The organism is Nesterenkonia sp. CL21 (assembly GCF_031705515.1).
Classification (GTDB): domain Bacteria; phylum Actinomycetota; class Actinomycetes; order Actinomycetales; family Micrococcaceae; genus Nesterenkonia; species Nesterenkonia aethiopica.
Genome location: NZ_JAUTWR010000005.1, coordinates 1 through 57,331, shown reverse-complemented (window position 1 = coordinate 57,331; position 57,331 = coordinate 1). Strand labels below are relative to the sequence as shown.

At 70.2% G+C, this 57,331-nt stretch carries 47 protein-coding genes, 1 pseudogene and 3 riboswitches (1 of these 51 cut by a window edge); of the genes and pseudogenes, 20 read left to right on the top strand and 28 right to left on the bottom strand.

The genetic code is table 11. The features are described 5' to 3' along the window. From Q7C18_RS09410 to Q7C18_RS09385, 6 genes are all read right to left on the bottom strand, one after another. Positions 1-951 carry the 5' portion of a sodium:solute symporter family protein gene (locus Q7C18_RS09410; RefSeq protein WP_311025166.1) on the bottom strand. It extends 651 nt beyond the left edge of the window, so only the first 951 of its 1,602 coding nucleotides appear in the window; the start codon lies at positions 949-951; the stop codon falls past the left edge of the window. Next, positions 948-1,226, bottom strand: a complete 279-nt coding sequence (locus tag Q7C18_RS09405; protein ID WP_311025165.1) for a hypothetical protein — start codon at positions 1,224-1,226, stop codon at positions 948-950. The genes Q7C18_RS09410 and Q7C18_RS09405 overlap by 4 nt, the downstream gene beginning before the upstream one ends. Positions 1,227-1,332: 106 nt before the next feature. After that, entirely contained in the window at positions 1,333-1,842 is a 510-nt protein-coding gene (locus tag Q7C18_RS09400; RefSeq protein ID WP_311025164.1) for a hypothetical protein, read from the bottom strand. A gap of 73 nt (positions 1,843-1,915) precedes the next feature. Continuing rightward, the gene (locus Q7C18_RS09395; RefSeq protein ID WP_311025162.1) at positions 1,916-3,469 is read right to left on the bottom strand and encodes a sodium/proline symporter; all 1,554 of its coding nucleotides are present in this window, start codon (positions 3,467-3,469) and stop codon (positions 1,916-1,918) included. Continuing rightward, positions 3,466-3,663 (bottom strand): hypothetical protein, encoded by a 198-nt coding sequence (locus Q7C18_RS09390; protein WP_070160665.1) that lies wholly within the window; start codon positions 3,661-3,663, stop codon positions 3,466-3,468. Before Q7C18_RS09390 ends, Q7C18_RS09395 begins: the two co-directional genes overlap by 4 nt. Before the next feature lie 3 nt (positions 3,664-3,666). Beyond that, positions 3,667-5,139, bottom strand: coding sequence for an aspartate aminotransferase family protein (locus Q7C18_RS09385; RefSeq protein ID WP_311025161.1), 1,473 nt, complete (start codon positions 5,137-5,139; stop codon positions 3,667-3,669). A 173-nt stretch (positions 5,140-5,312) separates the two neighbouring features. Between Q7C18_RS09385 and Q7C18_RS09380 the strand changes: the two genes are divergently transcribed. Then, complete coding sequence (locus tag Q7C18_RS09380; protein WP_311025160.1) at positions 5,313-6,641, top strand: PucR family transcriptional regulator; 1,329 nt, start codon at positions 5,313-5,315, stop codon at positions 6,639-6,641. Here the strand turns inward: Q7C18_RS09380 and Q7C18_RS09375 are convergent. Further along, entirely contained in the window at positions 6,624-7,553 is a 930-nt protein-coding gene (locus Q7C18_RS09375; RefSeq protein WP_237090179.1) for a LysR family transcriptional regulator, read from the bottom strand. The genes Q7C18_RS09380 and Q7C18_RS09375 overlap by 18 nt on opposite strands. Before the next feature lie 172 nt (positions 7,554-7,725). Between Q7C18_RS09375 and mmsB the strand changes: the two genes are divergently transcribed. The 4 genes from mmsB (at position 7,726) to Q7C18_RS09355 (ending at position 12,546) form a co-directional block, all read left to right on the top strand. Continuing rightward, a complete protein-coding gene (gene mmsB / locus Q7C18_RS09370; protein WP_311025159.1) occupies positions 7,726-8,718 on the top strand; it encodes a 3-hydroxyisobutyrate dehydrogenase in 993 nt (330 codons plus the stop codon). A 5-nt stretch (positions 8,719-8,723) separates the two neighbouring features. Further along, entirely contained in the window at positions 8,724-10,265 is a 1,542-nt protein-coding gene (locus Q7C18_RS09365; RefSeq protein ID WP_311025158.1) for a CoA-acylating methylmalonate-semialdehyde dehydrogenase, read from the top strand. An 84-nt stretch (positions 10,266-10,349) separates the two neighbouring features. Beyond that, positions 10,350-11,939: a GntP family permease gene (locus tag Q7C18_RS09360; RefSeq protein ID WP_311025157.1), complete on the top strand. Its 1,590-nt coding sequence runs from the start codon at positions 10,350-10,352 to the stop codon at positions 11,937-11,939. A 202-nt stretch (positions 11,940-12,141) separates the two neighbouring features. After that, positions 12,142-12,546: a YtxH domain-containing protein gene (locus tag Q7C18_RS09355; protein WP_311025156.1), complete on the top strand. Its 405-nt coding sequence runs from the start codon at positions 12,142-12,144 to the stop codon at positions 12,544-12,546. A gap of 100 nt (positions 12,547-12,646) precedes the next feature. On the opposite strand, the gene Q7C18_RS09350 is transcribed toward Q7C18_RS09355, so the two are convergent. After that, a complete protein-coding gene (locus Q7C18_RS09350; protein WP_311025155.1) occupies positions 12,647-14,077 on the bottom strand; it encodes an LLM class flavin-dependent oxidoreductase in 1,431 nt (476 codons plus the stop codon). Between the two features lie 338 nt (positions 14,078-14,415). On the opposite strand from Q7C18_RS09350, the gene Q7C18_RS09345 reads away from it, so the two are divergent. The 3 genes from Q7C18_RS09345 (at position 14,416) to Q7C18_RS09335 (ending at position 17,477) form a co-directional block, all read left to right on the top strand. Further along, a complete protein-coding gene (locus Q7C18_RS09345) occupies positions 14,416-15,663 on the top strand; it encodes a hypothetical protein (protein WP_311025154.1) in 1,248 nt (415 codons plus the stop codon). 16 nt (positions 15,664-15,679) lie between these two features. Then, positions 15,680-16,873 (top strand): hypothetical protein, encoded by a 1,194-nt coding sequence (locus tag Q7C18_RS09340; protein WP_311025153.1) that lies wholly within the window; start codon positions 15,680-15,682, stop codon positions 16,871-16,873. A gap of 112 nt (positions 16,874-16,985) precedes the next feature. Beyond that, a complete protein-coding gene (locus Q7C18_RS09335) occupies positions 16,986-17,477 on the top strand; it encodes a GNAT family N-acetyltransferase (RefSeq protein WP_070161846.1) in 492 nt (163 codons plus the stop codon). 107 nt (positions 17,478-17,584) lie between these two features. Here the strand turns inward: Q7C18_RS09335 and Q7C18_RS09330 are convergent, their stop codons facing one another. The 7 genes from Q7C18_RS09330 to Q7C18_RS09300 form a co-directional block, all read right to left on the bottom strand. Further along, a complete protein-coding gene (locus Q7C18_RS09330; protein WP_311025152.1) occupies positions 17,585-18,988 on the bottom strand; it encodes an LLM class flavin-dependent oxidoreductase in 1,404 nt (467 codons plus the stop codon). Continuing rightward, entirely contained in the window at positions 18,985-20,289 is a 1,305-nt protein-coding gene (locus Q7C18_RS09325) for an acyl-CoA dehydrogenase family protein (protein ID WP_311025151.1), read from the bottom strand. The genes Q7C18_RS09330 and Q7C18_RS09325 overlap by 4 nt, the downstream gene beginning before the upstream one ends. Beyond that, positions 20,286-21,212 carry a MetQ/NlpA family ABC transporter substrate-binding protein gene (locus Q7C18_RS09320; protein ID WP_085437843.1) on the bottom strand — a complete coding sequence of 309 codons (927 nt, stop codon included), beginning with the start codon at positions 21,210-21,212 and terminating at the stop codon, positions 20,286-20,288. The genes Q7C18_RS09325 and Q7C18_RS09320 overlap by 4 nt, the downstream gene beginning before the upstream one ends. Further along, positions 21,209-22,120, bottom strand: coding sequence for a MetQ/NlpA family ABC transporter substrate-binding protein (locus Q7C18_RS09315; protein WP_070161850.1), 912 nt, complete (start codon positions 22,118-22,120; stop codon positions 21,209-21,211). The genes Q7C18_RS09320 and Q7C18_RS09315 overlap by 4 nt, the downstream gene beginning before the upstream one ends. Next, on the bottom strand, positions 22,117-23,073 hold the full coding sequence (locus tag Q7C18_RS09310) for a MetQ/NlpA family ABC transporter substrate-binding protein (protein ID WP_311025150.1): 957 nt from the start codon (positions 23,071-23,073) through the stop codon (positions 22,117-22,119). Before Q7C18_RS09310 ends, Q7C18_RS09315 begins: the two co-directional genes overlap by 4 nt. Positions 23,074-23,164: 91 nt before the next feature. After that, positions 23,165-23,827: a methionine ABC transporter permease gene (locus Q7C18_RS09305; protein ID WP_070161855.1), complete on the bottom strand. Its 663-nt coding sequence runs from the start codon at positions 23,825-23,827 to the stop codon at positions 23,165-23,167. Beyond that, complete coding sequence (locus tag Q7C18_RS09300) at positions 23,827-24,780, bottom strand: ATP-binding cassette domain-containing protein (RefSeq protein ID WP_311025149.1); 954 nt, start codon at positions 24,778-24,780, stop codon at positions 23,827-23,829. Before Q7C18_RS09300 ends, Q7C18_RS09305 begins: the two co-directional genes overlap by 1 nt. A 7-nt stretch (positions 24,781-24,787) precedes the next feature. Then, positions 24,788-24,899, bottom strand: a riboswitch (SAM riboswitch). 213 nt (positions 24,900-25,112) lie between these two features. After that, positions 25,113-25,229, top strand: a riboswitch (SAM riboswitch). A gap of 10 nt (positions 25,230-25,239) precedes the next feature. Here Q7C18_RS09300 and Q7C18_RS09295 point away from each other — a divergent pair. The 7 genes from Q7C18_RS09295 to Q7C18_RS09265 all read left to right on the top strand — a co-directional run bounded on the left by Q7C18_RS09295 (position 25,240) and on the right by Q7C18_RS09265 (position 33,230). After that, positions 25,240-25,857 (top strand): flavin reductase family protein, encoded by a 618-nt coding sequence (locus tag Q7C18_RS09295; RefSeq protein WP_085437844.1) that lies wholly within the window; start codon positions 25,240-25,242, stop codon positions 25,855-25,857. Between the two features lie 114 nt (positions 25,858-25,971). Then, a riboswitch (SAM riboswitch) is annotated at positions 25,972-26,092 on the top strand. A 127-nt stretch (positions 26,093-26,219) separates the two neighbouring features. Next, a complete protein-coding gene (locus tag Q7C18_RS09290) occupies positions 26,220-26,975 on the top strand; it encodes an ABC transporter ATP-binding protein (RefSeq protein WP_311025302.1) in 756 nt (251 codons plus the stop codon). A 190-nt stretch (positions 26,976-27,165) separates the two neighbouring features. Further along, positions 27,166-28,275 carry an aliphatic sulfonate ABC transporter substrate-binding protein gene (locus Q7C18_RS09285; RefSeq protein WP_311025148.1) on the top strand — a complete coding sequence of 370 codons (1,110 nt, stop codon included), beginning with the start codon at positions 27,166-27,168 and terminating at the stop codon, positions 28,273-28,275. After that, positions 28,275-29,186, top strand: coding sequence for an ABC transporter permease (locus tag Q7C18_RS09280; protein WP_311025146.1), 912 nt, complete (start codon positions 28,275-28,277; stop codon positions 29,184-29,186). The genes Q7C18_RS09285 and Q7C18_RS09280 overlap by 1 nt, the downstream gene beginning before the upstream one ends. After that, positions 29,177-31,252 carry an acetate--CoA ligase gene (gene acs, locus Q7C18_RS09275; protein ID WP_311025145.1) on the top strand — a complete coding sequence of 692 codons (2,076 nt, stop codon included), beginning with the start codon at positions 29,177-29,179 and terminating at the stop codon, positions 31,250-31,252. Before Q7C18_RS09280 ends, acs begins: the two co-directional genes overlap by 10 nt. 95 nt (positions 31,253-31,347) lie before the next feature. After that, positions 31,348-32,688, top strand: coding sequence for an O-acetylhomoserine aminocarboxypropyltransferase/cysteine synthase family protein (locus Q7C18_RS09270; RefSeq protein ID WP_085437739.1), 1,341 nt, complete (start codon positions 31,348-31,350; stop codon positions 32,686-32,688). Beyond that, on the top strand, positions 32,688-33,230 hold the full coding sequence (locus tag Q7C18_RS09265; protein WP_083277462.1) for a CoA-binding protein: 543 nt from the start codon (positions 32,688-32,690) through the stop codon (positions 33,228-33,230). The genes Q7C18_RS09270 and Q7C18_RS09265 overlap by 1 nt, the downstream gene beginning before the upstream one ends. A 46-nt stretch (positions 33,231-33,276) precedes the next feature. On the opposite strand, the gene Q7C18_RS09260 is transcribed toward Q7C18_RS09265, so the two are convergent. From Q7C18_RS09260 to Q7C18_RS09215, 10 genes are all read right to left on the bottom strand, one after another. Next, positions 33,277-34,548: a hypothetical protein gene (locus Q7C18_RS09260; RefSeq protein ID WP_311025144.1), complete on the bottom strand. Its 1,272-nt coding sequence runs from the start codon at positions 34,546-34,548 to the stop codon at positions 33,277-33,279. Continuing rightward, a complete protein-coding gene (locus tag Q7C18_RS09255) occupies positions 34,545-35,978 on the bottom strand; it encodes a Wzz/FepE/Etk N-terminal domain-containing protein (RefSeq protein WP_311025142.1) in 1,434 nt (477 codons plus the stop codon). Before Q7C18_RS09255 ends, Q7C18_RS09260 begins: the two co-directional genes overlap by 4 nt. A gap of 281 nt (positions 35,979-36,259) precedes the next feature. Continuing rightward, positions 36,260-37,345: a hypothetical protein gene (locus Q7C18_RS09250; protein ID WP_311025140.1), complete on the bottom strand. Its 1,086-nt coding sequence runs from the start codon at positions 37,343-37,345 to the stop codon at positions 36,260-36,262. Positions 37,346-37,488: 143 nt separating this feature from the next. After that, positions 37,489-39,186, bottom strand: a complete 1,698-nt coding sequence (locus Q7C18_RS09245) for a sugar transferase (RefSeq protein ID WP_311025139.1) — start codon at positions 39,184-39,186, stop codon at positions 37,489-37,491. Beyond that, positions 39,183-40,043, bottom strand: coding sequence for an ATP-grasp fold amidoligase family protein (locus Q7C18_RS09240; protein WP_311025138.1), 861 nt, complete (start codon positions 40,041-40,043; stop codon positions 39,183-39,185). Before Q7C18_RS09240 ends, Q7C18_RS09245 begins: the two co-directional genes overlap by 4 nt. Next, positions 40,040-41,497 (bottom strand): hypothetical protein, encoded by a 1,458-nt coding sequence (locus Q7C18_RS09235; protein ID WP_311025137.1) that lies wholly within the window; start codon positions 41,495-41,497, stop codon positions 40,040-40,042. The genes Q7C18_RS09240 and Q7C18_RS09235 overlap by 4 nt, the downstream gene beginning before the upstream one ends. Next, positions 41,490-42,491, bottom strand: a complete 1,002-nt coding sequence (locus Q7C18_RS09230; RefSeq protein ID WP_311025136.1) for a glycosyltransferase — start codon at positions 42,489-42,491, stop codon at positions 41,490-41,492. Before Q7C18_RS09230 ends, Q7C18_RS09235 begins: the two co-directional genes overlap by 8 nt. Then, positions 42,488-43,207, bottom strand: a complete 720-nt coding sequence (locus Q7C18_RS09225) for a WecB/TagA/CpsF family glycosyltransferase (RefSeq protein WP_311025135.1) — start codon at positions 43,205-43,207, stop codon at positions 42,488-42,490. Before Q7C18_RS09225 ends, Q7C18_RS09230 begins: the two co-directional genes overlap by 4 nt. 371 nt (positions 43,208-43,578) lie before the next feature. Further along, positions 43,579-46,140 (bottom strand): LuxR C-terminal-related transcriptional regulator, encoded by a 2,562-nt coding sequence (locus Q7C18_RS09220; RefSeq protein ID WP_311025133.1) that lies wholly within the window; start codon positions 46,138-46,140, stop codon positions 43,579-43,581. After that, on the bottom strand, positions 46,137-48,722 hold the full coding sequence (locus Q7C18_RS09215) for a LuxR C-terminal-related transcriptional regulator (RefSeq protein ID WP_311025132.1): 2,586 nt from the start codon (positions 48,720-48,722) through the stop codon (positions 46,137-46,139). The genes Q7C18_RS09220 and Q7C18_RS09215 overlap by 4 nt, the downstream gene beginning before the upstream one ends. Before the next feature lie 548 nt (positions 48,723-49,270). Here Q7C18_RS09215 and Q7C18_RS09210 point away from each other — a divergent pair. From Q7C18_RS09210 to Q7C18_RS09190, 5 genes are all read left to right on the top strand, one after another. Then, a complete protein-coding gene (locus Q7C18_RS09210; RefSeq protein WP_311025131.1) occupies positions 49,271-50,569 on the top strand; it encodes a HEPN domain-containing protein in 1,299 nt (432 codons plus the stop codon). 169 nt (positions 50,570-50,738) lie between these two features. Then, positions 50,739-51,371: a SipW-dependent-type signal peptide-containing protein gene (locus tag Q7C18_RS09205; RefSeq protein WP_311025130.1), complete on the top strand. Its 633-nt coding sequence runs from the start codon at positions 50,739-50,741 to the stop codon at positions 51,369-51,371. Continuing rightward, entirely contained in the window at positions 51,368-52,003 is a 636-nt protein-coding gene (locus tag Q7C18_RS09200) for a SipW-dependent-type signal peptide-containing protein (protein WP_311025129.1), read from the top strand. Before Q7C18_RS09205 ends, Q7C18_RS09200 begins: the two co-directional genes overlap by 4 nt. A gap of 29 nt (positions 52,004-52,032) precedes the next feature. Continuing rightward, complete coding sequence (locus Q7C18_RS09195; RefSeq protein WP_311025128.1) at positions 52,033-53,355, top strand: hypothetical protein; 1,323 nt, start codon at positions 52,033-52,035, stop codon at positions 53,353-53,355. Beyond that, the gene (locus Q7C18_RS09190) at positions 53,352-53,828 is read left to right on the top strand and encodes a hypothetical protein (protein ID WP_311025127.1); all 477 of its coding nucleotides are present in this window, start codon (positions 53,352-53,354) and stop codon (positions 53,826-53,828) included. The genes Q7C18_RS09195 and Q7C18_RS09190 overlap by 4 nt, the downstream gene beginning before the upstream one ends. A 347-nt stretch (positions 53,829-54,175) precedes the next feature. Here Q7C18_RS09190 and Q7C18_RS09185 read toward each other — a convergent pair whose 3' ends face one another. From Q7C18_RS09185 to Q7C18_RS09175, 3 genes and pseudogenes are all read right to left on the bottom strand, one after another. After that, positions 54,176-55,384: an HTTM domain-containing protein gene (locus tag Q7C18_RS09185; protein WP_311025126.1), complete on the bottom strand. Its 1,209-nt coding sequence runs from the start codon at positions 55,382-55,384 to the stop codon at positions 54,176-54,178. Beyond that, a complete protein-coding gene (locus Q7C18_RS09180) occupies positions 55,381-56,196 on the bottom strand; it encodes a DUF5819 family protein (protein ID WP_311025125.1) in 816 nt (271 codons plus the stop codon). The genes Q7C18_RS09185 and Q7C18_RS09180 overlap by 4 nt, the downstream gene beginning before the upstream one ends. 180 nt (positions 56,197-56,376) lie before the next feature. Then, positions 56,377-57,331 (bottom strand): annotated as a pseudogene (locus Q7C18_RS09175) (hypothetical protein); the annotation flags it as partial.

Below are 57,331 nucleotides of genomic sequence, written 5' to 3'. Positions count from 1 at the left end.
CAGCACGATCGGCGCATAGTCCAGCAGCATGCGTGGCAGCACCTGATCGGCCGCCTCCACGTCCGGGTCCAGGACCACCGCGGCATTGCCGATCAGCATGGAGCCGACATAGCTGATCGCCGCGACGGCGAGCAGGAACGGCATCAGGTCGAACAGCCGGGGCGACCGTGTCGCATACATGCGAGTCCACATCTGCGGCCCCATGAAGGCGCCGATGGGTGTGATGACGAACATCGCGATCCACGCCATCCATGCACCGTCGGCAAGGATCAGGTTCTCCGGCTGGATCTGCTCGATCTCGTCGAACATAGTGCCCATGCCGCCCACCTCGCCGACCAGGAAGATCCCGGCGGTGATCATGCCGGTGAAGAGCAGGACGCCGTAGAAGATGTCGGTCCAGGCGACCGCGCGCAGGCCGCCGGACCAGACGTAGATGATGATGACCAGGTAGAACAGCAGCCCGGCCAGCCAGAACGGCAGAACCCCGTTCGAGGCGACCTCCATCAGATACGCCCCGCCGGTGAGCTGGATCTGGAGATGCGGCAGCGTGAAGACCAGCAGGATGACCGCGATGAAGGTGCCCAGCTTCCGGGAGCCGTAGAGGTCCACGAAGAAGTCCCGCGGGGTGACGTAGCGGCCCCGCTTGCCGTGGAACCAGATGCGCTTGCCCACGAGGTAGTACATGACCCCGAAGAAGATGTTCCAGGCGATGGCGGTCCAGTAGAGGGGCCCGTCCAGGTAGAAGCTCGCGTTGGAGCCGAGGAAGGCGAAGGCGCTCCACCATGTGGCCGCCACGGTGAAGAAGACCGCGATGGAGCCCATGCCTCGGCCTTGGATGAAGAAGTCCTCCGCGGTGGCCGCAGCCTTCCGTGAGGCCAGCCCGCCCATGATCAGGGGGATCAGCAGGAAGCTGCCGATCACCAGAAGTCCGACGATCTCGGTGGTGGTCATGCGTGCTCTCCTCCGTCCGCGCCGGACTCAGGGGCGGCATCGTCGACGTCTGCCCTCCTCCGGCCCCAATGGGTGCGGTAGCCGATGAACAGGACCACACACATCAGGGCCCAGACGATGATCGTGAATCCATAGATGAACGGCATCCCGAAGATCCTCGGCTCGGCGACGTCATGGAAGAAGAGCACACCGGGGAACTCCATGACGGCGAATCCGAGGATGACGCAGGTCCAGAGGATCACCGCAGTTCGTGTAGGTCTTCTCTGCCAGGTCATGCACACCTCTCCTCGTCCTCGACCTCACTGTTTCGTCAGGTTCATTCTCTGCTTCAGACATGTCAGTCACGTCACCGGGACATTGCGACGCCGTGTCCCGGCACGCTCACGCGCGGAACGCGTAGTGCCGCCCGGAGACGGCGTCCACCAGCACCTCGACGGCCCTGCCTCCAGCAGCGCCGGTGATCCACCAGTTCGGCTTCGCCACGCAGACCGGGTCACGCCCGAGGGTCAGCCCACCGCCGATCCCCCAGCGACGTCGACGCAGGAGCACGTTGCCCAGGACCCGGCGTGCGGCGCGCACGGCCTCCTCCCGTCCGATCTGTGCCGCAGGCGCGGGGTTCGCGGCGGAGAGCTGATCGAGAGCCAGGAACTCGACCTCGGTCCAGGGCTCGGCGACATAGGCCCGCCCGCCGATCAGATCGACCAGCGCGTGGCCGGTCAGCGGCGGCCTGCGCGCCCCGGGCCGGGTGGAGCCCACGAACTCCACTGCGAGCAGCGGATGCAGATGCAGCTCGGCCTGCAGGTCCGCGGCCCCGGGCGGTGGAAGGCGACCGGCCACGGTCTGCACCGCCTGCTCCCTGCCGATCTGCACCGGCCAGGCACAGTCCGGCACCAGCGGTGGCTCCGCCGTCGGGAGTGACCTCGGGGGTGACGCCTGAGGCACGCCCGATATGGACCGGACGGTCTCAACCACGCTCCCGACCCTTCTGCTGCGGCCGCTGCGTGGCCAGCGAGGCGTCCTCCCCGAGGACGAACCGGGCCGGGACGGCGTCCACCTTGGCCGTCTCCTCCACCGCACGCAGCACTCTCTCCGGCACCGGGTCCACCGACGCCGTCGCCAGGGAGACCACCACGATCGTCACGGTCGAGGACAGGATCCCCACCACCATGGCGTCGACCCCGAGACCGTCGGCCGAGCCGAGCATCTCGGCGGCCACCGCCCCGACGGTGCCGGCGATCATGGAGGAGATCGCCCCGGCGGAGTTGGCCCGCTTCCACCACACGGCACACACATAGGCCGGCACGAAGGCCGCACCCAGCACGGAGGTGGCGAAGACGACGACGTCGAAGACCCCCGGCGGCCGGGTCATGGCAAGCACGAGCCCGATCACCGCGAGGATGAGGATGGTCAGCCGGGAGACCGCGACCGCCGAACGCTCGGACATGTTCTTCTGCACGAACCGGCCCCACAGGTCCTGGGAGGCGATGGTGCCCGCCTGCAGCAGCAGCGCATCCGCCGTCGACATGATGGCCGCCATGATCGCGGCCATGACCAACCCGACGGCGAAGGACGGCAGGACGGTCTCGGCCACGCTGAAGATCGCCATCTCCGGGTCGTCCAGGTTCGGCACGATCAGCAGCGCCATCATGCCCACCAGGTACGCGCCGGGGATGAACAGCAGGTTGAAGCCGGTGGCATAGAGCCCGGCACGGCGGGCCACCGATGGGCGCCGCATGGACATGTGGCTGACGTTGACGTGCGGCCAGCCCATATAGCCGATGCTGAACACCAGCAGCGCTCCGAGGATGATGCCCCACTGCCCGAAGTACTGGCCCTCGGCGCCCCACATGGTGAGCAGGTTCTGGTTGATCGCCCCGATGCCCTCGTGGCCGGCAGTGAGCCCGCCGACATGCTGCAGCGTGGCGATCAGGATCCACAGCATGCCGATGACGAGGATGATCGCCTGGGCAAAGTCCGTGTAGGCCACCGCCAGGTAGCCGCCCATCAGGGTGTAGCCCACGATGACGCCCACCGCGATGATCAGCGAGACGTTGAGGTCCAGGCCGGTGACCATGGAGAGCCCCTGGCCGCCGGCGAGCAGCTGGGCGAGCACGTAGAAGAACATGCAGAACAGCGCGATCGGTGCGGCGACGGCCCGGGTCCACGCCGAAGGATAGCGATGCTCGAGGTACCCGATGGAGGTGATCGAGCCCAGCAGGTGGGAGAGCTTGCGCATGCGCCGTCCCAGCACCGAGAGGTTCAGCACGCCGCCGCCGAGGTCGCCGAGGGCGTACCACATCGAGAAGTACCCCTGGGAGTAGCCCAGCCCGCCGGCGCCCAGGAACATGTAGCCGGACATGGAGGTGCTCTGCAGGCGCAGCGCGGTCACCGCGGGCCCGAGGCTGCGGCCGCCCAGCAGATAGCCCTCTCGGTCCCGGGTGCTGATCCTCGAGACCCAGGCCCCGATGGCCAACAGCATCAGGAAGTAGACCACCAGGAAGACGATCTCCACGCTCATGCGTCCTCGCCCCCGTCCGCGTCCCGGTGCCGCGATGTGGAGGGGGCCTCACCGCGGACGGGCGGTCGCCCCTCGTAGTCGGCGTCCTCCACGGCCCAGCCGCGCGTGCTGACATAGAACACGAGCGTGTAGACCACCCAGAAGCCCATGACCGCGGCCATGATCACGGTGGTGCTCGTCGGCAGCCCGAACATGGCTCAGCCCGCCGCACCGTCGTCGGCCGTACGGGCCACGTGGTCGTCGGCCACCGCGAGCGCGGCGTCGAGGGCGTCCAGTCCGGTCAGCGCGTCCTCCGCAGAGATGTTGATCGGCGGGGCGATGTGGATGCGGTTCATATTCGTGAACGGCAGCACCCCGCGGTGCTTCGCCTCCGCCACGATCCTCCCCATGACCTCCGGGGTCTGCCCGTAGGGAGCCAGCGGGGCCCGGGTCTGCCGGTCGGCCACCAGCTCCACCGCCCAGAAGGCGCCGAGCCCGCGCACGTCGCCCACGCTCGGGTGGTCCTCCAGGAAGCGGGCCGCCCGTGGGCCGATGACCTCCTCCCCCAGCCAGCGCGCGTGCTCCACCATGCGCTCCTCGCGCATCGCCGTGATGGTGGCGACGGCGGCGGCCGCGGCCAACGGGTGGCCCGAATAGGTCAGTCCACCCGGGTAGGGGGTCTGCGCGAAGCTGGAATAGATCGCATCGTCCATGGCCACGCCGCCCATCGGCACGTAGCCGGAGGTCACGCCCTTGGCGAAGGTGACGATGTCCGGTTCGATGCCGGCGTGCTGGTGGGCGAACCAGGCGCCGGTGCGCCCGAACCCGACCATCACCTCGTCGATGATCAGCACGATGCCGTGCTCATCGCAGAGCCGCCGCACGCCCTTGAGGTATCCCGGCGGAGGCACGTAGATCCCCGCGGTGCCGGGAACGGGTTCGAGGATGATCGCCGCGATCTGGTCGCCGCCCTCGTAGGCGACGACGTCTTGCAGATGCTGCAGCGCACGTTCGGCCTCCTGGTGGTCGTCCTGCGCGCCGAAATGGGACCGGTAGGTGTAGGCGGGCATGAAGTGCACGACGCCGTCGGCGGCGTGGTCGGAGGGGAGCCGGCGGGGGTCCCCGGTGAGGTTGATCGCCAGCTGGGTGCCCCCGTGATAGGAGCGGTAGGCGGAGAGCACCTTGTGTCGCCCCGTGTGCAGCCGCGCCATGCGGACCGCGTGCTCGTTGGCGTCGGCACCCCCGTTGGTGAAGAACACGTGCTGGATGTCCTCGGGCAGCAGCTCGGTGATGAGCCGCGCGGCCTCGGAGCGGGCGATGTTGACGTGCTGCGGCGCCACGGTGCACAGCTCGGCGGCCTGCTCCTGGATGGCCCGCACGATGGCGGGATGCCGGTGGCCCGCGTTGGTGAAGATCAGCTGGGAGGTGAAGTCCAGCAGCCGGTTGCCGTCCCCGTCCCAGATCCAGGACCCCTCGGCGTCCAGGATCGTCATGGGGGTGATCTTCTCCTGGGCGCTCCAGGAGTGGAAGACATGCTGTCGGTCCAGGTCATAGGCTCTCCGGCCGGCGGCCAGGCGCTCGGCGCTGATCGGGTCACCTGCCGGAGCACCTGACGCCGGAACACCTGATGCCGGAACACCTGATGCCGGTGAGCCGGACGCCTGGGAGTCGGAGGTCTGCGTGTGGTTCATCGTCGCCTGTCACCTTCCGTGAGGGGGGGGGTCTTCTCCCGCCGTGCGACGTCGGCCCCGGCATCACCGGAGCCGCGACGTCCCGTGCGGTCCATGGTTCCTTGCGGAGAAGCCCACCGGAAGGACCAGGATGTGAGACACATCACCTTGTTTTCTTACATACTGTCAAGACCATGCCTGCTCTCGATCATGCCGCCGTCACCCTCCACGAGGCGCTCACCCTGCCCCCGATGGCCGCCGGCCGCCCCCAGCTGCTCAGCCCCGGCGTCTCCTTGGAGCACCCGGTCCGCTGGGCCCATGTCATCGGCGAGCCCCGCCCCGGCCCCCTGCTGCAGGGCGGGGAGCTCATCCTGTCCACCCTGCCCCTGCTGCATGAGGGGCGTCAGGACCTGGAGGAGCTGCTGCGCGGCTATCTGGAGGATCTCGACGACGTCGACGCCGCCGGGCTCGCTGTGGAGGTGCTGCCCGAGCGCCCCCGGCTGGCGGCCGCGCTGGAACGGGTCTGCGCGGAGCGCGCCGAACGCCCGGACGCCCACACCCTGACCCCGGTGCTGCGGTTCTCCCAGGTGGTGCGATTCGTGGAGATCACGGAGCACCTGCACCGCGAGCTGGTCGCCCGCCAGCTGCGGACCGGTGGGCACGTCCGTGATCAGGATCCGCTGCTGGAGGCCACCAGCGCGCTGCTCGAGGACCTCGCCGCCGTCCCTCCGCTGGCCGAGGCGGTCGCCGTCGAACGCGCCCGCAGTCTGGGCCTGCCCTCCTCCGCTCGACTGATCCCCCTGGTGTTCGCGGTGGACGCCTCCGCGGGGGCGCTCCCGCAGCGCGGCTGGTCGCTGGAGACGCTGGCCGGCGTCGTGCGCCAGGCCGGCGCCCAGCTGCACATGCCGCTGCTGGTGGGCAGCTGCCATCACCGCTCCCTCGCGGTGCTCGCCGCGGCTCCAGCCGGCATGGACGTCCAGCGTCCCACGGCACGGCTGTGCCGGGCGGTGGAGCGATCCCTGCGCCGACGGCTTCCCGAGGCGGCCCTGCGGTGCACCGCCGCGCTGGGCGAGCCCGCACAGTCACTGCACGGCGCGCGCCGAGAGCTGGACGCCGCCTGGGAGGTCGCCGCGCTGGCCGCGTCGCTGCGCGGCCGGGGCCGGCACCTCCGGCCGGCGGTCCCGGAGTTCTGGACCGCAGGGGACATCCGGCTCTGGGGAGTGCTCGCCGAGCTGGAACGGCGCGACGTCGTCGAACGGCTGCTCGCCCATGAGCTGCGCCTGCTGCGCGGCACCGACGCGGAGACCCGTGACCTGAGGGCGCTGATCGAAGCCCTGGTACGCACGCGCGGCAGCAAGACGCAGCTCGCCGCCCGGCTGGGAGTCAGCCGTCCTACGCTGTACGCCCGGCTGGAGAGTCTGGAACGTCGCCTCGGACGCCCGCTGGACGACGGCGAGACGCTGACCACCCTGCATGTGGCCCTGATGCTCGAGGAGCTCTCCGGTTCAGACCTGCCCGACTGAGCGCAGCCGCTGCTCCGTGCGACGGCCGTGCTCGCGGAGCGCGGCGTAGACCGCCTGCACCGCAGGATTGCGCAGCGCCTCCTGCCGGCCCACCGCCCAGTAGGACAGGCGGTGGACATAGTGTTCGGGCAGCAGGTGGATCAGCTCCGAGTGGTGGACGGCCACGTAGTCAGGCAGCAGCCCGATGCCGGCTCCGGCGGTGGTGGCGGTGACATGGGAGAGCACATTGGTGGAGGCGATGCCGCGGCGCATGGTCGGCAGCCTCTGCGTGGCGCGGTCGAGGTCGTCGATGGTCAGCACCGCCTCCACGTAGTAGTTGAGCCGATGACCGGCCAGCTCGGAGAGGTCCGCCGGGCGCCCGTGACGGGCCAGGTACTCCTCGGTGGCATAGAGCCGCAGCGCATAGTCCATGACGTGCTCGGCCTGCGCCCGGTGGATCTGCGGACGGCCGACCACGATCTCCAGGTCGAGGCCGGAACGGTTCTGCCGGGCCCGCTGGGTGGCGCTGATGAGCTCCACCGCCAGGTTCGGGTTGGCCTGCTGCAGCTCGGCCAGGGCCGAGGTGGCCAGATGGACGGCGAAGGCATCTGGGGAGCCCAATCGCACCACACCGGAGATGCGGCCGTCCTGCTCGCCGTCTCCGGCCAGAGAGGCCAGTGCGTCCTCCACGCGTTCGGCGGCCGCGAGCGCCCGCTGCCCGAGCGCGGTGACCTCCCAGCCGGACGGGGTGCGGGCCAGCACCCGTCCACCCAGGGACCGCTCAAGTCCGGCGATGCGCCGGGAGACGGTGGAGTGGTTGATGCCCAAGGCGTCGGCCGCGGCGGTGTAGCGGCCCAGCCGCGCCACGGAGAGGAAGGTCATCAGCGCGTCGAGATGCTGTGCCTGGGGCTCCCCGGAGGGGTGATCCGTCATGCGGACCAGTGTGCGCAGATGCACATTGTGCGTGCAATTTTCCCGGCCCATCGTGCATTGAAGCCGCAGGCGGCACCTCTTAGTGTGAGGCATGACACACCCGTGGGAGGGTTCCCGCACGGCGTGACCGAACCGGCACAGGAGGCCGGACCCACGACTCGAGGAGGAGCGCATGGCCACCTATGGATGGATCGGGCTGGGGAACATGGGCGGCCCCATGACGGCGAACCTGGTGCAGGCCGGGCACACGGTGCGCGGCTTCGACCTGGATGCCGGAGCCGCCTCGGCGGCCGCCGCCCACGGCGTGCAGACGGTGGGCACCATCGCCGAGGCCGTCGCCGGTGCCGACGTCGTGTTCACCATGCTCCCCAAGGGCGAGCACGTCCGGGCCGTGTTCGGCGGTGAGGACGGGATCTGGGCCACCGCCGAGAAGACCACCCTGCTGGCGGACTCCTCCACCGTGGACATCGAGACGTCGCAGCACTGCCATGACGAGTCCGCCGCCCGGGGGTTCCGCTTCGTGGACGCCCCCGTCTCCGGAGGGATCTCCGGGGCGGCCGCCGGCACCCTGGCCTTCATGGTCGGCGGCGAGGAGTCCGCGGTGGCCGACGCCTCGGCACTCATCGAGCCCATGGCGGGCAAGGTCATCGCCGCCGGCGGGCCGACGGCCGGCATCGCGGCGAAGATCTGCAACAACATGATGCTGTTCATCGACCTCATGGCCGCCTCCGAGGGGTCCCAGCTGGCCGAGCAGCTCGGGCTCGACCCGAAGGTCTTCTGGGAGATCGTCTCCGTCTCCTCCGGGCATTCCTGGGCCCAGCAGACCTGGTACCCGGTGCCCGGCGTCGTGGACTCCGCCGCCGCGAACCGCAACTATGACGCGACCTTCCGCGCCGACCTGGCGCACAAGGACATCAGCCTCGCCCTCGATGCCGGCGAGAAGACCGGAGTGCGTCTGGAGGCCGCGCAGCTGGCGCATCGCCGCTTCGAGCAGCTCATCGGTGAAGGCTACGCGGACAAGGACTGCACCCTCATCGTGAAGTACACCTCCCCCGACGGCGGCGCCCCCGGGTGGGACGGGACCGGCACTGCCGGCACTGCCGGCACCGAGAGTTCCTCCGAGACCACCGGCGACGCCGCACCCGCAGAGACCAGAAAGGCCTGATATCCATGACCCCCACCACCCCCACGACCTCCCCCACCGGTGCCGCCGTCGGCGTCGACGGCGAGCTGCCCGTGATCGGACACATCATCGGCGCAGAGATGATCACCGACGCCGAGCGCCACTCCCCCGTGCGCAACCCCGCCACGGGGCATGAGACCGGACGCCTCGCCCTGGCCGACGCCGGGCGGGTCCGCGACGCCGTCGCCGTCGCCGCGGAGGCGCAGAAGGCGTGGCGCCGCACCGGCCTGGCCAAGCGCACCCAGATCATGTTCAAGGCCCGCCAGATCCTCGACGAGCGGCGCGGCGAGCTGGCGGCCACGATCACCGCCGAGCACGGCAAGGTGCTCTCCGATGCGAACGGCGAGATCACCCGAGGCCTGGAGAACGTGGACTTCTGCACCGGCCTGATGCATCATCTCAAGGGCGAGTACGCCGAGCAGGTGGCCACCGGAGTGGACGTCCATCAGGTGCGCCAGCCGTTGGGCGTGGTCGCCTGCATCACCCCGTTCAACTTCCCCGCCATGGTGCCGCTGTGGATGATCACCACCGCCATCGCAGCGGGCAACGCCGTGATCCTCAAACCCTCCGAGCGTGACCCCTCCGCGTCCCTGCTGATCGCCCAGGCCTTCCGCGACGCCGGACTGCCGGACGGCATCCTCAACGTGGTCCACGGCGACAAGGAGGCCGTGGACGAGCTGCTGGTCAACCCGGGCATCGCGGCGGTCAGCTTCGTGGGCTCCACGCCGATCGCCCGGTACATCTACTCCACCAGCGCGGCCCACGGGAAGCGGGTCCAGGCCCTCGGCGGGGCGAAGAACCACATGGTGGTCATGCCCGACGCCGACCTGGACTCCGCCGCCGACGCCGCCGTCTCCGCGGCCTACGGCTCCGCCGGCGAGCGCTGCATGGCGATCTCCGTGACGGTCGCCGTCGGCGACATCGCCGACGAACTCGTGGAGAAGATCCGCACCCGCGCCGAGGGGCTGAGCATCGGCGACGGCACCGACCCGGCCTCGGAGATGGGGCCGCTGATCACCCGCGAAGCGCTGGACCGCGTCACCGGCTATGTGGCCGGCGCCGCCGAGGAGGGCGCCACGGTGGTGCTCGACGGGCGCGAGAAGACCTTCGACGGGGAGGGCTACTTCATCGGTGCCTCCCTGCTGGACCACGTGAAGCCCGGCATGAAGGTCTACGACGAGGAGATCTTCGGGCCCGTCCTCTCGGTGGTCCGCGTGGAGAGCTACGACGAGGCCGTGGAGCTCATCAACGCGAACCGCTACGCCAACGGGACCGCCGTGTTCACTCGGGACGGCAAGACCGCCCGCGAGTTCGAGTTCGACATCGAAGTGGGCATGGTCGGGGTCAACGTCCCCATCCCGGTGCCCGTGGGCGCGTTCAGCTTCGGCGGCTGGAAGGACTCCCTGTTCGGAGACACCCACATGTACGGCCCGGAGGCCTTCAACTTCTACACCCGCCGCAAGGTGGTCAGCAGCCGCTGGCCCGAGCCCAGCGAGTCGCAGATCAGCCTGGGCTTCCCCACCCACTGAGGCAGGCACCCACCGGCGCCCCGCCCGTCCTCGCGGCGGGCGGGGCGTCGTCGTGTCTGCCCACCCTGACCCTCAGGAGGACGTATGGCCTTGGGACTCCTCGGAATCCTCGTCTCGCTCGCGCTGCTCATCACCCTGGCCTATCGCGGGGTGACCATCGTGGTGGCCGCGCCGCTCTCGGCACTGGTGGCCATGCTGTTCTCCGGTGCCCCGATCCTGGCCAACTACACCGAGATCTTCATGCCTGCGCTGGCGAACTTCATCGGTCAGTACTTCCCCATGTTCCTCACCGGGGCGATCTTCGGGAAGCTGATGACGATGGCCGGGTACGCCACCGACATCGCTCGAGTGGTCACCCGCTGGCTGGGGCCGAAACGGGCGCTGCTGGCCACGGTGCTCACCACCGCCCTGCTGACCTACGGGGGCATCAGCGTCTTCGTGGTCGTGTTCGTGATGTTCCCCCTGGCCCGGGAGCTCTTCCGCGCCGCCGACATCCCTCGCCGGCTCATCCCCGGGGCGATCGCCCACGGCATGCTGACCTTCACCATGACCGCGCTGCCCGGTTCGCCCCAGGTGCAGAACATCATCCCGGGCCAGGCCTTCCAGACCACCACCTTCGCCGCGCCGGGCCTCGGAATCCTCGGCGGCACGATCATCTTCATCCTGGGCATGCTGTGGCTGGAGCACCGCAAGCGTCAGCTCACCGCCCGTGGAGAGCACTTCGCGGACCCCACAGCCCTGGAGCTGCGCAGCGGCGCCGGGGCCGACATCGGTGCCGGGGCCGCTGCGATGTCCGTCGGCGACGGGTCATCCTCCAGAGGCTCCGCCGGATCCTCCGCCGGGCAGACGAGGACCTCACCGGGGCCGGGCGCCACGACCGCCCACGACAACGGCACCGGCAACGGCACCGACAGCGGCAACACCAGCGACAGCGCCTCCCCCGCCCGGCCTGCCACTCCCGGCATGCTGACGCCGCCCAACCATGTCTTCCCCTTCATCCCGGTGCTGCTGGTGTTCCTCATCAACTTCGGCTGCACCATGGTGCTGTTCCCACTGATGGACTGGGGCTACCTGCAGGACGAGCGCTACGGCGGCATCGGCCTGGGTGACCGGGCTGGCGCCTGGGCGGTGCTCACCGCCCTGGCCGGGGCCATCCTGGCGATCCTGGCGATGAACGCCCGGCACCTGCGCTGGATCCTGCAGGGCATCACCGACGGCGCCCGCAACGCGCTGCTGCCGATCTTCAACACGGCCTCCGAGGTCGGCTACGGCGCCGTCGTCGCCTCTCTGGCAGCCTTCGCGCTCATCCGGGAGGGGATCTTCGGCGTGAGCGAGAACGCCCTGGTGGCCTCGGCGGTGTCGACGTCGACGATCTCCGGGGTGACCGGCTCGGCGTCGGGCGGCATGACCATCGCGCTCAACGCGCTCGGCGAGGAGCTGCGGGACCTCGCGGTGGACCAGGGCATCAGCCTGGAGGCGATGCACCGCATCACGGCCATGGCCTCCGGCGGGCTGGACTCCATGCCGCACAACGGGGCGGTGATCACGCTGATCATCGTCTGCGGGATGACGCATCGCGAGTCCTACAAGGACGTCGGGGTCGTCTCCCTGGTGATCCCGGTCCTGGTGACGGCCGCGCTGATCCCCCTGGTGCTCACCGTCGGCAGCTTCTGAGGCCACCGACCCGTGCGCCGTCGCCCTCGTGCTCTCAGGGTGGTCTCAGGGTCGAATGGGGGTCGGATCCGGGTCGTGACCTGGTGACATGAGCCCTCCGCCGCCAGTAGTTTCGAAGGACCGGCGGGGCCGGAGACCGACGCTGGCACCAGCGTGGCCCGCCCGCCTCGACCACGGTCATGACGGAACGAAGGAGTTGACGATGGGACTGCTCTCACTGGGTGTCGGCATGGCCGTCGGCTATGTGCTCGGCACGAAGCACGGCAAGGAGGGCTTCGAGCAGGCGCGCAGGTCCGCCTCCGAGGCCTGGAACGACCCGGACCTGCAGGAGAAGATCCAAGACACGGTCTCCTCGGTGAGCGACACCGCCGGGAAGGTGGCCCAGGACGTGGCGGAGAAGACCCGACGCGCCGCCACCGCCGCCGCCGAGGCGGTCCGGCAGGGCGGTGCGGAGGCCGCGGAGACCTTCGAGGAGGAGTTCCACGCGCCGGAGACGGTGCCCTCCTCCCACGGGGACGTGGACAGCGACCCCGGCCTGAGCACCGAGAAGGAGGGCAGCGACTGGGCGCAGGAAGGCGGTGCCCCGGGAGACCGCGGAGGCGGCTGACCCGCCTGCAGCAGGTTGGGCCCGGAGGGATTGTCAGAATCACGGCGCTGACGCGGCGTGCAGCGACAATCCCTCCGGGCTCACCGCATAGTTGGGACCCTCAGACCTCGGCGGCCTGACGACGGCGCAGCTGGAACTGCGCGCCGTGGTGCTCCGCCGGCAGGTGGTCGCCGGCGCCGAAGAGCTTGTGCCGCAGCGTGCCCGGCGTGTACTCGGTCTTGTACCGTCCCAGCCTCTGCAGCGCCGGCACCACGTGCTCCACGATGTCCTCGAAGGTTCCGGGAGTGATGTGGTACGCCAGGTTGAACCCGTCCACGTCGGTCTCGTCCTGCCAGTCGGCCAGCTGACGAGCCGCCGACTCTCCGCCGCCGACGATCACCGGTCCGAATCCGCCGACGCCGACCCATTCGGCCAGCTGCCGGACCGTCCACGGCTCCCCCTCCCGGCCGGAGGCCTTCTGGAAGGTCTCCACGGTGGACTGGATGGCGTTGGACTCCACATCACCGATGGGCTGGTCGAGGTCGAACTGGCTCAGATCCAGCCCCATCCACCCGGACATCAGCACCAGCCCGCCGATCGGATCCACGTACTGGACCAGCTCGTCGTACTTGGCCTGCGCGGCGTCGTCGTCGGCCCCGGTGACCACCGTCTGCATGGCGAAGATCCGCACGCTGTAGGGGTCCCGGCCGGCGTCGACGGCGGCCTGCCGGATGCGCTGCACCGACGCCTTGGCCAGCTCCTTGGTGGGCGGGTTGATGAACACGGCCTCGGCGTGCTTGCCGGCGAAGGCCCGCCCCCGGGTGGAGGCACCGGCCTGGTAGACCACCGGCATGCGCTGCGGGGAGGGCTCCACCACGGAGATGCCGGGGGTCTTGAAGTAGCGGCCCTCATGCTCGATGCGGTGGACCTTGGAGGTGTCGGTGAAGACGCCGGCCTCCTTGTCCGCGACGACGGCGTCGTCCTCCCAGGAGCCCTCCAGCAGCTTGTAGACCACGTCCATGTACTCATCGGCGTGGTCGTAGCGGGCGTCGTGCTCCATCTGGTCGTCCTGGCCCATGTTCTTTGCGGCCGAGGGCAGGTATCCGGTGACCACGTTCCATCCGACCCGCCCCCCGGTGAGGTGGTCCAGGGTGCCCAGGCGGCGGGCGAACGGGTAGGGGTGCTCGTAGGCGGTGCCGGCGGTCAGCCCGAAGCCGAGGTGCTCCGTGACGGCGGCCATCGCGGAGACCAGCAGGAAGGGGTCGTTCACCGGCACCTGGGCGCCGGAGGACAGGGCGGCGTCAGGGGTGGCGGCGAAGACGTCATAGGGGCCCAGCACGTCGGCGATGAACAGCCCGTCGAACAGGCCCTTCTCCAGGGTTCGGGCCACGTCGGTCCAGTACGCCAGCGTGTTGTACTCGCGGGCCCGGTCCTCCGGGTGGCGCCACAGCCCCGGGGACTGGTGGACCACGCAGTTCATGTCGAAGGCGTTGAACAGGATCTCGCGCTGTCCTGCGGGGGTGGTCGGCGGCTGGGTGTGGCGGTCGGTCATCGGTTCCTCCTTGCGGGTCGCCGATGCAGGCGCTCGACGCGCAGCCCGGGAGCCAGGGTGCACGCGCCAGAGGAGCCCTCCATCGGTCCTGGCCTTAGCACCCCGGCGCTCCGGCATCCCCGCCCCGGGGCCCGACGGCGGCGCCGCGGGCTGGGGCTGGGTGTCCGGACCGCCTGTGTCACCGTGACGGTCGGGTTGCTGCGGCGTCGTCGAGCCAGGTCTCTCAGCCGCTCTGGATGGTACGGCCCGCACTCTACCGGCCTCCCCTGGACACGCACGAGGCCGGTGTCACATTCCTTCGCAGAGTTGGGCCCCTCCCGGCGGCTATCCTGGTGGGCATGGCCAGCCCCGGGAATGCTTCGCAGTCGACCGCAGACGGCGCCGCAGAGGACACAGCGCATCACCACCCAGCGCATCAGGTGACAGCGCATGAGGACCCAGCGCATGAGGATGCTGCAGAGCACGACGACGACGCGGTCGCCGGTGACGACGACGCCGTCGAAGGCGACTCCGACGAACGCCCGGCCATGACCACCGACGCCGGCACCACGGCCCTGGAGCGGTTCATCACCGAGCACCTCGGGCCCCGCGTCGAGGAGCTCAACGCCATCCCTCAGGCCCCCGGCCACCAGGCGCTGCTGCGCCGGGAGCTGGCCCAGCGACGCATCACCGTCCGCGAGGTGTCACCCCACAACCACGTCCTGCTCTTCGGCGGCGTCGTCATCGGCGGCTTCGATCGCACCATGACCTCCCTGGTCAGCTCCAATGCGCGTCGAGTGACCCGGAACAAAGCGCTGACCAAGCGACACTTCGAGCTGCAGGAGATCCCGGTGCCGGCCGGGCGCACCTTCAGCGAGGATGAGATCACCGAAGCCGCCAAATACCTGGGGTCGTTGTCCGGGCCGGCGGTGCTCAAGCCTGCGTCCGCGAAGCCCGGGCACGGAATCGCCACACATCTGACCAGCGCCGAGGAGCTGCAGCAGGCCTGGCCGGAGGCGCTCGACGCCCGGCTGACCGGCGAGGCGCCCAGCAGGAAGCTGATGGTGGAGCAGTTCCATGACGGCCTGGACCTGCGCGCCTTCGTGGTGGGTGAGAAGCTCGTCTCCGCGATCGTGCGGGTTCCGCTGCACGTGGTGGGTGACGGAACCTCCGAGATGCGCACCCTGCTGCAGCGCGATGCCGCACGCCGGCAGAGCCACGGCCACCTGGCCGCCCACACCCCGGCGGTCCAGGAGGAGGACCTCGCACCGATGGGCCTGTCTCTGTCCACGGTGCTGGAGCCGGGGCGGGTCGTGGTCCTCAATGAGGCCGCGAACCTGCGGGCCGGCGGCATCCCCGTGGACGTCACGGACCGCATCGGTGAGGAGCTCGCCGAGCTCGCCGTCGACGCGCTCTGGTCCATCCCCGGGCTCGGCGCCGCCGGGATCGACCTCCTGGTCCCGGACCTGGACAGCGCGGAGGGAGCGGTGGTGCTCGAAGCGGACATCAGCGCGAGCCTGGTGCCCCATCACTGCCCCGCCTACGGCAGCCCGCGGAACGTGGCCGGGGCGATCGCCGACGAGCTTCTCATGGCCGCCTCCCGGTGAGGATATCCTGAGAGCCATGGCCTCCAAGACCACCGCCTCCCCGGACAGCCCCACCGACGGCCTCGACGCCGCCCCCGCCGTCGCGACGCACGAGGGCGACGTCGGCATCGATGACGCCGGCTCCTCCTCGGCGACGCGGCAGGTGCCGGCGGTCCTGTCCGACTCCGCCGACGCCGTCGAGCGGTTCATCGTGGACCAGCTGGAGCCCCGGCTGGACCAGCTGCAGACCTGGAACGGCACCTCGCCGCATGACCAGCTGCTCGCCGCCGCCGCGAAGCGCAAGAAGATCACAGTGAAGAAGATCAGCGACGCCAACCAGCTGCTGTTCCTCTCCGGCGTGGTGATCGGTGGGATGGACGCGATCATCACCTCTCTGGTCAGTCATCAGGCCCGACGTGTCTCCCGGTCCAAGCAGATGACCAAGAAGTATCTGCAGGCCTCCGAGGTGCCCACGCCGAAGGGCCGGGCGATCAGCCCCACCGAGTTCTCCCGCGCGGTGAAGTATATGAAGGCTCTGGGCGGCCCCGTGGCGGTGAAGCCCTCCTCCGGGCGGGCCGGCAAGGGCATCAGCACCGCCGTGCGCACCGAGGGCGAGCTGCGCCAGGCCTGGCAGCGGGCCATGGCCTCCCGCTCGGCCACCTCCGACTCGAAGTACCAGATGATCGTGGAGGAACATCACCCGGGTGTGGACCTGCGGGTCTACGTGGTGGGTGAGCAGGTGGCCGGCGCGATCGTGCGCGTGCCGTTCTACGTGGTCGGCGACGGCGTCTCCACGGTGGGCGAGCTGGCGGAGACCGAGATCGCCCGACGGCAGGACAACGCCTACCTGCGGCCGCGCCAGCCGAAGGTCACCGACGACTTCCTGGCCCCGGTGGGGCTGAGCACCACGGATGTGCCGGCGGCCGGGCAGGTGCGTCGCCTCACCGAGATCGCCGACACCTCCCGCGGCGGAGGCCTCGCCGTGGACGTGACCGACGAGCTCCCCGACGCCCTGCGAGACCTGGCCGTGGACGGGCTGTGGTCGGTGCCGGGGCTCAGCGCCGCCGCCGTCGACCTGCTGGTGCCGGACCTGGAGACCGGGGAGGGCGCCGTCGTGCTGGACATCAACCCGTACGCGAACATCATGCAGTTCCGCTACCCGGCCTATGGGGAGCCGCGCATGGTGCACGACGCGATCATGGAGCAGATCCTGCACCGCGCCTCACGCTGAGTCGCGACGGCCCTCCGCCCCGGCGGTTCTGCACCACGACATCACGTCTGCACCGCAAGATCTGCTGAGGCAGACGTGATGTGGTGGTGCAGAACGGCGAGGAGGAGTGGGAATGGACGACGACGGCGGCAGCGTCAGGACACACGTGCGGCGGGCAGGCCCAGAGGACGCGGGGATGGTCGCCCGGCTGCTGGACGACTTCAACACCGAGTTCGGCTCCCCCACGCCCGGGGCCGCCGTGCTGGCTGAGCGACTGCGGCGGCTGCTGGGGTCCGAGCAGACCCGCGCCTGGCTGGGCTGGCAGGATCCGGGCGGCGCCCCGGACGGGGTCGCGCTGGTGACCCGCCGCCCCAATGTGTGGTGGGACGGTCCGGTGGATCTGCTCGACGAGCTCTACGTGGTGCCCCCGCGTCGATCCCAGGGGCTGGGAGCGCGGCTGATCGCCGCGGTGCTCGACGACGCCCGCGCCGGCGGCGTCACGCTGGTGGAGGTCCCGGTGGATGCGCCTGACGCCGACGCCCGACGGTTCTACCGGCGGCAGGGATTCCAGGAGATCGACCCCGAGACGGGAGACCACGCCCTGCTGCTGTGGCACCAGATATGAACTCCCGACGCCGGCACCGCGGCCATGCCCAGTGAAACCACGGTGCCGACGTCGGAAGGGTCTGTGAGGAGCGCCGGTCAGACGCTCAGCCGGTCAGGACCCGGCAGTCAGGACCCGGCGGGAGCCGCCTCTGCTCGGCTGCCGAGCCGGCGGGCCGGATGGTCCTCGGCCAGGTGCGGCCCTGCACCGACGAGCTGCTCCCGCAGGGTCACCGGGGTCTCCGGACGCTCGGCGAGCAGTCCACGGCGCTGCAGCTCCGGGGTGATCAGGTCTCGGAACCGCTCGAAGTCGGCGGGCCGCACCGCGGCGGAGACGTTGAACCCATCCACCCCGGTGATGGTCTGCCAGCGTTCCAGCTCGTCCACCACCTGCACGGGGTCCCCCACGATGAGCGGGCCGCGACCGCCGATGGAGATGAACTCCGCGGCGTCGCGGACCGTCCACTGCTTGGTCGGGTCCTTGGTGAACATGGCCAGGGCGGACTGGTTGGCCTCGGTCTGCACATCGGCGATGACGTCGTCGTCGTCCAGACCGGACAGGTCGACCCCGGTCCAGCCGCCGAAGAGCGTGAGCGCGGCCTCGGTGTCCACACAGCTGCGGTACTCCGTGAGCCGGTCCTGCGCCTCCTGCTCGGTCTCGGCGACGACGATGGTCACCATGGCGAAGAATCGCACCGACTCCGGGTCGCGCCCGGTGTCCGCCACGGCCTGCCGCGTGGAGGCCACCTGCTGGGCGAGCTTCTCCGGCCGGGAGCTGATCACGAAGATCGCCTCGGCGTGGTCGACGGCGAACTGCTGCCCGCGCGCCGAGGAGCCCGCCTGGAACAGCAGCGGGGTCCGTTGCGGGCCCGGATGGGTGAGCATCTCTCCGGGCACGGAGAACCAGCGGCCCTGATGCCCGACCGGGTGGATCTTCTCCGGGTCCACGAAGACGCCGCGCTCGGCGTCGGCCACCACGGCATCGTCCTCCACCGAGTGTTCGAAGAGCCGGTACATGACCTCCAGGTACTCGTCGGCCCGGTCGTAGCGCTCGTCATGGGGGATCTGCCCCTCCATGCCGAGGTTCCGCGCGGCGGAGTCCTGGTAGCTGGTGACGATGTTCCAGGCGATGCGCCCGCCGGTCAGATGGTCCAGCGTGGCGAAGCGCCGGGCCAGCAGGTAGGGGGCCTCATAGGTCACCGAGGCGGTCAGCCCGAAGCCCAGGTGCGTGGTGGCCGCCGCCAGCGCGGGCACGATCACCTGCGGGTCCAGCAGGGGGTACTGGACTCCCCCACGGGCCGCGGCGTCTGCGCTGCCCCCGTAGACGTCATAGATGCCGGGGACATCCGCCAGGAACAGGCAGGAGAATCCGGCGTCCTCGACAGTGCGGGAGAGCTCGGTCCAGTAGTCCAGGGAGTCGAAGGCGGTGATGCGGGAGTCCGGGTGCCGCCACAGCCCCGGCGACTGGTGGACCGGCACCAGCATGTCGAAGGCGTTGAACAGCATCGGACGGGCTGCGCCGGACCCGGTCATCGCTGGGCCCCCTTCGCCTCGCCGATGGCGTTGAGCCCCTCCGGCAGCGTGCCGTTGATCTCCCAGTCCCCGATGGACCGGGCCCGGAACACGATCGGGTTGTGCGTGGCGACGGTCTGCGCGTTGCGCCAGTGCCGGTCCAGCGCCTTGGTGCGCAGCGTCGCCGAGGCGCCCACGGTCTGGAACAGCTCCTGGGTGACCCCGATGACGATCTCCGGCACGGTGACCTGCGCCTGCTCCACCGCGATCTCGGCGTCGTAGACGGCGCCCGGAAGCTCACCGTCGAAGCCCAGACGGTGGGTGCCGGCGGCGAACCCGGCCTCCAGGGAGCGGTCGTGGATCCGCGCGACCTCCAACACCGTGGACTCGGCGGCGAAGGCCTTCGCGGACATGGTGCCGATGATCTGCTGGATCAGCGGGTCCTCGCGGAACAGCTGCCCGGAGCCGGAGGTGTTGAAGGTGCGCGTGCGCTTGGCCACCAGCGCGACGGCGTCGGCCACCGCGGCCTTCGCGATGCCGACCTGGACGGCCAGCAGGTACAGCTGGAAGAACGCAGCTTCGTGCACCGCCTCATGCGAGCCCGGCACGCGGTCCAGCACGGCGACGTCCTCCACCGGGGCGCCGTGGAATCGGGTGGTGCCGGTGCCCGTGAGCTTCTGGCCGAAGCCGTCCCAGTCGTCGATGACCTCCACACCCTCGGCATCGGTGGCGACGACGGCGAACCGACGCCCCTCCAGCCCCGGCCGGGAGGCGGAGACCCGGGTGTAGTCCGAGAAGATGGTCCCGGTGGAGTAGAACTTCTCCCCGTCCAGGCGCCAGGTGCCGTCCTCGTCCTGGGTGAGCACCGTGTTCAGCGTGCCCAGGGCGTTGCCGCCCTTCTCCGTGGACGCGTTGCCCACGGTCGCCCCGGCCAGGACCCGCGGGTACCAGGCCTGCTGGATCTCCTCGGGCTGGAAGCGCAGCGAGTCCACGAACCCGAAGTGTCCGCGGTACAGGTGGGCCACATTGGAGTCGACGGCGGCCAACCGGATCACCTGGCGGATCAGGTCCTCCACGCTCCCGCCGGGGCCGCCGAATTCCCGGGGCACCCGCAGGGCGCCGAAGCGCGCCTCGTCCAGGAGCCGGACAGGCTCATGGGGCAGCTCGCGGGCCAGCTCCCGGTGCACCGCTCCGGAGGCGATGGTCTCCAGCAGGCTCTCGGGCAGCTCGACGCCGGAGTGCGGCGCCTCCACGCCGCGCCCGCCGCTGGTGCTGGTGTTGGTGTCAGTGCTGGTCTCGATGCTCGTCGTCGTGGTGCTCATCGGCTGTTCACGTCCTCCCAGGCGGCGTGGATGTCGCGGTCGAAGGCCGGGGTGAGGATCCCGTCCAGGTAGTCGCCGTACCAGGCGGCGACCTCGTCGTCGTGATAGGCGCTCTTCAGCGCCTCGTACTTCTCCGGCTCCTCCTCGGCGAAGCCGGGGCGGGCGCAGACCGCCAGGGCGAAGGGCAGCGCCTCGTCCGCGGACTCCATGATCAGGACCTCCTCCGGCATGACGTCCACCTCGGCGAGCAGTCGGGCAAAGCCGAAGACGGCGTCCACGTCCGGGTAGATCTGACCGACCGACTGCTGGTCCACCTCCACGAACTCCAGGTCCAGCGGATTCGCGGTGATGTCATGCACGGACAGGGCCGCCACATGCTTGGACTCGTCGATCTCGATCAGCCCGCCGCGGGCCAGCAGCCGGATGCCCCGGCCGTTGGTCGCCGTGTCCACCGGCAGGGCGATGCGTGCCCGCTCCGGGATGTCCTCGAGCGTGTCATGGACGGCCGAGTAGATCCCCGAGGGCTGCTCGAACATGAAGAACAGCGGCTCGATGTCCAGGTCGTTGTCCTCGTTGAACTGCCGCAGGTAGCTGATGTTCTGGAAGAAGTTGACGTCGTATTCGCCGTTGGACACCGCATGGTTGGGCTGGATGATGTCGGTGACATAGGTGGCGGTGACGTCCCAGCCGTCCGCGGCGAGGATCTCCTCGGCGATCTTCGTGGGCTCCTGGAACGGCGGGGACTCGGTGACGATCAGCCGCAGGGTGCGGTCATTTCCGAGTGCCCCGGCGATCCCGCAGCCCGAGGTGAGGCTCCCGACGCCGGCCAGAGCGGCCATGCCCAGTGAACCGCTGAGCAGCCGGCGCCGGGAGAGTCTGGTGTCTGCGGCCGCTGGCGAGCGCCGCAGGGTGGGGGCGGTCATGCGGAGATCTCCGCCCAGGCGGCGTCGACGTCGACCTCGAAGGCCGGGTCGAGCACGCCGTCGAGGTAGTCGGCGAACCAGTCGCGGACCTCTTCGGACTGGTAGGCGCGCTCCAGCGCCTCGGCGGCCTCGGTGCCGGCGAAGTCCGGGGCGGCGGCCACCACGCAGGTGAAGGGCAGGGCCACGTCCTCACCTTCCAGGGCGAGGGTGTCCTCGGGGCCCAGGCCGATCTCGGAGGCCAGGCGCAGGAAGGCGAAGGCGGCGTCGACGTCGTCGATGCTCTGCGCCACGGACTGCTGATCGACCTCCACGAACTCGAGGTCCCGCGGGTTCTCGATGATGTCGCGCTGGGACAGCTCGGTGACCGGGACCGATTCGTCGATCTCCAGCAGCCCGGCGTCGGCGAGGAGCTTCAGGCCGCGCCCGTTGTTGGCGGTGTCCACCGGCAGCGCGATCTGGGCGCCCTCGGGCAGATCGCCCAGCTCGCTGTGCTCACTCGAGAAGAGCCCTCCGGGGGCCTCGTAGACGGCGAACACCGGCTCGATGTCCAGGCCGTGGTCAGAGTTGAACTGGTCCAGGTAGGCGAAGTTCTGGAAGAAGTTCGCGTCATACTCACCCTGGGCCACCACCTGGTTCGGCTGGATGATGTCGGTGACATAGGTGGTCTCCAGCTCCCAGCCCTCCTCGGCCAGCAGATCCTTGGCGATCTCAGTGGGCTCCTGGAAGGGCGCGGACTCGGTCACGATGATGCTGATGGTGCGGTCCTCGTCCCCGACGGCGTCGGCCAGCCCGCAGGAGGTGAGGCTCCCGACGGCGGCCAGCGCGGCGATGCCCAGTGCACCGCGCTGGAGCCGCCGCCGGGAGAGTGTGGGGGTCTGGGAGGGACGGCCGATGGTGCTGCGGTTCATGCGGTGAAGTCCTCCCAGATCGGCTCGACGGTGTCGAGCGTGAACTCGTCGGTGAAGTCGATGGCGCCGTCGAGGTAGTCCTCGAACCACTGCTGGACCTCCTCGGACTGGAAGGCCTCCTGCAGGGCGGCGGCCTTCTCGGTGTCCTGGAAGCCGGGCGCCCCGGCGACCACGCAGGTGAAGGGGATGCGGACGTCGTCGTCGTCCTCCAGGATCAGCGCGGTCTCCGCGACGTCGTGGCCCGCCTCGGCGACCAGCCGCGCGAAGGCGAAGCCGGCGTCGACGTCCGGCAGGGTCTGTGCGGCGGACTGCTGGTCGATCTCGATGAACTCGAAGTCCTTCGGGTTGTCGATGATGTCCCGCTGCGAGAGCTCGGTGACCTCCTTGGACTCGTCGATCTCCAGGACCCCGGCGTCGGCGAGCAGCTTGATCCCGCGGCCGTTGTTCGCGGTGTCGACCGCCAGGGCGATCTGGGCGCGGTCGGGGAGGTCCTCGATGCTGTCATGCTGCAGCGAGAAGATGCCGCTGGGCGCGTAGTAGACGGAGAACGCGGGCTCCACATCGGTGCCGTTGTCCTGGTTGAACTGCCGCAGGTAGGCGATGTGCTGGAAGAAGTTGGCGTCGTACTCCCCCTGGGCCACCACCTGGTTGGGCTGGATGATGTCGGTGACGTAGGTGGTCTCCAGCTCCCAGCCGTCCTCGGCGAGGATGTCCTTGACGATCTCGGTGGGGTCCTGGAAGGGCGCCGACTCGGTGACGATCATGCTGATCGTGCGGTCGTCGTCGCCCACGGCGTCGGCCAGCCCGCAGGAGGTCAGGGTGAAGGTCCCCACTGCGGCGAGTCCGCCGAGCAGCAGGCCGCGGCGCCCGAGCGGGGAGGAGGCGAGCGAACCGGTGGCCCCGGTCAGCCCGAGCGCGCCGGAGACGCCGGAGGATGTCAGTGTTCTGGGCATGTCACAAGCTTTCGTTGTCAGGGTGCAGCGACCTGCACGCCGGGATGGAGGAGTGCGCACGGAGCGCAGGGGCGGCCGAACCGGCCGGTGGTCAGATGCGCTTGTCGGTGAGCCGCGCGAGGCGGGTGCCACTGAACTGCACGAGCGTCACCAGGGCGATCATCAGCACGATGGCGACCATCATCACCGCGGTCTCATAGCGGTAGTACCCGTACCGGATGGCGAAGTCGCCGATTCCGCCGCCGCCGACCAGTCCGACCATGGCCGAATAGGAGATGAAGCTGACGGTGGTGATCGTGATGGACCCGATGATCGCCGGCTTGGCGTCCACCAGCAGCACATTGCGGATGATCTGTCCGCGAGTGGCCCCCATGGCACGGGAGGCCTCCACCGCCCCGGACCCCAGCTGGGTGATGTTCTGCTCCACCAGCCGGGCGAAGTAGGGAATGGCGTTGACCGTGAGTGGGACGATCGCAGCCGCCGTGCCGACCGTGGTGCCGACGACCAGCCGGGTGAACGGAATGATCGCGATCAGCAGGATGAGGAACGGGAAGGAGCGGACCATATTGACGATCCCGCTGACCAGCGCATGGGCGCGGGGCAGCGGAGCGATTCCGCCCGGGGCATGGATGAACAGCCAGATGCCCAGCGGAGTGCCGAACAGCACCGCCAGCGGGATGGCCACCGCAATCATGGCGAAGGTCTCCAGCATGGCCTGGACGAGTTCGGGCTGCAGTTCGAGGATGCGTTCCATCAGCGACGACCTCCCTCGAACGGCACGGCGGCGAGCAGCTCAGAGGCCGCGAGCCTCCGGGGGCCACGGGGCGGGTCCTGGGGCGCCGGCGGCTCTGCGGACTCTGCCGACTCTGCGGACTCTGCGGACTCTGCGGCGCGACCCTGGTCCCCGCTCGGCGTCGGCGCCTGCGTCCGGGCGCCGCCGTCACGGTCCACACTGATGCCGTCGCTGACCAGGTACCGGCCGATGGAGGTGTGCGGAGCGAAGCCCTCGCGCTGCAGCTCCCGGGCGGGGAACTGCTCCACCACGCGGCCGGACTCCATGACGGCGACGTGATCGGCCAGGGCCTTGATGACCTCCATCTCGTGGGTCACGATGACCACGGTGATGCCGAGCTCGCGGTTCACGTCGGCGAGATACTGCAGCACCGTCGCCGTGGTGAAGGGGTCCAGGGCGGAGGTCGGCTCGTCACACAGCAGCACCTCCGGCCGAGTGGCCAGGGCGCGAGCGATGGCCACCCGCTGCTTCTGCCCGCCGGAGAGCTGGGCCGGGTACACCTTGGCCTTGTCGGTGATGTCCACGATCTCCAGCGCCTCGGCGGCGCGACGCCGGCGGACGCGACGGTCCTTCTCGCCGGCGAACTTCAGGGACAGCTCCACGTTCTGGGCGACGGTCAGATTGTTCACCAGGTTGAACCCCTGGAAGATCATGCCGATCTGGTGCCGGGCGCGACGCAGAGCCTCGTCGTCGAGGGCGGTCAGCTCCACCCCGCCCACATGCACCTCACCCGAGGTGGGGCGCTCAAGCAGGTTGATGTTGCGCAGCAGCGTGGACTTCCCGGCGCCGGAGAAGCCGATGATCCCCTGGATGCTCCCGCGGGGGATCTCCAAGGAGACGTCATCGACGGCGTGGATGGGCTCCTTGCCCCGGGCAGCGGGGAAGGACGTGGACACATGGCGCAGTGAGATCATCGGGCATTCTCCATCGTCTCTGGCGTTAGCACCGTTCCCCGGGCCGCACTGGGCACGGCTGCTCCGGGTGGTTGCTGCGACGTCGTCGAGCCAGATCTCTCAGTCGCTCTGGATGGGTTCGTTGGGGTCAACCATACGCGCAGCAGATGAACAATCGTCAAGTCAGCGGATTGAGTTCATGTCACGAGGCGTAAGAATGTACAGCCCCCTCGGACTGAGGGAGCCACACTCTGGACGCATCCTGCGCGCCCGCTGGACGGAATATGTCGCCGCGTCTCATCCTGCGAACGGTTCTTTGATCACATCTCTCTGCGGCCGTACGCTGGACACACAGACCATCCCGAGCGGCCGAGAGATCTGGCTCGTCGACGCCGCAGCAACCTTCGGATGCGATCCGCCCCCTCCGGCGGGTCCTTCAGAAAAGGTGCTACCGCCAGGACCGATGGGAGTTGATCCGCCATGAGCACCGCACTGGCCGCCGCCGAGCGCCCCACGACCACCGTGGAGGAGACCGTGCCGCACGCGCCCGCTGACACCGGAGCCCGCCCCGCCGTGGGCCGCGCCGCCACCCGGCTGGCCGACGTCGATCCGCTGGAGCTGCGCCGGACCTTCGGCCACTTCCCGCAGGGGGTGGTGGTCGTCGCCGCCGAGGTGGACGGCCGCCCGGAAGGGCTCGTGGCCTCCACCTTCACCATCGGCGTCTCGCTCGAGCCACCGCTGGCCACGGTGGCGGTGCAGCACAGCTCCACCACCTGGCCGAAGCTGGCCGGGGCGGACACCGAGCTGGGAGTGTCACTGATCGGGCACGGCCAGTCGGAGCTGTGCCGGAAGATCGCCTCCAAGGACCGGGAGAGCCGATTCACCGGCCTGAGGACAAGCATCGGCACAGGTGGGTCGATCACCCTGGAGGGTGCGCCCGTCACCTTCACCACCCGCATCTACGACCAGGTCCGGGCCGGCGACCATGACATCGTCGTGCTCGAGCTGCTGGACCTGGCGGTCGAGGACTCCGCCGAGGCGCTGGTGTTCCACCAGAGCGAGTTCAAGAGCCTCGGCCCGCTGTCTCCCGAAGCCTGAGGGCATCCCCCTGCATCCGGGGGCACCGTCGTCGGGCCCACGCCACCCCACATGTCTCACACTGTGACATCACCTTTGCCCGGCCCACGCTGATCCGCGTAGGGTTGAGCACGTACACCATCCCGAGCGGCTGAGAGATCTGGCTCTGTGACGCCGCAGCAACCTTCGGATGCGTCGATCGGCCTCTCTGTGCCCGTCGCATCAGAAAAGGTGCTACCGCCAGGATCGATGGGAGTGAATTTCCTATGGGTTCGTCTGCACCCGCACTCGTGACGCACGAGTCTGACCAGCACCTCTCCGAGCATTCCGGCGGCGTCGCTCTGCTGGACCGTCCCGCCCCCGCAGGGGCCGCCACGCATTCGATGGACGTGCAGCTGCGCGGTGTGGGGCGCGCCTTCGACGGACGCACCGTCCTGCACGACGTCGACCTGCACATCTCCCCCGGCGAGGTGGTCGCCATCCTGGGCGCCTCCGGCTGCGGGAAGTCCACGCTGCTGCGCGCCGTCGGCGGTCTCGACGCCGGATGCTCCGGTGAGGTCATCATCGACGGCACCCCGGTGCGCACCTATGACGAACGGACCGCCGTCGGCTTCCAGGAGCCTCGGCTGCTGCCCTGGCGCTCGGTGCACCGCAACGTCTCCCTCGGGCTGCCGCGGCACGTGTCCGCGGCGGAGGGCCGTCGGCGAGTGGATGAGCTGCTCGAACTGGTCGGCCTGGCCGAGCGCGCCCAGCTTCGCCCCCGGGAGATCTCCGGCGGCATGGCGCAGCGCGCCTCGCTGGCCCGGGCCTTGGCCCGCCGCCCCGGCGTGCTCCTGCTGGACGAGCCCTTCGGCGCCCTGGACGCCCTGACCCGGCTGAAGATGCAGGACCTCCTCCTGGACGTCCATGCGCAGACCGGCACCACGGTGCTGCTGGTGACCCACGACGTCGACGAGGCCCTGCAGCTGGCCGACCGAATCCTGCTGCTCGGCTCCGACCCGGTGGACCCCGCCCGCGAGGGCGCCACCGTCTCCCGACTGCTCACCGTTCCGGGCAGCCGGCCGCGTGACCGTGCCTCCGCCGAGCTGGCCGCCCTGCGCGGCGAGCTCCTGGCCGGCCTCGGCGTCGACGCGCACTAGCCCACCCGCCCCGGCCGGACCGCACGTTCCGCTCAGGTCTGACAGTTCAGGACTGACAGCTCAGGACTGACAGCTCAGGACTGACAGGCCGCGCGGCCCGGGCGCTCCCGGCCTCCGCTCGGCGCGGCCGGGCGGAGCCCGAGCTCGACCGGGGCGGCTCCCACCCACGCACGAAAGGTCCCTTCACGACATGCCCAGTCAGACCGACACCTCCTTCTCCCCTGCCCGCTTCCCGCGGCCGCGGTTCCGACGCGCCGCCTCCGCGACGATCGCCGGCGCGGCCGTCGCTCTGCTGGCGACCGGATGCGTGGAGGGCGAGGGATCCGGCGGCACCGCCGAGGGCGAACTGGACACGCTCACCCTCGACTTCGCCACCTACAACCCGCTCAGCCTGGTGATCATGGAGCACGGCTGGCTCGAAGAGGAGCTCTCCGAGGCCGGCACCGAGGTGGAATGGATCCAGTCCCACGGCTCCAACGACGCCAATGAGAAGCTGCGTGCCGAGGCCATCGACGTCGGGTCCACGGCCGGCTCCGCCGCCCTGCTGGCGCGCGCCAACGGCGCCCCGCAGCAGATCATCCTCATCGAGAACCAGCCGGAGTGGGCCGCCCTGGTCACCTCGCCGGACTCGGGGATCACCGACGTCGGCGACCTCGAGGGCGTCTCCGTGGCCGCCACGCTGGGCACCGACCCGTACTTCTTCCTGGTGCAGTCCCTGCACGAGGCCGGCCTGGAGGTGGGCGATGTGGAGGTGCAGAACCTGCAGCACGCGGACGGCCGCAGCGCGCTGGCCAACGGCGACGTCGACGCCTGGGCCGGACTGGACCCGATCATGGCGGGAGCCGAGGCCGACGGCGAGACGCTGTTCTACCGGAACGTGGACTTCAACACCTACAGCGTGATCAACGCGACCGAGTCGTTCATCGAGGACCACCCCGACGTCGCCCAGACCGTCGTGGACGTCTATGAGCAGGCCCGCGAATGGGCTCAGGAGAACCCCGAGGAGACGGCCGAGATCCTGGCCGAGCACAGCAACATCGACCTGGAGGTCGCCGAGACGGTGATCCGGGAGCGGTCGAACTTCGACGTCGACCCGGTCCCCGGCGCCGCCCAGCGTGAGGTGCTGCAGGAGGTCGGTCCGATCTTCCTCGACACCGGCGACGTCTCCAGCCAGGACAGCATCGACGAGGCGCTCGAGACGCTGTTCCACCCGGAGTTCGCGGAGAACCGGCAGGCCACCGACGCCGAGGGCTCTGAGGACGAGGCCACGATCGTCGAGGACGACGAGGATGATCAGTGATGAGCCAGACGCTGCCTGACGGCGCTCGGACCCGGGACGAGGAGGGCCGCCACCAGAGCGCGGAGCCGGCACGGGTGCTGGGCGACCGTGACTCAGCCGCACCCCGGCCGGTGCCCGGCCCGGACAGTCCGGACGCTGGAGTGCCTGCTCGGGTCCGTCGCATCCCCGGCGGTCGGGTCCTCATCGGAGCGATCGTGCCGCTGGTCCTGCTGGCCCTCTGGTACGGCGTCACCGCGGCCGGCGTCTTCTCCCCGGTGCAGCTGCCGACTCCGCAGTCGGTGCTGGCCGCCGGGGTGGAGCTGTTCGAGCGCGGGGAGCTCTACCAGCACATCGCCATCTCCGTGCAGCGGGTGCTGCTGGGCTTCGCCGTGGGCGCGGGCCTGGGCCTGGCGCTGGGCTCGGTGCTGGGCCTGTCGAAGATCGCCGACTCCCTGCTGCACCCCACCATCGGGGCCTTCCGGGCCGTGCCGTCCCTGGCGTGGGTGCCGCTGCTCATCCTGTGGATGGGCATCTATGAGGACTCCAAGGTCACGCTCATCGCCATCGGTGCGTTCTTCCCCGTCTTCACCGCCGTGCACTCCGCGCTGCGGCACGTGGATCCACAGCTGGTGGAGGCCGGCCGCGCGTTCGGGTACCACGGGCTGCGCCTGCTGGTCACCGTGCAGCTGCCCGCCGTGGTGCCCAGCGTGTTCTCCGGGCTGCGCCTCGCGCTCGCCCAGGCCTGGCTGTTCCTGGTGGCCGCGGAGCTGATCGCCTCCTCCATGGGGCTGGGCTTCCTGCTGACCGACTCCCAGAACAACGGGCGCACCGACCGTCTGTTGCTGGCCATCATCCTGCTGGCGATCCTGGGCAAGATCACCGACGCGCTGCTGGGCGTCGTGGAGAGGAAGGCGCTGAAGACATGGGCGTGACGCCGGCGTCAGACATCGATCGGGCGACTCTGCAGCACCCGCTGACCGCGGACGTCCACTCCTGGGCGGACCCGGTCACCGAACAGGAGCGCCTGGCCTTCTGGGACCAGGCGGCGTCCCTGCTGGACTGGGAGACCCCCTGGCACACCACCCACCGGTGGACAGATCCGGACCCGCGCACCCGCCGCGGCCCGGACATCCGCTGGTTCGACGGCGGCACGCTCAACGCCGGAGTCAACTGCGTGGACCGCCATGTGGCCGCCGGGCGCGGTGACGTCGTCGCCCTCCATTTCGAAGGCGAGCCCGGGGACCGGCAGGACGTCACCTACGCGCAGCTGCAGGACAAGGTCAATCAGGCAGCCAACGCCCTGACCGCCCTGGGGGTGGGCCGTGGGGACCGGGTGGTGATCTACCTGCCGGTGCTGGTGGAGACGGTGGCGATCACCCTGGCCTGCGCCCGCATCGGGGCGGTGCACTCGCTGGTCTTCGGCGGATTCTCCGCCGAGGCGCTGCGCTTCCGCGTGGAGGACACCGGGGCGGCGCTGCTGGTCACCACCGACGGCCAGTTCCGCCGAGGGCAGGCTGTGCCGGTGAAGGAGAACGCCGACGCCGCCGTGGAGGGCCTCTCCGTGGCCGAGGGCGGCAGCCTGCGCCATGTGCTGGTCATCCGCCGCACCGGCTCGGAGATCCCCTGGACCGCCGAGGACCTCGCCGGGGACGGTCTGGGCCGAGACGTCTGGTGGCATGACGTCGTGGAGTCCGCCTCGACCGAGCACATCGCGGAAGCCTTCGACGCCGAGCAGGACCTGTTCATCATGTACACCTCCGGCACCACCGGCAAGCCCAAGGGGCTGGTGCACACCACCGGCGGGTATCTCACCGGGGCGCTGTTCACCTATCTGCGGCTCTTCGCCCACCCGGATCCATCCCGCCGAACGCAGGACGTCCACTGGTGCACCGCGGACCTGGCCTGGGTCACCGCCCACACCTATGAAATCTATGGGCCGCTCGCCGCCGGCGCCACGCAGGTGATCTACGAGGGCACGCCGAACACCCCGCATCCCGGGCGACACTTCGAGATCATCCAGCGCCACGGCGTGACCACCTACTACACGGCCCCCACCCTGGTGCGGTCCCTGATGGGCTGGTTCCCCGACGGCGTCCCTGACCACTACGACCTCTCCTCCCTGCGCCTGCTGGGCACCGTGGGCGAGGCGGTCAACCCGGAGGCCTGGACCTGGCTGCGCAGCCAGCTCGGCCGGGACACCCGCGACGACCACGGCGCCCCGGCGATCCCCATGGTGGACACCTGGTGGCAGTCCGAATCCGGCTCCACCGTGCTGACCCCGCGCCCGGAGGACACCGGCCTGAAGCCCGGCTGCGCCACCCGCGCCATGCCGGGAGTGGCGGTGGACGTCGTCGACGACGCCGGCGCACCGGTCCCGGCCGAGGCGCAGGGCAGCATCGTGCTCACCCACACCGGGCCCTCCATGGCCCGCACCGTCTGGGGCGACCCGGAGCGGTACTACACCTCCTATTGGCAGAAGTACGCGGACCAGGGCTGGTTCCTGGCCGGGGACGGCGCCAAACGCGACGCCGACGGCGACCTGTGGATCCTGGGGCGGATCGACGACGTCATCAACATCTCCGGGCACCGGCTCTCCACCATCGAGATCGAGTCGGCGCTGGTCTCCCACCCGGACGTGGTGGAGGCCGGGGTGTGTCCCGTGCCGGACGCCACCACCGGGCACGCCGCCGTCGCGTTCACCGTGCTGACCGCCGCGGCCCGCGAGCGGCTGAACGGGGCGCTCACGGCCGGCGACAGCGAGGCGGAGGCGCGGCTGCTGGCCGAGCTGCGGTCCCACGTCGGCTCCGTGATCGGCCCGGTGGCCAAGCCGCGCACCGTCATCCCGGTGCCGGAGGTGCCCAAGACCCGTTCCGGGAAGATCATGCGCCGGCTGCTCACCCAGCTGCACGAGGACGACACCCTCGGCGACACCACGAGCCTGCAGAACGAACACTGCGTGCCGCAGATCGCTCAGATCTGCCGAGAACGCGTCGGCTGAGCCCGCCGCGCGCCGAGACCACCCGGCCCGTGCAGACCACCACCCAGACCGCACAGACCACCACCCAGACCCCCGCCACCGACTCAGGAGCATCCATGAGTGATCGACAGTTCGGATTCCGCACCAGAGCCCTGCATGCCGGGGCCGTGCCGGATGCCGTCTACGGCACCCGCGCGGTGCCGATCCACCAGTCCACGTCCTTCGTGTTCAAGGACACCGACGACGCCGCGAACCTCTTCGCGCTGCAGAAGTTCGGCAACATCTACTCGCGCATCGGCAACCCCACGGTGGCCGCGCTGGAGGAGCGCCTCGCCTCGCTGGAGGGCGGCATCGGAGCCGTGGCCACGGCCTCCGGCATGAGCGCGGAGTTCCTCGTCTTCGCGGCCCTGTGCGGCCAGGGGGACCACATCGTGGCCTCCTCGAAGCTCTACGGGGGCACCATCACCCAGCTGGACGTCTCCCTGCGCCGCTTCGGGATCGAGACCACCTTCGTGGACTCGGACGAAGCGGAGGACTTCAAGGCCGCGCTGCAGGAGAACACCAAGCTGATCTTCACCGAGGTCGTGACCAACCCCAGCAGCGACGTCGTGGATCTGCCCGGACTGGCCGGGGTGGCCCACGAGCACGGCATCCCGCTGGTGGTGGACTCCACGCTGACCACCCCCTACCTGCTGCGCCCCATCGAGCACGGCGCAGACATCGTCACCCACTCGGTGACGAAGTTCCTCGGCGGCCACGGCACCACGCTGGGCGGCGTGATCGTGGAGTCCGGCACCTTCCCGTGGAACAACGGCAAGTTCCCGCAGATGACCGAGCCGGTGGAGTCCTACGGCGGGCTCTCCTGGTGGGGCAACTTCGCGGAGTACGGGTTCCTCACGAAGATCCGTGCCGAGCAGCTTCGCGACTTCGGGCCGTCCCTGACCCCGCAGGCCGCCTTCCAGCTGATCCAGGGGGTGGAGACCCTGCCGCAGCGCATGGAGGAGCACACCGCCAACGCGCAGAAGGTCGCCGAATGGCTGGAGGCCGATGAGCGCGTGGAGTACGTCAACCACTCGGGTCTCCCCTCCCATCCGCACCATGAGCGGGCCAAGGACCTGCTGCCGCTGGGCACCAGCTCGGTGTTCAGCTTCGGCGTGCGCGGCGGCCGGGAGACCGGGGCCCGGTTCATCGAGGAGCTGCAGCTGGCCAGCCACCTGGCCAATGTGGGCGACGCCCGCACCCTGGTGCTGCACCCCGCGTCGACGACCCACCAGCAGCTCACCCAGGACCAGCTGACGGCCGCCGGCATCCCGGAGGACCTGATCCGCATCTCCGTGGGCCTGGAGGACGTCGAGGACATCATCTGGGATCTGGACCAGGCGTTGGACCGCGCCCTGGCCGCTCAGCAGGAGGCGCCCGCCGTCGTCGGCGCCGCACAGAACGGAGGCGAGGCCTGATGACCAGCGCACCCCAGACCGCCGGCCCGGCGGAGACCGTGACCGCGGAGCACCCGCACGGGACCTGGCAGGAGCCGGACGCCGCGCGCCGGCTGCAGCTGCTGCGCTCGGCGAAGTCCGTGGCGATCGTGGGCATGAGCGACAAGCCGGCCCGCGCCAGCTACTTCGTGGCCACCTATCTGACCTCCGACTCCAGCTACCGGCTCTACTACGTCAATCCGCGCATCAGCGAGGTCCTGGGCGAGCCCGGCTACGCCTCCCTGCAGGACCTGCCCGAGGCGCCGGACATCGTGGTGGCGTTCCGCCGGCCGGATGACCTCCCCGCCCTGGCGGAGGAGGCCGCGGAGGTCGGCGCGAAGACCCTGTGGGTGCAGCTGGGCATCCACTCCGAGGAGGCCATGCAGCGCGCCACCGACCTCGGCCTCAACGCCGTGCAGAACCGATGCATCAAGATCGAGCACGGCCGGTTCCACGGCAACCTGCACCTGGGCGGCTTCGACACCGGGGTGATCAGCGCCAAGCGCCAGCAGCTGGACGCCTGAGGCGCACGGCGCCTCCGCGCCGTCGCCCCATCCTCACCACTCATCGTCACCACTCACGACGACGGCGGGGACCCTCCTCGGCTCCGTCCGCGCACTCCGCGCGGGGCAGGGGGAGGTGGGCCCCCGCCGTCATGCTGTGCGGGTACGGAGCAGAGACCCAGGGCGAGGCCCCGGTGTGCTCCCCCGCGTGGGCCCGGGAGGACGTGAGGATCGCCAGCAGGAACGGCAGGACCACGTAGGGGTTGTTGAACCCGCTGACCGACACACTGTTGGTCACCGCGATCGCCATGAGGGTCGCCGCCAGCAGGGCCGACACTCCCGCGCGCCGCAGGAAGATCCAGGGCAGGGCCAGGATGAGCACGACGCCGAGGACCCCGGCGTCGAAGACCACCCGCAGGGCGAAGGCGTGCAAGATCACTGAGTAGCAGGTGCCGTCTCCCGCCGAGGAGAACAGCGCCTCGTAGTAGGCCAGCTCCTCGCAGGTGGCCGGACTCATCGGTGTCATCGGCAGCGTGCCCACCAACCAGTTCACCGGTTCCCAGTCCTGCGTCTCCCGGAGGAACACGTCGAAGAATCGGACACGGTCGATGACCTCGGACTCCGCGGCACGCTCCTGGAAGATCACCAACGGGATCACCGCGACCACCATGGGCACCGCCAGGGCCACCATCCGCAGGAACACATCGCGCGTCTGGGTGCTCAGCATCGCGTACAGGAAACACAGCACATAGGCCACCGCGCCGCTGCGCGACCCGGAGAGCACCGTGAGGACGCCCAGCAGGAGCAGCAGCCACAGACGTGATCGGGGCGATCCCCGGTGTACGACGGCGGTGAGCCCGCTGAACAGCGCCAGCTCGAAGTTGTTCTCCAGGAACAGGCCAGGACGCTCCCCCGGTCCGTGCAGCACCCAGGTGAGGGCCGCTTTCACCGTCGCCAGTGAGACGAGCCACCAGGTCAGCGTGGTCAGCGCCCCGCGGCGCGTCCAGCGCTGCCCGACGGCCACGCCCATGGCCACCAGGTACAGCAGCCAGCGGTAGGCCTGGAAGAAGTCGTCCCACGGGACATCAGTCGCCCAGACCCCCATGAGTCGGGTGTAGGCGTAGATCGCCACGAGACTGAGCGGAAGCAGCGTCAGAATGCGGCCGCGCAGGAGCACGGCGCCGATGAAGAGGATGATCCACGCATCGAGGAGCATCGTCATCGGCAGCGGGGAGAACCGCCCCACGAAGAGCACGCTGATGATCGCGCAGAGGATCAGCCCGCCGGACAGCACCCTCTGCAGCCCCGACGGGAGCGTGCCCGCCGGCCGAAGGGTCATGGTCGCTGCCCTCGCGCACCTGCACGGCGCTGCCCTCCCCGGTGCCGTCCTCCTCCGTGCCGTCCTCCTCCGCGAGGACCCTCCCGCGGAGGCGCCCCACGGTGGGAGCTCGCACCACGAGACGCCGCCCGGCGAGCGCGCCGGCGGCGGCGCGCCGTCGTCCTCCCCACCACGATGACGCCGGCGAGGGACCGGCTGAGTCCTTCCAGCACACCCAGGGCCCCGGACAGCTCCTCCTGGACGGTGTGCCCAGCCCGGAGCACGAGCCACGTGGCGTCGGCGTCCCCCGCCAGCCCCAGGCCCCGGGCGTCGGCGGAGACCGGTGCGGCATTGAGGATCACCAGATCGTAGGCGGTCCGGGCGCGGTCCACGGTGTGTCGCGTGTGCCGGAGGTCGGCCTCGAGGGCCCCTGTCGGGGCGTCCAGGGCCATGATCTCCACGCCGGCAGCGGCACGCCGTCCACGCACGGACACTCCCGCAACCGGGGAGGACCGGCCGTTCTCCGCGCTCTGCGGACTCTGCGGCAGATCGGCCGCCGCCCACCCGTGCCCTCCGGAGGCTTCGATGAGCAGGACGCGGAAACCATCGCCTGCAGCCGCGCGGGCGAGAGCTTCGGCGACGTCGGCGGAGAGCACATCTGGGTCCACGCCGGCCACGAGCATCACCGGTGCGGGCCTCTCGGCACCACGGCCTCCTGACCGGGCGCGCAGGGCCTGCATCGGAGCCAGGATCCTCCGCATGGCCCCGGCCGCGTCGGATTCGGGCTCCTCACCCAGCTCCAGCACCGGCATCGACGTGCTGGCCTGCACGTCATGGCGGTCCCGCACCCTCCGGTTCAGACTCTCCCGCAGGGCGGCCGACCCCAGCCCCAGGGCGGCCCCGGCACCGGCGGCTCCGCCGAACACCAGGAGCGGCTGCGGGGAGGTCGGCGCCTCCGGCAGCACGGCGGGCTGCATGATGCTCACGGAGATCAGGTCCTGCGGCGCCCCCTGCATCGCTTCGAGGTCACCGACGAACTCCACGAGGCTGTCGGTCAGTGCCTCGGTCCGGGCCATTGAGACCTCAGGACTGGACGCGCGCACCGAGAGCTCGAGCAGGGTCGTGCCGTCGACCACCTCCGCATCGACAGAGTCCGCGAAATCGGCCAGCGGCTCCTCCACCCCCTCGCGCCGCATGACCGGCTCCAGGACCACCGGGGTGCTCACGAGGTCGGCGTAGCTGGCCACGATCTGCTCGGAGACGGACCGCCCCAGCTGCAGCTGAGACAGATCCTCACCGGTGGCGGTGGTCACGTAGATCCGCGCCGTGGAGGTGTACTCCCGGGGCGCTAGGACGAAGAAGGCGGCCCCGAGCACCAGACCGAGCAGGAACAGCGCGCAGGAGGATCTCCAGTATCGGCGCACCACGCGCAGCATGTCCCGCACCGTCATCTGTGACTCCTCCTGCCGATCGTGTCGATTCGTGGGCCACCCAGGTTCTTCCCCTGCCCAGGCGAGGCTCCCGCTGTGCGGACGTGCCGCGTCCCAGGGACGGCACACCTCGCCGCCGGACGGCGGGTCAGGCTCCGCCTCCGGGGCGGATTCAGAGGCGAGCTCAGGCGCGGGTTCAGGGGCGAGCTCAGGCGCGGGCGCAGGGTCAGGCTCCGGGCCAGATGGCGCGGACCCATCCTCGCGCCGGCGTCCCACGGCATGGGCCAGCATGGTGGACATGCTCATGACGCTCTCCTCTCCGAGGCGCAGACCTGCACGTCGCCAGGGAGCGACGCCGGAAGCCCTCCGACGAGGCCTGGAGGTGCACTCGCCGGAGGGCGGTCAGTGGGGGACGTGCTCGCCCGCGGTGCCGGCACCGCCTCCCGCAGCATCGGCAGGCTCCGCAGGCGCCGGCGGTCCTCTCCGGCGGGGACGCCCAGCTCCCGCAGCAGCATGAGCACCACGACGCCGGCGGTCAGCTGGACCAACAGCCTCAGCTCCGCGGCGGTTCCCGGGTCCAGCCGCCCGCTGTGCGTGAAGGTGCTGCGCAACCGTGCCGCATGCTCCGCCCAGACCGCGGCGGGGATCTCGGGCGCCACGACCTTATCGACGCCGACCTGCTGAGCCAGATGTTCGAGCTTCCGGCGCAGCGTGGAATCCTTGATCTCGCGACGGCGCAGACCGGACGTGGTGACGAAGATCGCCTCGGCCGCGCCCAGCAGGACCAGCATGCTGGCCTCCGGGAACTCCTCGGAGAGCCCGGTGCCGGCCAGCAGCAGGGACAGTGCTGTCTCATGCTGGGTGCGCAGCTCCTGCCAGCCGGTCAGCAGGTCCGCGAAGGCGACGTCCGTCGTACTGAACATCGGCGGACCTGATGCGGTCGGGTCCTCGTCGGTCACGTCCCCGTCGGCCGTGTGCCCGGCGACCGGCTCCCGGCGGGTGCCCGGCAGATCTCGCGTCACCCAGACCGCCTCAGAGCTCTCGGAGCCGTCGGCCGCGATCCGAGCCTGGTACGTCACGGCGGGGCGTGCGGCCAGGCGGGCGAACGCCAGCAGACCGAGCAAGCTCCTGATCTGTTCGTCCACCTCGGCGGCCGACGCCGGCCGACTCGGCACCAGGCGCAGCCGCACGGCCCTTTCCGGGTCCTGAGCACGTTCCAGGGTGATCCTGGAGGTGGCACCGCCTCGGGTGGAGCTGCCCTCCCACGGGAGGGTGCCGTGCCACGGCCCGGGTCCGGTCAGGCTGTCGATGAGCTGCGGCTCGTCGAGGAGCAGCTGCGCCTCCACCAGGCGGCCGCCTGAGATCTCCTGTGCATGGTTCGGTCTCATGGTTTCCCCAGTCCTGTCTGATGTCTCACTGCTGTCGTCGTCGTGCCTGTCATGCTCGTCGTCGCCTGCGGCACGAGTGGCGTCGCCCTCGCCGTCGCGACGGCGTCTCCCGCGGGATCCGCCGAGACTGCTGCTCACGGGGGTCAGTACGCTCCGGCACCGCGCACCACCGCCCGCAGGGTGCGCAGCACGATGCCGATGTCGCCGGTCAACGACCAGTTCTCCACGTAGTAGAGGTCCAGCCGGACCGACTCCTCCCAGCTGAGGTCGGAGCGGCCGCCCACCTGCCACAGCCCGGTGATGCCGGGTTTGACCAGCAGGCGACGCTCATCGGACTCCGCGTAGTTCTCCACCTCGCTGACCAGCGGCGGCCGCGGCCCCACCACGGACATCTCGCCGCGCAGCACGTTGAGGAACTGCGGGAGCTCGTCGATGCTGAGCCGGCGGATCACGGCGCCGACCTTCGTCACGCGGGGGTCGTGGCGCAGCTTGAACATCACCGCATTCCCCTCGGAGGAGCCCAGCAGCTCCTCCCGGCGCGCCTCGGCGTCGGTCACCATGGAGCGGAACTTCAGCATCCGGAAGCGCGCATGCCGCAGCCCCACCCGCGTCTGGGAGAACAGTGCCGGGCCGGGGCTGTCCCGGCGGACCAGCACCGCGACCCCGACCAGCAGAGGCAGCAGCCCCAGCAGCGCCGCCAGGGAGAAGGCGATGTCGAAGGCACGCTTGAGCGCCGCCGCCGCACCGCTGAGCTGCGGGTAGTCCACCTGCACCAGCGGAACCCCGTCGACGCTGGTGGTGTGCAGGCGGCTGGCGGAGACCTCGCTCAACGACGGAGCCGTCACCAGGGTGACGTCCAGTGCGGCGAGCGCCCAGCCGAGTTCGCGCAGCGCCTGGGGCGTGAGCTGATCGGCGCCGGTGAGGATGACCGTGTCCACGGCGTCCCGGGTGACGGCGTCGCGGGCCTGCGCGATGATCTGCTCCCGGGAGGCCTGGGCCTCGACGGCGACGCTTCCCGGTGGGGCGTCGAGCTCGTCCCGGGGCTCCTTGACCATCAGCCGCACGGGGAGGAAGCCGCTGTCCGGGCCGAGTCGCCGCAGATGGTCGGCCAGGTGGCCCACCTTGCCCCTCTCCCCGATGATCAGGGCTCGCCTGACCCCCTCACCGGAGTCGCGACGGCGCCGCAGCGTGCGCCGCCAGACGAGACGTCCGACGAGCAGGAGGACCACACCGGCGGGGATCGCCGCCAGCGCCCAGGGCCGCAGGGCCGCCTGCGGAAGCACCAGTCCCAGCACCGCGGTCAGGCCCAGCACCGCGCCGGAGGCGGTGAGCACCCGTCCGAGCTCTCGAACGCCGGTGCCCAAGCGCCGGGGATTGCGGGTGCGGGCCACGGCCAGCAGCAGTCCCCACACCACCAGCACGCCGGCCGAGAGGGACGCCTCCCCGATGCCCGAAGGCAGGACACCGAGCAGGTGCAGCCCCAGCAGGGTGACCAGGATGAGCAGCTGGTCCGTGGCGGCGATCCCACCGGACACGCGGCGGTGCCAGCGGCGCAGCTCACCGGTGCCGACCAGCGAGACGGGCACCGCAGCATCAGGGGCGGTGACCGCACGGTCTGCGCCGCCAGGGGCGGCGAGCCGCCAGGCTCCTCGCCCCCGGCGGTGGGTGAGCCCGCGCAGCTCGACGGAGGCTGCCGCCCAGGTGTGCGGGACGGTCACCACTGCCGCCGACGCCGGCTCGGACGCCGGCGCAGACCACACATCCGGTGTCTGGTCCGTCGGCGTGGAACGCCCACGGGGTGGGCCGGCGGCGCCGCTCTCCGGGACGATGTCGAGACTCATCGCAGGCTCCCCTCGGGGGCATCCATCCACCAGCGGCCCATCTCCAGGTCCACTTCCTCCGGCTCGAAGGGATCCATCCCACCCGACGGGTAGGGCGTGAGCTCCCCGAACCACGGCACGCCGTCGATCTCGTAGAAGTCCACCCGCATGAAGCCGAATCCGCCGCCCAGCGCCTCGGCGTGGGCGATCATCTCCGCCAGCGACGTCGGCCGCGGGGCCTCCGGCTCCTGGGTGACCCCGTTGTAGAGGTCCAGGATCCGCCAGTCCGGGCTGTAGAACCGCTCACCGTGACCGGCGGTGAAGCGCCCCGAGGAGCGGTGCAGCATCTTCACCCGACCGTGGAAGACATAGAACTTGTAGTCCACCAGGTCTCGGCCGCGGTCCCGGCTCAGGTCCGGCTCCACGATCAGGCTGTGGTCCGCCCACCGGTAGGCCCACTCCCCCAGGGCGGCCCGGTCATAGGTGCGCAGCCAGCCGCGTGTGGTCCCCCGCAGCGCCTTCACGGTGGTGGATCGGTCCCCGAAGGCGACCATCCCACTGGCGTGGTTGGGCTTGATGACCCAGCGCTCCGGCAGGTCTGAGACGTTCAGATCGTCGACCTCGCGGCCGCGCCAGAGGGTCGCCGGCACCTGCAGCTGGGGGCACGTCCTGGCGGCGTACTCCTTCATCCGCGTCTTGTCACACGTCCAGGCGATCTGCTGGGTGCGTTCGGCCAGCATCCGGCGGGTCAGGACCTCGGTGAAGCGGGTGGGGCGGCGGAAGTCGCCCCACCGGCCGAAGCGGCGGCGGTACATCACATGCCTCACCAGTGGGTCCGGGACGGGCCCGAGGAGCTGTCTCAGCGTGGTCCTCATCATCGGGTGCTCCTTGTCATGACGGTGACGTCGACGGCGTCGCCACCTGTGTCCTCATCGGTGTTCGTGAAGGGGTTCGCAGGCGTGAGGCCCGCGGGGGCGTCAGGGGGTGCAGCGGCCTCTCCGAGTGACCGCACTGCGGCACCGGTGCGGCGGGCGGCGACGAGCGCACCGGGGAGCACCTGCAGCGTCACCACGACGGCGATCATCGCCATCGGCGGTGCGGCGGCCCCGAGGCCGTGGTGGACCCCGAGGACGCTCAGCGGCACCGCGCAGGCCAGGGCGACGCAGGACATCAGAGCCTGCCACGTGAAGCCTGAGCGGTCAGTGAGCAGATTGATCTGGGTCAGATGCGCCGACTGCGCGACCAGCAGGATCGCCATGGCGGCGGTGAGCATCCAGGACGGCTGCAGCTCGCCGCCGGAGACCAGCCGGGAGACAGGGCGGGCCAGGAGCAGGTATCCGAGGGCGGCGGCGAGTCCCAGCCCCGTCAGAGCAGCATTGGCCCGAATCCACAGACCTCGGTCGAGGCTCCTGGAGAACCGCGGCCAGAACACGATGCCCGCCATGTACATGACCGAGTAGATCGGCATGTAGAGCTGCAGGGCCAACGAGTATTCGCTCAGCTGCTCCGCAGTGGCGGCGGCGGCCAGCACGAACCGGCCGTGCTGCTCCAACAGCACCATCCCGGCGCTGGCGATGAGCACCGGAAGCCCGCCGTACAGGATGCTGCCCATCGACGGCCCTGCGGAACCCTTCGGGGGCTCGCTCCCGGCCACGGTGCCGGCGTCGTCGAACACCTCCGGGGCGGTGTCCCAGGACCGCGCGGCAGCACGCCGACAGAGCAGCAGGAACACGACCATGCCGATCGGCAGACCCAGTGCCAGCCACATGGGGCTGACACCCGCCATTCCCGCGAGGAGCACGTACGCCAGGTTGACGCCCCCGGGGACGAGGCCCAGCAGCACCAGCTGGTCCGCCCGGTCCTGGCCGATCATCACCCGCTCGGCCAGGCCGAGCGGCAGGGTGAGCAGGAAGAGCACCAGAGAGATCGTCATCGCGGCGTCGAGCTGCCCGCGCAGCTCGTCCGGCACTCCGAAGACCCACGACCACAGCCCTGCCCGCCCCACCGCGAGAGCGAGCACGGAGCCGGCGACGCCGACCACGGCCAGCAGGCGCGCCGTGCGACGCTGCAGTGCGGCGGCCTCCCGACGGGCCGCCGGGGACTCCCCGGCTCGCGCCACTGCCCGGGAAACGGCCGCACCGAGTCCGAGGTCCGCGAAGGGCAGCGCCATGCGCAGCTGGGCCACCAGCACGATGAAGCCGAAGGCGGCCGCCCCGGCGAAGTGCATGGTGAAGCCCGCACTGGTCAGGGTCAGGGCCGCGGCCACCGGCAGCACCGCGATGCGCAGCCCGGCCGTGCGGAGGAACGCGGCGGCCCAGCTGCGTTCAGCCATGATGCACCGGCAGCCGGGGAGCCGCCATCCCGCTCAGTCCCACCAGCAGCGCCGCGGGATGAGCACCCGCACGCAGCCCGGAGATCAGCTCCCGGATCCCCCGGGACCAGGCGCGTGAAGCCAGGGCGCCGCGGGCCACCACGGAGGCCATGAAGTCGGCCCGAGCGGCGGCCGGCACCTCCACCAGCAGAGAGTCGAGCCAGGCACGACTGCCCTCCCAGTCGAGGCTGCGGGAGACTGATCCGACGCTGCCCTGCTGGACGCGCACCAGGATGTCCGGGATGGTCTCGATGCGCACCCCGGCGCTCTCGAGTCGGATCAGCCAGTCCCAGTCCTGGTGCCGGTTCAGGCTCTCGTCCCACGGGACGTCCAGGGCGGTCTCGCGGGGGCACAGCAGGGTGGAGGTCTGCAGGAAGTTCCGACGCAGCCGCACCGTGGAGCGGTCCAACACGTAGCCGACCACTCCGGGCGCCACTGCTCCGTCGGGCCCCAGCCTCGTCCTGTAAGGGCGCTCCGGGACCGCCCGGGTGGAGGCGCCGACGAGCAGCGCGCGGCAGGACATCACGGTGCCCTCGGCAGGCCGACGCCCGTCCTGCTCGGAGGCCGCCGGGCTGAGCCGGATCTGCGACTCGGCCTTCTCGGCGACCCAGTCATCGTCGTCGTCGAGGAAGGCGACCCACGGGGTCTCGGCGAACTGCACCCCGAGGTTGCGCGCGGCTCCGGCTCCCTGCCGACCCGCGGTGCACACCAGGCGATACTCCAACCCGGTCAGACGGCTCTGCACCACGGCCAGCGCATCGAGGTCGTCGACGACGACCAGAGGCATCGTGGGTACCGTCTGGCGCAGGGCGGACCGCACCGCCTCCCGCAGGCTGGGTCGGCCCACCGTGGGGATGACGGCCGTGACGAGCGGATCGGCGGAGAGCCCGCCCTCTGCAGGAGACTCGGCAGGACCGTCGGCAGGGCTGTGGGCGGTCATGTCGTCGGAGCTCATGCCGCACCTCGCAGGATCAGGCGGGCCAGCCGCAGCGGCTCCACCAGGTAGCGGCCGGCGAATCGGCGCGGGTCGGAAGCCAGGCGCCAGGCCCACTCCAGTCCGATCCGTCCCACCCACCGCGGCGCCAGAGACTGCGCTCCGGAGAGCTGGTCGATCGCTCCCCCGACTGTCGCGATCACCGGGATCTCCGTGCGGGCCCGCAGTGAGGTGGCGATCTGCTCCTGCAACGGCATCCCCATCCCGATGAGCAGGATCTCGGGTGCGAAGGCTCTCACCCGAGCGACGACGTCGTCGAGGTCTTCAGGGAACCACGGGTCGGCGGGGAGGGACAGCATTTCGACGGCGTCGTCGGCACCCCCGCCGGTGCTGCCGGAGAGCTTCTCCGCGGCCCCGGCGTTGGAGGACGCGGAGGCGCCGAGCAGAGCGACGCGACGGACGGCCGGCAGGTGCACCGCCTGAGGGACCCAGTCCGTGGACCCCAGGCGATGCCGCGGACCCAGCCGGGCCCGCCCGTCACGTGCGAAGGGGAGCCCCAGCAGCGCCAGCAGGGGCATCCCGTCGATCAGCAGGACCTCGGCCTGCTCGTAGAAGCGACGGAACGGCGTCTCGGTGCGCATCAGATACGCCGAATGCAGGTTGTGCCCGGCGACGGTGAGGCGTCCCCCTGAGGCGATCTCTTGGGCCAGACGTGCCAGCAGGGTCTCCCGGTCCATGGGAGTGACTCTGAGGTCCAGTATGGGGACGGTACGGACCGTCTCAGGTGCATGTGTGGTCATCTCGCGATCCCTCCAGGTCATCGGCGATGAGTGCTCCAGGGGCACCTCTTCAACCTAGGAAGGCGCAGACAGCGTCGGAATCCGTCGTTGCACCACAGATGTCGCGACCGTATGCGCATCTGGCACGGTGGGCGCTGACGGGACATGCCCATTGTCCGAACATCACATCCTCAGCTGCTCGCGCAGACCGCGAAAGGTGCGCCGGCAAACCTGCGTCATCACCGCAGCGTCGCAGGTCAGCGCTGATTCGGGCGACGCAGCCAGGACTCCGCGGTCCTCCGAGCCGCCAGGGCCGGCGGGCGGGCGGCTCACCTCACCGAGGCGGCGGTGCGGTCGAGTCTCAGGCGCAGCGACAGCAGCTCCATCCGATTGCTGCAGCCGAACCGCTGCAGCATGCCGGAGATGGTCGCCTCCACGGTGCGGGCCGAGACGTGCAGATCACGGGCGATCTGCGCGGTGGTGCGCCCGGCGCGCAGTCCGGCCAGCACGGACGCCTCACGGCCGGAGAGCGTCAGCACGAACTGGTCTCGGAACAGCGTGGATGCCTCGCCGGGGCGCTGGGAGTCCAGGACGAGGTTGATCAGCCGGATACGCAGTCCGCTGCTCAGCTCCTCCCGTCGGTCCCACAGTTTGGCCAGCACGGCGAGCCCCAGCAGGCGGGCGTGAGAACCGATGAGACGCTCTGCGGCGTCGACCGCCGCGACCGGGTCGTCTGTGTCCTGCGCTTCGGCGAACAGGCGGATGAGCCGGGGCCTTCCTGGGTCGTCCCGCCAGTGGGCCCGCTGCACCTGACGGGCGGCCCGGGAGGAACGGCGCAGCAGCACCATGAACAGCAGCAGCTGTTCCTGGGCCGTCTCCCCCTCGGCGGCCGCCTGCTCTGCCAGGTCCTCAAGGCGACGACGCAGGTCATCCTCCCGCAGCCCTGCGGCGCTGAGACGCAGGCCCTCCCCGGCGAGTCGCAGCCAGGGGATCCCGTCGGGGGCTTCGGACTCCCGCAGCACCGGTTCCCGGAGGACTGCATCCTGGAGGACCGGATCCTCGAGGAGCTCGCGCGGGGCCTGGGTCATCAATGACGCCGCCGCGGCGGCCAGATCTCGACTGAACCGGAACAGCCCGTAGGTGTCACCCGCTGCGTGGATCCTCGCGGCAGAACAGGCACTGCGGCAGGCCAGGTGCGCACGATCGTCCTGCATCGCGGGGAAGGCCGCCAGCAGGTCGCCGACTCCGGCGAGGGCGGGGCTGCGCAGACGGCGTTCATTCCAGATGTCGGTCTCCACCCGCAGCATGTCGACCCGCCACCCGGAGGTGGCAGAGATGAGCAGCAGCATCGCCACCGCACATTCCTCCATATCCGGGAACCCGTCTTCCCGGCGGAGGACGTCGATGAGGCTGGAGAGCACCTCACGACCCAGGTCGGACTGGCGCCGGAGCCCCAGGAGAGCGCCGGCCCACAGCTGACTGAGCAGCGCCTCCTCGCAGTCCTCCGAGGCCCGCAGCCTCTGCAGGGCGGCGAGCAGCTCGTCCGTGCGGCCGACGTCCTCACTCAGCATCAGCACCTCGTCGAAGGTACTGGTGAGCGAGTCGCCACCAGCTCGGCCGCGAAGGGTCTTGATCACGGGCTGAGCCTTCTCAGGGTGGAACAGTCGGATCCGTTCGGCGACGAGGACGGCCTCCCGGATCTCGGCCCGGCCGGCGTCATCCGGGAGGGAGGCCAGACGGTGAAGCGCAGGGTCGACGGCGCCCAGAGCGTTGTCAGCGCGCGCGGCCAGCACCATCAGCTCGGCGGACGGACGGGCGTAGAGATCGACGAGGACCTGCACCATCCGGTACCAGGAGGCCGCGAGTCCTCGACGAGCCAGCTCGGCGGCCTCGGACTGGTCGGGAGTCTGCTGTGCACGGGCGCGCCACCAGCTCAGCGCCGTCGCAGAGGATTCGCCACCTTGGGACATGTCGATGCTGCGGCCCTGGCTGTGCCACCAACGCAGGATGTCCGGCCAGCGCATCTCGCCGAGGATCATCACACGCACCGCTTCGGCGGTGACGCGCAGGTCTGACCAGCCTCGGACAGCTGAGGTCTCGAAGCCCAGGATGCCCTGTGCCATGAGGCTGGCGAGCGGCTCGTCACCGTAATGGCTCACAGCGTGCTGCTCTGGGATGCGGCCTGCCACGGCGACCAGAGTCAGCAGCTCTCGCTCCTCCACGTCGAGCCCCAGCAGCAGGGTGTCACCACCTTCGGACAGCGACCGATGGAGCTCGTCCTCGTCGGTGTCCCATTCCCAGAACCCCTCGTACTCCCGAAGGGTTCCGCAGCCCTGAGCCATCCCCAGCAGTCGCTCCGCGAGCGCCGGCTGCCCGGCCGAGAGATGGTACAGACGCCGCACCACCCGAAGTGACACCGGCCCTCCGAGGTGCCGCCTGATCTGAACGCCAAGCTCACGGGCGCTGATCGTGCCGGGGATCACCTCGCGCAGATGCCCCGTCCGCTCGAGCTCGCGCAGGCGGGCGGGAACGTCCTGGGCGGAGCGGACCACCACCAGGAGGCGTCGGCGTCCTGAGGTGCAGAGGCTGACGAGGTCCTCCACCACGTCGTCCTCCAGCTGACCGGGCCACAGCACCACCACCGGTCCGTCGCGTCCCCGCTGCCCTGCGGCCCTGGCGGCAGTCTCGATTGGCCGGGGCTGGTGTCCTCCCAAGCCGTCGATGACCGCCAACACCGAGGACTTCCGCATCGCGGCGAGCAGCTCCTCGACGCCCCAGTGCCCAGGCAGATGAAGTATCCATGAGTCTCCCGCTGCGTCATCCAGGAATCGGCGGGCGAGTCGTCCGGACAAGGGTGAATCCTGGGTCCGGGGATACGGGCTGCGGGTCATCGGCGGTCTCCTTCCTCGAAGAGTTGGGCGCGAAGCTCGGTGCGCGAGCCGACGCCGAGCTTGCGGTAGGTGTTGCGCACGTGGCTCTGCACGGTGCGCTGGGAGACCCTCAGGGCATCCGCGATCTCCGCCAGGCTCAGGCCTTGGACGGCCTGTGCCGTGACCTCCCGCTCCCGGGCCGAGAGCAGCGCCATGCGGTCCCGTCCGGCAGCGGTCAGTCCCGTGATGTCGGACAGAGGACGGACGGGGCGCCGTGCGACGGAGGCGACGCGGAATCGACCGCCTCGACCCTCCAGCGCAGCGACGGCGGCCTGGACGCGGTGCGCAGCACCGTCCAGTCGGGCGACCAGCAGATCCACCACCTCCTCCTCCACGCCGGCTTCGCGGGCCTGACGGATCAGCGGGTCCAGCGTCTCCACTGGCAGGGCGTCCAGGCCCCGGAGGATCAGGCAGCGCAGCACCACCCGTCGATGCGGCCTGTCCTGTGGCACTGCGTGAAGCGCACGCAGGAGGTGCTCGGCATCGCCGAGGCCGACCGCATCGAGCAGGCAGCCCACGGAGATCAGCGCCTGCCGCCAGGGCGAATCGTAGAAGCCCTGGGTGCGCGGCGGGACGTATCCCGGAGGACCCAACAGCTCCTCGGCCCGCCCGCCTTCGACGGCATGGTCGAGGGCCTCCAACAGTGCCCGGCGGACGGGCCCCTGCGGCAGGCCTCCGTCAAATTGGGCCCAGATGTCCTCCAGGAGGTTCCGCAAGTCGTCCAGGGGCTCCCCGCACAGGAGGTCCTGGAGCATGTGCAGCAGCTCGGTGCCGGTGGTCCGCAGCAGGACCCGGCCCTCCGGCTCCCCCTCGAACCAGTCCTCCGGGAGGACATCCTCCTCCGGAGCCAGCATCAGCCGGGAAGCTCCGAGGACGCAGGCGACCCAGTTCGCCGCAACGATCGGCACCTCGCGGAAGGGCACACCGCTCAGCGCCGTCACCCCGCTGGTGGAGTCTGGAGGATCCTGGTGAGCAGCCCGGCAGACCTCCAGCGTCTTCAGCAGCACCCGTCCGAGTCGGGCGAGGTCCGGACCGGACTTCCCTGTCCTGTCCAGCCTCCCCTCCGGTGTCCTCTCCCTGGTCACTGGCAGCGCCGATGCCGCTGCTCCCGGATGCGGACCTTCTTCGAAGGACAGTGTCTCAGGCGGCGGCAGGGGGGTCACGCCTCCCGCGGCGTGCACCTGCAGGTGGGTCAGCGCCCGCAGGAGATCGTCAAGATCGGGATGCGTCCGCGCGGCGGCGGCCAGGTCGGCGAGACGGCGCTCGCCCGCCTCGACGTCCCGGAGCAACACGATGTCGATGAAGGCGAGCAGCCCGATCGTGGTGGGGTCCGAGCCTGGGGCCACAGACCTCAGCAGACGCAGGGCTCGACGGGGAGCCCCGACGGCGATCTCACAGCAGGCCTGGAGGTGGACGCGATCGACGTCGTCGTCCGGCAGCCCCTGGAGGAGGAACTGGGCCTGATCAAACAGACCTCGCTCCAGGAGGTCCCAGGCAGCCGCGCGAGCATCAGCCGGGTCCACCGGCTCCCCCAGGGACCAGGCGTGCAACGTGCCCGCGGGAGTCCGAGGGGGCTCTGCCACGGGCTGACGAGCCATCACCAGGCTGTGCTGATGGGCCGGTCGGCTGATGGCCACACCGGTGCGGGTGATCGTCAGCAGACCTGCTTCCTCCAGGGGGAATATCGCCTCACGCAGCAGATCGGAGGCCATCGCCTCATCTACAGGCACCTCTCCTCGGAGCGCCACGGCGCGCAGGGCCTGGGCGGCGTGGGCGCCGAACGCCTCGCGCAGGCGTGCGAGGTCGCCATCGGCGGCACGTCGGTCCATCCACTGGGGCGGCCGCACCACCACGCTGCGTGAGTCGACGGTGCCTATCCAGCCCTGCGCCGTCCCGTGTCGCGCCAGGAGGGCGAGGTCCTCGGGCACCCCGCCGGAGCAGGTATGCAGGTAGCGGGCCAACGCCGCCGTCGGCGGCTCCTCCAGCATCTGGGCCAACAGCGTCCGCGTCTCCTCAAGTGTGAGCGTGGCGAGCTCCAAGTGCAGTCCCCGGGGGCCGTTCAGCACGCGGGCCAGTCGCCGGGCGATCGCGGAGGGCCCGGCGGCGGTCATCAGCACACCCACCTGATGGGAACGGATGACCGCGTCGATGACCTCCGCGGAATCCTCATCGAGCAGATCAGCCTGGTCGATGAGGAGGTGGTGCTCCCCCGTACCGGGCGCTGTCTCTGAGCCTCCGGCTCTGCCGTCGATGAGCCTGCGAGCCGCCTCCTGCACACCGAGCTCCTGCAGAATCTGCAGACGGCGGGTCAGCAGCCTGCCCGGCACCTCCCCCGTGGCGATGACCTCGAGCCTCGCCTGGGCACGCGTCGCTCCCTGGGTGAGCAGAGCCGCACGTTCTGTGCCGAAGGGGCCGGTGACCAGCACGACCGGTGCGACGACCTCCAGGCAGTGCTGCTCCAGCGCCGTTCGGGCCAGTGCCGCAGAGGTGCCACGACGCGGGCAGACGCCGGGCGATGTGTGGGGGTAGGTCTGCTCGCGCATGGGGCATCCTTCTCCGTGAGCCCAGGAGACTCCTCGCCTGGGGAGCCGCGCCGCCGGATCGGATGCCCCAGATGGGAGCGCGATGGGAAGACAGTCCTCCCGCTCTGCCGACCACTAGGTTGCCGAGGTGAACCGATACCTCAGGCCCAAGAATCCTGGTGATCAGATGAACAGGTGTCCTGCCCTCGTCTGGCTTTGAGTGCACTATCTCATATTCTCTGCGATGAGGGCACCAGAGTGAACGTCGCACACCCTCACCCGGGCAGCACGTCTCCACGTGAAGGGCCGTAGCCGCGCCGAGCTCGTATGTCGCACACGAGCACCAGGTCAGCGCGATTATGACTAGCCGGTTCACCAGAGAAGGGGTGAAAGTGCTTCAATGAGGAGATTGTGAGGACTGGTCTGAACCGTGTCTTTCAGACCCCGATGAGGCCGGTGCTCCCGCTCAGAAGGCGCTGATCCGTGCTGCGCACCGGATCAGAGGCCCTGGACGACTCCGCCGCGCCCAGACCCGCAGCGCGCCCTCCGCCATCCGAGGAACGACGACCGTGATCTTGCAGCAGCACCTGTCCGGCACATGGTGGCCGGACGACAGGCCCTCGCCCCGACGCGTCGGGACGCTGAGCGTCAGCCAGTCCCAAGGTGGACATCTGCGTCTCCGCCCCGGCGACGCTCCGCACCCCGGTGCCTGGAGCTCCGGAGTGCTTCACGGCCTGCTGGACGGACCGGCGGCTGACCCCTCCCAGGAACGCGCCGCAGCTCCTCTGGTGCCCGACGAGCAGGTGCCAGGACGTTCCGTGACCCTGTTCGGGGCGCTGCCCCTTCCCGTCGATGCAAGCGGAGCCCCTGAAGAAGGCGACGTCGCCGTCGACGCGATACTCGTCGGAGACACCGTCGACTCACCCGAGCAGCATCGATACCGCCGAGCGACCCTCGAGATCCCCGAGCTCGCCCCCTGGTCGGCCAGAACGATGCGCGGCGAGTCGGCTGACGAGGAGGCAGCGGCAGCCGCTGCCGGTCCGGACTCGGTCTCCGTCGCCGTGGCCTGCCGGACAGAGGAGCCCTCCGAGAGCCACAGTCTGCAGTTCACCGCCACCCCGTCTCTCGGCCATGTGGAGGTGGAGGTGGTGGACCCGAACCAGGACGGCCTGTCGGTGGAGGAGATCCGCCGCAATGCCCACGCCATCCAGGACCTGTTCTCCTTGGCCTCCCTCGCCCCTCCGGCGGGAATGCGCGCCCGCATCCCGGCCGACGACACCCATGGGGAAGTCCTGCTGTACTGGCGCCAGACCTTGACATTCCCCTCCCAGATCTCCCCCGGCGGCTCATTGATCTTCTCGGCCGCCGAGCTCGAGATCACCGCAGCCCTCCAACGCTGGTACGAATTGCGCCTGAAGCACCGCGTCACCATCGACCTGCTGATGGGCATGCTCCGAGCTCCGCACCGCTACACCGAGCTGAACCTCCTGGTGATCGTCGCCGCGGCGGAAGCGCTCTTCGCCACCACGGACGGCCGGTCGAAGCGCCAGCGGAAGGACTCCACACTGCGCCTGAAGCTGGTGGCGATGGCCGAGCGCGTCAAACTGGCGAGCCGGATCGACCTCGGGCTGCCGGTCCAGGAGTGGGCCGAGCGCACCGCCCGGGTGCGAAACTCGTTCACCCACACCGGAGGGGCCACCGACTACACGGAAGCCCAACTGGGTGAGCTGGTCGGCCTGACCACCGCGGTGGTGGTGGCCAATCTCGTGCAAGATCTGGGAGTCCCCCCGGAGGCATGGTCTCGCGGCCTGGCACACACCCCGGCGCTGCGGCGGCTGCGCCCGGCGGACGTCGCCACGCTCTTCTGATCGCAGCTCTACGGTTGACCACGTCCCAGGAATCTGTTCTGACCTCTTGTCGCCGCGGGTGAAGCGCATTACATTCGAGAGGGACGCCCGATAGCCAGACCGACCGGCCCCTCTGGGGCGATCCGGTTCAGCATCCCGCGGGCGCGACTCACTCGTCCAGGGGGCATCCATGACCGAGTCACGCACACCCGAAGAGAAGACCGCTCGTCGCCGGAAGGTCCAGGCAGTATTGGCCGGAGGTCTCGTCCTGGGCCTGGGGGCGGCGGTGACCATGGCCAACTGGAACGACTCGGAGTTCGCCGAAGGGCTCTTCGGCTCGGCGTCGTTCAACCTGGAGGGATCCACCGACGGTGAGACCTACACCGACCATGACGCCATCGACGAGGCCGCCCAGCTGACCTTCGCCGCGGACAACATGACCCCGGGCCAGACCGTCTATGCGCCGTTCTGGGTGCGCTTGGACGCCGACACCACGATCGACGGAACCGTGGAGGCCTCAGACGGCATCGGCGTGGTCGCCTCCAGCGGAGAGAACGCCGCGCACCTGTCCTACGAGGTGCTGGCCGATCCGGACACCTGCGATGCGGCCGGCGCCGCCAGCGGCACCTCGGTGGCGTCCGGCGCGGACCTCAGCGAGGGCATCGGCAGCACCACCTCCTTCGATCTGTCCGCCGGCGACGGCGACGCCGGCACACCTGTGCTGCTGTGCTTCGAAGTCCAGGCCAGTCCGGATGACTTCGTCCAGGATGACACCACGGAGGTGACCTGGGAGGTCACGGCGACCTCGGTCGACAACCCATGACCGAGGCGGCGCCGGCCTCTGCCGAGGGGCCCCGCCGCGGACGCCGTGGCCAGCTCTCCCGCAGGATCCGGGCTCTGGCGGCCAGCGGCCTGGTGCTCGGCGTGGGCGCCTCGGTGACGCTGGCATCGTGGAACGACTCGGAGTTCGCCGGAGGCACCGTCTCGGCCGGGCACTTCACCCTGGAGGGCTCCACCGACGGGTCGAACTTCCGCACTACGGACGCGGAGGACCCCCATCAGCTGAGCTTCACCGTGGCCAGTGGGCTGACCCCTGGCCAGCGCACCTACGCCCTGTTCAGCGTGCGCACCGCAGCCGGGTCCGCCGGTGGGACCGTGCAGCTGCAGGGCGACGACGGCAACACCGGCACCTTGGCGAATGCAATGACCTACGGGGTGCGGACCATCTCGGGAACCACCTGCAACGCAGCCAGCTTCGACGCCGGGACCGTGGTGGTGTCCCGGGGCACGGCGCTCACCGGCGACGCGGCAGACAGTCAGACCGTCGCGGCGGACCAGGGCTCCGAGGTGCACTATTGCCTGGAGCTGACCCTGTCCTCCACCGCCCCGAATCAGGTCCAGGGCACCTCGACGACGCCGCTGTGGCGCGCCGTGGGGACCTCCTCGAGCGGGTGAGCGCCGTGTCCCGTATCCGGAAAGCGTGCGTGGAGGTGCTGCTGTGGCTCGCCGCCCTGGGGGGTCTGACGGCGATCGTGCTGGTGATATGCGCTCATCTGTTCGGCATCTCGCTGATCCTGTTCCGCACCGGCTCCATGGAGCCGACGATCCCCCAGGGCTCCGCCGCAGTGGTCCAGGAGGTCCCCGCCGCGGTCGTGGAGGTCGGCGACGTCGTGACGGTCGACCGGCCGGGCCAGATGCCGGTCACGCACCGGGTGACGTCGGTGAGCCCGGGTGAGGCACCCGAGGAACGGGTGCTCACCATGCAGGGGGACGCCAATGACTCCGAGGACCCCTACCCGTACACCGTGACCGAGGTGCGCGAGGTGCTCTGGTCGGTGCCGGGTCTGGCCCAGCCCATCCACCGCATGGGGGACCCCTGGGTGATGGGCACCATCACGGTGGCCGCCGCCCTGCTGGTCGGCTGGGCGTTCTGGCCGCGGGACGGCGGATCGACGTCGTCGCGACGGCACCGCCCCCGCCACGCCTCCGCACCCAGTGCCCGTGCCCTGGGTGTGATGGTCGGGGGTTGCGCGGCGCTCACCTCCGGTGGACTGCTGATGGCGGACGCCCCGGCGGCCCACGCCGAGGCCCTCGATGATGAGCCTCAGGTGGAGGTGATCGCCGGACAGCACCTGCAGCTGACGTCCTCCTACCTGCCGCAGGCCTCCCGCACACTGGCACCCGGTGAGGTGGTGCCCTGGGAGGTCGCCGTGGAGACTGATGCGCCGGGGCCGGGCGAGCTCCGTCTCGGGCTCAGCAGCACCGGGGACGTCCCGCTGAGGGTGCGCGTGGAGTCCTGCAGGGTGCCGTGGTCTGACCCGGCGCTGACCGCCGAGGCGGTGTGTCCGGACGGGTCCGTGGTGCTCCGGGAGGCCGAGGACGTGCCCCGGGACGGGTCCGTGGAGTCACTCGGGGCGGTCGACGCCACCGACCCGCAGTGGTTGCGTGTCCTGGTGACATTGAGCGACGGGGCGACGTCCGAGCCGTCCTCCGGGCTGACGTCCCTGCGGGTGCATGCGGAGGCCTTCGGCGACGACCTGACGGTGACCCCACCGAGCACGGAGGGCCCCCCGAGCCCGGACGACGTGCCGGACCAGGGGGCGGAGGATCACGTGCCGGGAACCGACGACCCGACGGCACGTGAGCCCGAAGACCTGGCCAGCACGGGAGCAGCGCTGCTGCTCCTGCTGCTCGCCGCTCTCGGTTCCCTGGCGGTGGGGCACCTGCTTCGCCGTCGGCGCCGAACTGCCGCCGGGGCGGCAGATGCGGCGAACCCAGCCGACACCCACGACGGGGAGGCGCGATGATGCGACGCCTCCTGGCCGCGACCGCCGTGTTGGGTCTGGTCTGCCTCGGCGTCTCGAGCTCGGTGGCGCCCCGCATCGAACCGACGGAGGCCTCATGGACCCACCAGCAGCCTGCAGGCGCGGCCACGCTGTCTGTGGCGACGGTGCCGCCCGTGGCCAACCTGAGCTGCTCAGGCTCGCTGCTGCTGGGACGGCTGACCATCACCTGGTCACATCCTGCCGGCACGCTGCCACGCCAGGGCTACCAGATCCAGCGCTTCTCCTCCCCCACCTCCAACACGCCCACGCACACCTTCACCGTGGGCCCAAACGCCACGCAGTACGTCAACAGCAACCTGGCCCTGCTGAACACCACACGGTGGGAGGTACGCACCGTCGGGCCGGGAGGCTGGACCTCGGCCCCGTGGGCCATGCAGGTGGTGCAGCTGGCCACCGCGCTCTCCTGCACCCCCGAGTCCGGGCCGCGTGTCTGAGAAGCCCACACCTGAGAGGACACGGCGCCCGAGAACCAGGACATTCCCTGAAGAAATCCGAGCGGGAACTGTTGCCACGAGCAATGATGCATTGTCAGGATGGCAGTGCTCCCGGACTTCTGGGGGCGCCGACGGATCGAGCAGGGGGAATCCCTGGTTGACGAGTGGCAGCGACACCTGCGGATGATCAGGCGGTTCTCGGGCTGAACGGCATTCTCCTCGGATGACTCAGCGGCGAAGGGCCCTGACGCTCCCGGGTCGCGCCGTCTTCGCTGGTCCGGCACCTGGTCTCCCTGGGGTTGCCGGGCCAGCGGCCTGTCCGGCCGAGGACGCGCTGACAGGGACGATCACCGCCGGGTGCGTCGGGGCGCACCGGCCGGTTCGGCCTCCGGCTCCTCGTCCTCCCGTGACTCCTCCTCCGCCTCGTCGCCGCGGCCCGCACCCGAGACCGCCCCGTCGCGGTCACCGTGGGCAGAATGCGACTCGATACGAGGTGCCCCAGAGTCCCGGCCGCCGCCCAGCTTCCCCCGCAGCGGCTCCGGGAGGCGTCGCAGCACCGACCGCAGCACCGCAACGGTGGTCCTCTCGATGCCCCGCCAGGTGCGGCTCGAGACGAAGATGGCGTCGAATGCGAGCATGGCCAGCGAGAACCACGGCAGACCCATCATCACGGCGATGCCGCCGTGCAGCAGCACCACACCGACCAGAGCCAGTCGGCGGCTGACGGGGTGCAGCAGCCCGACGGCGAAGAAGAGCTGTACGTACACGGAGAAGTAGGTCAGCGCTGTGAGCAGCACCGGATTGCCCGTGACCAGGCTGTTCAACCACGGGAAGACACCGTACTCGTGGAGGCTGAGCGGATAGTACAGCGCAGTGCCGGCCTGCCAGGTGGACCCTTGGACCTTGTACAGGGCGGAGGCGGTGTAGAGGATGAAGATCTGGCAGGCCAGGCCGATCAGCGCCACATTGTGGATGAGACTGGTCCACCACCCGGGGAACACCGGCAGGGAGTGCCACACGTGTGCGAAGGGGCCCAGCTGCCCCGCGGCGGCGCGCTGCTCGCCGCGTCGACGTCGTCGGGCGTCCAGGGACCAGTGCGCGGAGGTGTTCATGAGCACCATGAGCAGCAGCCCGATGCGGGCGATGTTGTCCCCCTGGTCACCCATCGGGGAGGCTCGCTCCACCAGCGCCGCCATCCCGATCGCGAGCAGGAGGGTCGTGGCGCGAGTGCGCCAGCCGATGATCACGGCCACGGCCAGACCCATCAGGGCCATGTACATGAGGGTGAACAGGGCTGGCGATTCGACGCCGAACACGTCCACGAGCTCGCCGAAGGCGTTGACCTCCCGGTACGGCTCCGCCCAGAAGGATCCCGTCCCCCAGAGGATGTGCCGCGAGGTGAAGTTCGTCAGCAGCAGACCCAGCATGGCCACGCCGACGAGGATGCGCGTGGCTGAGAGGCCGTAGAGGGCGTTCTGCTGCAGGAGCAGCCAGCCCTGGCCGCGGATGTTCCAGTCGTTGAGCGGCTGGATCACGTGGTCTCGTACGAGGCTCATCGCCAGTCCCCTCCCTGGTCCAGGTAGGGCGCGAAGGAGGCGATCTCCTCCTCGGTGAGATCTGTCGCCGCCCGCCAGCCGTACTCCCGCTCCGTGCGGGTGGTGTCGTCCACGGTCCGCTCCTCGTCGTCCCAAGACGGAGCGGGACGGGTGGACGTGCGGTACTGGACGTGGAGGACCTCTCCGTCCTCGCCCCAGATGTTCTCAGCGGCACCGGTGGCGATGCGCGTGGCCGCGGCGTCGGCCGTCATATAGCGGTTGATGTCTGACGTTCCGGCACCGCCGTCGACCGCGACGAGACGCTCCCGGAGCTGTTCCACAGGGGTGTCGGTGTAGCTGGCCTTGAGCCAGTCGCGCTGCTCGGTGTTCATGTCGCTGATGGCACTGTGGAGGCGGTCCGCGGTGCGCCGGGAGATCTTCGCGGTGCGGGCGGGGAACGGATTGCCGGCCACAATGCCGTCCTCGTTGTCGATGAGGTCCACCCAATCGGTGTGCACCGTCTCTCCGGCGTCAGGGTCCTCCACGATGGCGCGGATCTCGAAGGTGACCGCCACGCGCCGCGGGTTCGGGGCGAAGATCGACCAGTTCTGTTGGAACCAGGGCTGGATGTACTCGCGGACCCGGTCCTGGCCCACCGCATCGCGAGCCGGAGTGCTGGGGGCGACCCACAGGCCGATGATCAGCGTGTGGATGAGCACGAGTGCCACCAGGGGCCAGGTCAGGGCGCGGGCCCCGCCGGGCAGGTGACGCAGTGCGCGCCGAGTCTGGGCCAGCTGGGGGTCAGCCTGGCCGGGGGTGTCTGGTCTGGTCACGGAACCTCGTCACTCTCCAGGTGTTGCGGTGCTGGAACAACATCAGCGGGCGAGGGCCGCAGCTGTCAAGGGCGGACGTCGTGCGGGGCGCCTCAGAAACAGACGAGCTGGCGGCGTCATCACCGGTACAGGTGATGACGCCGCCAGCTGCGTGTGATCGGCTGATTAGCTCATGGCCGGTCAGCTGGTGCGGCGGACCTTCGCGAAGGCGACCACACCGGAGCCGACGACGACGAGCAGCAGGGCCATCAGGCCCAGACCGATCGCGCCGGAGACACCCGTGGAGGCGAGGTCGTCGCCCGGCTTGCCGTCTCCCGGCTTGCCGTCGCCATCCTCAGCGCCGGTGCCCGGGTCGACGGTCCCGGTGCCGTCCTCGCCGGCCGCGGCCGGCTCGGCGATCGTCACGGTCTCGGAGGCCGAGACGGACGGGTCAGTGTCGTCGGTGGCGGTGACGGTCAGCTCGCCCGGCTGGGTGCCCTCAGGGACAGTCCAGTCGATGGAAAAGCCGCCGTCGGAGTCCACCTGGACGCCTTCGATGGTGTCGATGACGTTGCCGTCCTCGTCGGTGATCACCACGGTGACCGTGGAGTCCGGCACGAAGCCCTCACCCTCGACGGTGACATCGTCACCCGGAGTGACGGTGCCCGGCTCGACGCTGATCGACGGGTCGTACTCGACGCCGTCCTCGGTACCAGACTCATCGCCAGCCTCAGTGCCGTCTGCGTCCACGACGGTGACGGTCTCGGAGGCGGTGACGTCCGAGTCCACGTCGTCGGTGGCGGTGACGGTCAGCTCGCCCGGCTGGGTGCCCTCAGGGACAGTCCAGTCGATGGAGAAGCCGCCGTCGGAGTCCGTCTCCACACCTTCGATGGTGTCGACGACGTTACCGTCCTCGTCGGTGATCACCACGGTGACCGTGGAGTCCGGCACGAAGCCCTCACCCTCGACGGTGACATCGTCACCCGGAGTGACGGTACCCGGCTCGACGCTGATCGACGGGTCGTACTCGACGCCGTCCTCAACGCCATCCTCGGTGCCGTCCTCAACGCCATCCTCGGTGCCGTCCTCGACACCATCCTCGGTGCCGTCCTCAACGCCATCCTCGGTGCCGTCCTCAACGCCATCCTCGGTGCCG

Coding starts and splice junctions, on each gene's coding strand:
- Q7C18_RS09405 (WP_311025165.1), bottom strand. CDS start 1,226: ATGACCTGGCAGAGAAGACCTACACGAACTGCGGTGATCCTCTGGACC.
- Q7C18_RS09395 (WP_311025162.1), bottom strand. CDS start 3,469: ATGAGCGTGGAGATCGTCTTCCTGGTGGTCTACTTCCTGATGCTGTTG.
- Q7C18_RS09390 (WP_070160665.1), bottom strand. CDS start 3,663: ATGTTCGGGCTGCCGACGAGCACCACCGTGATCATGGCCGCGGTCATG.
- Q7C18_RS09385 (WP_311025161.1), bottom strand. CDS start 5,139: ATGAACCACACGCAGACCTCCGACTCCCAGGCGTCCGGCTCACCGGCA.
- Q7C18_RS09380 (WP_311025160.1), top strand. CDS start 5,313: ATGCCTGCTCTCGATCATGCCGCCGTCACCCTCCACGAGGCGCTCACC.
- Q7C18_RS09375 (WP_237090179.1), bottom strand. CDS start 7,553: ATGACGGATCACCCCTCCGGGGAGCCCCAGGCACAGCATCTCGACGCG.
- mmsB (WP_311025159.1), top strand. CDS start 7,726: ATGGCCACCTATGGATGGATCGGGCTGGGGAACATGGGCGGCCCCATG.
- Q7C18_RS09365 (WP_311025158.1), top strand. CDS start 8,724: ATGACCCCCACCACCCCCACGACCTCCCCCACCGGTGCCGCCGTCGGC.
- Q7C18_RS09360 (WP_311025157.1), top strand. CDS start 10,350: ATGGCCTTGGGACTCCTCGGAATCCTCGTCTCGCTCGCGCTGCTCATC.
- Q7C18_RS09355 (WP_311025156.1), top strand. CDS start 12,142: ATGGGACTGCTCTCACTGGGTGTCGGCATGGCCGTCGGCTATGTGCTC.
- Q7C18_RS09350 (WP_311025155.1), bottom strand. CDS start 14,077: ATGACCGACCGCCACACCCAGCCGCCGACCACCCCCGCAGGACAGCGC.
- Q7C18_RS09345 (WP_311025154.1), top strand. CDS start 14,416: ATGGCCAGCCCCGGGAATGCTTCGCAGTCGACCGCAGACGGCGCCGCA.
- Q7C18_RS09340 (WP_311025153.1), top strand. CDS start 15,680: ATGGCCTCCAAGACCACCGCCTCCCCGGACAGCCCCACCGACGGCCTC.
- Q7C18_RS09335 (WP_070161846.1), top strand. CDS start 16,986: ATGGACGACGACGGCGGCAGCGTCAGGACACACGTGCGGCGGGCAGGC.
- Q7C18_RS09330 (WP_311025152.1), bottom strand. CDS start 18,988: ATGACCGGGTCCGGCGCAGCCCGTCCGATGCTGTTCAACGCCTTCGAC.
- Q7C18_RS09325 (WP_311025151.1), bottom strand. CDS start 20,289: ATGAGCACCACGACGACGAGCATCGAGACCAGCACTGACACCAACACC.
- Q7C18_RS09320 (WP_085437843.1), bottom strand. CDS start 21,212: ATGACCGCCCCCACCCTGCGGCGCTCGCCAGCGGCCGCAGACACCAGA.
- Q7C18_RS09315 (WP_070161850.1), bottom strand. CDS start 22,120: ATGAACCGCAGCACCATCGGCCGTCCCTCCCAGACCCCCACACTCTCC.
- Q7C18_RS09310 (WP_311025150.1), bottom strand. CDS start 23,073: ATGCCCAGAACACTGACATCCTCCGGCGTCTCCGGCGCGCTCGGGCTG.
- Q7C18_RS09305 (WP_070161855.1), bottom strand. CDS start 23,827: ATGGAACGCATCCTCGAACTGCAGCCCGAACTCGTCCAGGCCATGCTG.
- Q7C18_RS09300 (WP_311025149.1), bottom strand. CDS start 24,780: ATGATCTCACTGCGCCATGTGTCCACGTCCTTCCCCGCTGCCCGGGGC.
- Q7C18_RS09295 (WP_085437844.1), top strand. CDS start 25,240: ATGAGCACCGCACTGGCCGCCGCCGAGCGCCCCACGACCACCGTGGAG.
- Q7C18_RS09290 (WP_311025302.1), top strand. CDS start 26,220: ATGGACGTGCAGCTGCGCGGTGTGGGGCGCGCCTTCGACGGACGCACC.
- Q7C18_RS09285 (WP_311025148.1), top strand. CDS start 27,166: ATGCCCAGTCAGACCGACACCTCCTTCTCCCCTGCCCGCTTCCCGCGG.
- Q7C18_RS09280 (WP_311025146.1), top strand. CDS start 28,275: ATGAGCCAGACGCTGCCTGACGGCGCTCGGACCCGGGACGAGGAGGGC.
- acs (WP_311025145.1), top strand. CDS start 29,177: ATGGGCGTGACGCCGGCGTCAGACATCGATCGGGCGACTCTGCAGCAC.
- Q7C18_RS09270 (WP_085437739.1), top strand. CDS start 31,348: ATGAGTGATCGACAGTTCGGATTCCGCACCAGAGCCCTGCATGCCGGG.
- Q7C18_RS09265 (WP_083277462.1), top strand. CDS start 32,688: ATGACCAGCGCACCCCAGACCGCCGGCCCGGCGGAGACCGTGACCGCG.
- Q7C18_RS09260 (WP_311025144.1), bottom strand. CDS start 34,548: ATGACCCTTCGGCCGGCGGGCACGCTCCCGTCGGGGCTGCAGAGGGTG.
- Q7C18_RS09255 (WP_311025142.1), bottom strand. CDS start 35,978: ATGACGGTGCGGGACATGCTGCGCGTGGTGCGCCGATACTGGAGATCC.
- Q7C18_RS09250 (WP_311025140.1), bottom strand. CDS start 37,345: ATGAGACCGAACCATGCACAGGAGATCTCAGGCGGCCGCCTGGTGGAG.
- Q7C18_RS09245 (WP_311025139.1), bottom strand. CDS start 39,186: ATGAGTCTCGACATCGTCCCGGAGAGCGGCGCCGCCGGCCCACCCCGT.
- Q7C18_RS09240 (WP_311025138.1), bottom strand. CDS start 40,043: ATGATGAGGACCACGCTGAGACAGCTCCTCGGGCCCGTCCCGGACCCA.
- Q7C18_RS09235 (WP_311025137.1), bottom strand. CDS start 41,497: ATGGCTGAACGCAGCTGGGCCGCCGCGTTCCTCCGCACGGCCGGGCTG.
- Q7C18_RS09230 (WP_311025136.1), bottom strand. CDS start 42,491: ATGAGCTCCGACGACATGACCGCCCACAGCCCTGCCGACGGTCCTGCC.
- Q7C18_RS09225 (WP_311025135.1), bottom strand. CDS start 43,207: ATGGACCGGGAGACCCTGCTGGCACGTCTGGCCCAAGAGATCGCCTCA.
- Q7C18_RS09220 (WP_311025133.1), bottom strand. CDS start 46,140: ATGACCCGCAGCCCGTATCCCCGGACCCAGGATTCACCCTTGTCCGGA.
- Q7C18_RS09215 (WP_311025132.1), bottom strand. CDS start 48,722: ATGCGCGAGCAGACCTACCCCCACACATCGCCCGGCGTCTGCCCGCGT.
- Q7C18_RS09205 (WP_311025130.1), top strand. CDS start 50,739: ATGACCGAGTCACGCACACCCGAAGAGAAGACCGCTCGTCGCCGGAAG.
- Q7C18_RS09200 (WP_311025129.1), top strand. CDS start 51,368: ATGACCGAGGCGGCGCCGGCCTCTGCCGAGGGGCCCCGCCGCGGACGC.
- Q7C18_RS09190 (WP_311025127.1), top strand. CDS start 53,352: ATGATGCGACGCCTCCTGGCCGCGACCGCCGTGTTGGGTCTGGTCTGC.
- Q7C18_RS09185 (WP_311025126.1), bottom strand. CDS start 55,384: ATGAGCCTCGTACGAGACCACGTGATCCAGCCGCTCAACGACTGGAAC.